Below are 53,852 nucleotides of genomic sequence, written 5' to 3'. Positions count from 1 at the left end.
AGTGGCATAGGGTACCTATCATTTCTAATCAAATGGAAATATTTGTATCTAAAAATGCTCATTATCAGTACCATGTTCTTTTTCAAAACTTTTAATTGCATAGTCTAGTGCTGGTCCTTTATCTTTATCTTCCCAAACAACTAGCTTTTCTGGTTTTTCTCCCCCACTCCCAGATCCTGGTGTCGTGCTTGTTGCGCCTTCTTCTGGACCACATGCTGCTAACATACCTACTGTTAGCGCTGAAGTCATGAAAACTGATAACGCTTTCTTCATTTTAACCCCTCCGTTGACCTATTATGTTTGACTTGTGCAACCGCTTGTACAACTCCCTAAAAATAGAACGCTTTCATTTTATAGCGAAAACGTTTGCACAATCTACAATCTCTATTATACTTATAATCAACCATTTGACAACTACTCTTTTTCATATTTTTATGGAAAACCAAACTTTATTTTCAATATTGATTATTTACACTCCCCTCCTTATAAAAAGAAAAGCTGCCTTTTTAGACAGCTTTCTTTTGTTTATTGATTTATATGAAAACGTGTACTACTTTAATCCTTGGTTTGTCGATGAAATGTCAGAATATCTAAAAGCGATTTCTCAAGCGAATAGTTTGGTTTCCAGCCTATAAGTTGAAGGGGTGACGTATCTGGTATTAAGAAAGGTTCACTGTTCGCTTCATCATTCGTAATCTGGAAATCTACGTGAGCAAGCGTTCTCAGCATAGAGGCAACTTCTTTTAATGAATAGCAGACAGAGGAGGCGATTTCATAAACTGCCTTCCTTTGACCAAATAAGAATAAATGTTCATATGCTGCAACAGCGTCTCTCACATCAATAAAATTGCGCCTGGCTTCTAAATTGCTAATGTGAAGCTCTTTCTTTTCATCGCCTTTTTCCATAGCAGCAATTTTTTTGGCAAAAATCGAACAAACACCGTTGGAATGCCCAGGTCCAATTAAATTTGAAGGCTTTGCAGTAACCACATCGAGATTATAGAGCTTTGCCCATGCCTCTGAGACTAGAATCTGCATCGTTTTTGAAAAGCTATATGGATGAGTCAGTGTTGAACTATCTGAAGGATTATACTGGAGCGCGGATCCGGCTACTACAATTCGAGCAGTAGGCACTTTTTTTCTCACTGCTTCTAATAAATGAAGCGTTCCAATTAGATTGCTGTTAACGTAAGATAAAGGCTGTTCCCATGAGCTACCGACATGATTTTGACCAGCAAGGTGGAGAATATAATGAGGATTTGCGTCTTCAACGAGCTTCATGACCTGGTCTTCGTTTTCTAAATCACAGCTAACTACGCTTGCACCTTCACAAGACATTTCCTTGCGCATTGCAGCAGTTACTTCATAGTCTTTTTTCATAAAATGCACGACTGCGTGCTTCCCTGTAAAACCGCTTGCTCCGGTAATAAGGATGCGCTTTCTCATTGCTTTTGAATCCAATCTTTCATCTCTTCCAGCATGACTCGGTAAGTAGGCGGCGTGTAAATATGGTCTATTCGCGTATTTTTAATGGTGCGATCCAACACAAATACTTCATCTTCTTCAATCGTAACATCATCTTTTTGAAACACTTCTTTCATGAGCTGAAGAAGGTCGAATTTGGAAATTTTCGGCTCGGTTGCAAGATGATAAAGTCCCGTCACGTCCTGTTGAATAAACACTTCAATTGCCTTAGCAAGCTCTATTGTTGTGATACCGTTCCATAGCGCTCGCTTATAGCCTTTGATTTTTCCAGTTTGCTTCATAAACCATAGAAATAGGCCAATTCCGTCGGTTTTTAACTCAGGTCCAATGATTGAAGTTCGAACTGTTAGGTGCTTATCGCTAATAATTTCACCTAACTGCTTGGATTGAGCATAAATGGATGTCCCGTCAGGAGCATCACTTTCCGTATAGTTGCCTTTGTCCCCTAAAAAGACGCAATCTGTACTAATATGAATAAGCTTCCCTTGGTAGCGCTCCGTTAATTTTACAAGCTGATGGGGAAGAACGCTATTAACGTGGAAAGCAAGTTTACTATGCTGCTCCGCATGATGATTTAAAATACCAATACAGTTAATCGTAATATCCGGCTTTTCTTGTTCCATTAACTTTTCAAGATCAGTTGCGTTTGTTACATCAACATACAATCCTTCTTTGTCATCTAAATCCCTTGATGTATAGACTACTTCGTACTGAGGTTTTTGCTTAAAATAAGAAGTGATAACGTGACCAGCCATTCCTTTTCCACCAAGGATTAGTATTTTCATTTAGATAAACCGTCCTTTCTCTAACATCTCTTTAATTTCTTCCTTCGTCATTAACTCTTTGCTAGAATTATAGTTCACAAGGTTCACAGGCTTAAAGTTTGCATAATGCTCTTTTAGACCTGGAATATGAATTGGCGGTAAGATGACAAAATATTCTTCATCATAAGCAATCGTTGTTGTGCTTTCGTATTCCGACAGAAGCAATTCGTGAATTTTTTCACCAGGACGAATGCCTAGTATTTCGATATCGACATTTTCTTTGTTTGAAGCATCGATTAACACATAAGCAAGGTCAATGATTTTGCATGTTGGCATTTTCATAACGAAAATCTCACCGCCAAGGCTTTCAAATGTTGCTTTAAAGACAAGCTTGATTGCATCTTCTAGCGTTAAGAAAAAGCGCGTCATGTCTAAATCAGTAATTCCTACTTTTCCTTTTTCTTGAATTTGCTTTTTAAATACGTGAATAACGCTTCCGTTTGTTCCAAGTACGTTTCCACCGCGAATGCATACAAATTTTGTCTTCGTGTTTAGTGTATTCGCATGAATAATTAAACGTTCGCCCATGGCCTTTGAAAGCCCATAGAAATTCGATGGATTCGCCGCTTTATCAGTTGAAATGTAAATTACGCGCTTCACATTACAAATGATGGCTGCGTCAATAACGTTTTGCGTACCGTGTACGTTTGTTTTTAATGCTTCTAACGGCTGATCTTCACAGACGGGAACATGTTTTAAAGCTGCAAGATGAAACACATAATCCACGCCTTGGCATGCTTCAATCAATGAATCTTTTTCTTTAATATCCCCTATTAAAAATTGAAGCTTTGGATCGTTGTCAAACTCTTGCTTCATTGTAAATTGACTGGATTCATTGCGTGAAATAATTCTAATTTCCTTTGGGTCAAGCGTTAATAACTGCCTTACTAATTCGTATCCCCATGAGCCTGTGCCACCTGTAACTAAAATCGTTTGGTTTTTAAACACTGTTAAGACCTCCTAAAATTACTTTTATTACTTTATCTGAAACATCCGGATGATCGTAGCCTTCCGGGTAAGACCATCTATTTGACTGATTTACCATGACTTTGACGCAGTTTACAATTTGATCCCCGTTTAAGCCTGATAGCATATTGCTTCCACAATCAATCGTTTCAGGACGTTCTGTTGTTTTTCGAACCGTTACTGTTGGAACATGAAACAAGCAACATTCTTCCTGAACGGTACCGCTATCTGTTAAAACACAAAGCGCATTTTTTTCAAGCTTCACAAAGTCAAAAAAGCCGAATGGTTCATGAAACTCAACAAGTGGATGAATTTGAAGAGAAGGATGCTTATCAATGCGTGATTTTGTTCGTGGATGAATGCTGCAAATAATACGTTTTTGAAATGATTCGGCCACTTTATTAAGACCATTCATAATTTCAACTAAACGGTCTTCATAATCAACATTTTCAGCACGATGTATCGTGACTAAGAAATAATCATTTTTTTTGATGCTTAGTGCTTCTAAAATAGAACTTGCGTTAATTTGAGGAGCGTAATGGTTTAACACTTCAAAAATAGGATTTCCAGAAACCACAATTCGGTTCTTTGGAACACCTTCTCGAATAAGATTTTCTTTACTTTGAGGAGTATAAGGAAGGTTAATGCTTGAAATGGCGTCAATTACTTTTCTATTCTTTTCCTCGGGTACTTCGAGATCAAAGCAACGATTTCCAGCTTCCATATGCATCACTGTAATTCCCATACGTTCTGCTAGAATTGCACTTAGTCCGCTATTTGTATCACCCAACACCAAAACTTTATCAGGCTTTTCTTTCAAAAAAATTGTTTCTAACTGAGCATACATTGTTGAAAGTTGCTGTCCTAACGTGGCTTGCTGATTAGCAAGCACGTAGTCTGGCTTTCTAACCTGTAACTCTTGAAAAAATACGTCGCTAAGGGAAGCGGTAAAATTTTGACCTGTATGAACTAAAATATGCTTAGTTGCATAGCGGTCTAATTTGTCAATAATCAAACTTAGACGTATAATTTCAGGCCTCGTACCTAAAATGGTCATCACTTTCATTCTCTACACATCCTATACATAGTTTAGACTCCGTCTTTGCTGTATCCTCTTATTACTCTATGCCGGGAAGTAAGACTTGCTATAGGCGAGATTATTATCTTTATGCTATTAACCTACCTCTCAACATTAATCCAAACCTCATAGAATATATATACCTTGTATGCATGGAAATTTTTAAAAAAACTAGCGTTCAGCCTATAATTGACTAAGTTAAAAGGAGAGTATTATGACAAATATGCACATTTTTCTTTTTGGGCATGAAAGTCCGCATGTAATTCAGCAGCTTTTAGCCAAACTGAGCGACGGTGCGTCGGTTACCTTCATTGCCAAGTCAGAAGTTCTGCAATTGATTCCGCACCACGCGGATACTATATCTCTTTCTAGTTGTATAGGAAGCGAGCTTAACAAAAGAGTTCAACGTTTAAATAAGGAGCACGTATTGTTTTTATTTAAAGGAGACGACGTAAACCTTCCGCTTTTAAAAAAGCAAACGCTAGATAAAATGAAGCTATACACTTATCCATTAACAGATGAAGAGTTAAAACTACCTCTGTTTTTTAAAAGCGCCGATTTAAAATTATTTCCATTTCCTGAAATACACGCATTTCCTTTTGTTGAAGCGATGTTTGCATATTGGGTACGCACCCTTCCTTCAGATCAATGCATACCTGTGGATACAAAAAAAGCGGTGAAGATGGGAATTCAAAAAGAAACCCGCCTTGCTTCTGCTTTTTTAGAAACTAGCCAACTCTATCAGTTTACTACTGAGCATAAAGCCAGCTCTCCTCTATCAATTATGCTAGCAGCTTATAACGCAAAGCCATTTATTCATACAGCCGTTTCTTCATGCTTCATTCAAAGCGTTTCTTTTCAAAAGAAACAACTTTTTGTAGTTGACGATGGCTCTACGGATGGAACTGCTGAAGACTTAGCTTTTCTTCAATCACAGCTAGGCTTTCAGCTCATTCAAAAAGAAAATGGAGGAAAAGCACGCGCTCTAAACACCCTTCTACCTTTAGTTGATACAGAATTCGTACTAGAGCTTGATGCAGACGACTGGCTTGATCCCAACGCTTTATCAGTTATTTCAAATCACTTACCTTCTATTCCTTCAGACGCTGCTATTTTGTATGGAAATTTACGAAGGTGGAAAGAAACACCACACAATGGATTAAAGCCAATGGGTGTTGTGCACGGACGGTCCATTCGCTCAAAAAATGAGCTTTTAGGCTACGCATTTCCGATGGGGCCACGCATTTATCGTACGTCTTTTCTAAAAGCAATTGGAGGATTTCCCGTTCTTTCTTTTTTAGATGGGCGTATGTACGAAGATGTCAGCGTCTTAAATGAGCTAATGAAGCGCTATTCGGTATGCTACCGAGATTTCACTGTATACAACGTTCGTGATCACGTGAAAAGCATCACCAAAAAAAATCACTCCAATTGGAGCGATTTCATTAAAAATTTAGATTAGTTTAGACAGTGAAGAATCGAATTGTGTTAATAGAAGTTAGGGGGACAAATACAGGCGTAGCACCATACCCCATCGATTCAACAACCGTGACATGATCAGGACCAACAAGCGTAATAACTCCATCAATGATTCGGTTATCTAATCCAATTTCAGCTCGCTGACCAACATATCTTGCCAATTGAGAAAGTAATAAGCTTTCAAACATACCATTATTCCTCCTTTTAATTAAAGTGGTGTTACCGTTTCAATTTGAGAAACTAAAACGAATGTTACGGATAAATCGTCTTCAACAACAACTACATAGTCTGTACCTACAAATGATAAAACACCTGTAATTGTTGGTTCGATACCTGATGAAATTTCTAATGTTACGCGCTCATTTACTAGCGTTAATAAAGTACCTAAAAGTGGTGTTGGGGAAGTAGGTGGTTCAACAGGCTCCGGAGTTGTTCCTCCATTACAGCAAATAGCACGAAGTGCAACTGCTCTTTTCATAAAAAATCGTCTCCTTTCATCTCTTGATATTCAGCAAAAAACCTTGGCTTTTTCACTAAATATTCTCTACAGTCTATGTAGCTTAAACATGTTATGCATAGATGCTTGACCTATAAAAATAAATATTTGTAAAAAAAACGGCAAGAGCGGATGTTTACTTAATTCCACTCTTGCCGTTTTCTTAGTATGATTATTTAAACGCTTGTTTTGCTAAATTAATGAGCGTCATATCGTCCATCGGCGGGTTATGAAGACCCGCTCGCACGTCACGATAATAGCGCTGAAGAGGATTTTGCCGCTGCAAGCTGCGTGCACCAACAATTCGCATTGCTTTGTCTACTACCTGAAATGCACTATTTGTGACCACATGCTTTACAGCAGCTAATTCTCCTGCCAATTCTTCACGCTTTTGTCCTTCATCCCATTTGCGCGCAACGCTATACATGAAGTGACGTGCTTTCATAAGCTCAAGCTCAATTTCTCCCATTTGCATTTGCACATTTGGAAGTTCACTGATTGTTCCTTCTATACTATTTGGTGAGTAGGTTTTAGCAAACTCTACTGCGTAGTCTCTCGCTGCGATAGCAATGCCAATGTAGCATGCTGGAATATGCAATAACCATCCGTTTGCGCCAGGCTTTTTACTACCACCAATATATTCAGCTAAATATTCTTTGGGAATCCAAACGTCTTTCAGCACTAAGTCATGACTTCCAGTTCCTCTCATTGCAATCATATCCCATGTTTCTTCAATCGAAAGTCCGGGGGTATCTCTTGGGATAATAAACTGTGCTACCTGATTTGCTTCTGGCACAAAAGCTTTAACTAAAAAATAATCCAGTACAGGTGACATCGTTGTAAACGTTTTTCGGCCATTTAACACCCAGCCATCTTTTGTACGCTCTGCTTTGGTTTCAGGAAGGCCTCCTCTCGTAGGGCTCCCTGTTTTCGGTTCCGTTGCCGCACTGTTAACAAGCGCTCCTTTTTGAATTTTTCCAAATAAAAATTCAAGCGTTTCTGGCTTCCACGGCTGCTTATCACGAAGATCCATCGTAATGCCCATATGCCAGCCAATGCTTAACGCTGTGGACGAATCACCTTGAGCAATTAACTCCTGATACAATAGAAAGTCATACAGAGATAAGTTTTCCCCTCCATTCGCTTCACTTAATGACCATGTTGTGTAACCAACATTTTTTAAGTCTTCAATGTTTTGGAAGGGAAAGCTACTTTTTTCATCAATTTCTTGAGCACGCTCTTTAAAAGCTGGAATGAGAGCTGCAAGCTTTTGGTACGATTCTTTGTTTGAATCCGTGATAAATGAATTGTGCACTATCAACCGCTCCTTTTTCACTAAATCTCTACTACGCCCATCGGTTTAATACTTATTATCATAGCACATCTATTTTCTATGATGCACTTTGGATGCTCATTATTATGAAAAGAAGTATAAGCACCTATTAGGCATTTGTAACATATGTATAATTAATCCTCTCTCTCAATCGCTTTTTCCAAATATGGAAAAGGCGATTTCATTTGTGATATGCACCTATTTTTATTGCATTCATAAGCTACATAAACGGCATTTGTCGCTAAAGGAGGTTCGCTATGTTTCCGTTTGGAAAATCACCTTTTAAAGAAAATGGATTTGGAAAGATGAATATGAAAGATATCGATCAATATGTACAGCAAGTGTTATCCAACGCAATGGATCAGTCTTTTCCACAATATATGAAAGAAAACGACTTCTTTAAGCAAGCACACCAAATGTACCATCAGCCGCTTTCTTCTGAGCAACAGCGAAGTTCATTAATATCAAACGTCTTTCAAACGCACGATGAATGTATCGTCCAACTTTCTTTTCCAACCTCTAATAAAATTGAAGAAGTCAAGGTTGCCTATACACCTTACTCTTGTACGATTACGGGTACGTATGATGGTGAAGATTTCACAGAAGAGTGTCAACTTCCTTGTACGGTCAGCCGAAAAGGAAGTAAAGCTACGTGCAGAAACGGCATTCTTGAAGTCAAGCTCATAAAGTATACAAATTTACCTGAAACAGAAATTGATGTTCATCGCTTTGACTAAAAAGGCTCGCTGTTTACACGGTGAGCATTTTTCATTGCGTAACAAGCTGATATTTATCAACTTCTCGTTTTATAATAGCTTTAATTTTTTTAGCATCTACTGCTTTTGTATCCGTATTTCTAACAGCACAAGCTGCAAAATTCCCTCGATTGATTCCCAACCCTCCAAGCTGAGCACTTACTTCCATTGCTGTTTCTAAAAGTGATTCATCTTTAAGAGGCATATCCGTAACAACTACGACGTTCACCTGTTCCTTACTTTTTGTAAACAAGAATAGCCACGTATATACTCCATCTTCGTAAAATGAAATTCGTGTAAAGCGATGATCGATCCCAGACCACGAAAGTAAATCGCTGCTTTTCTCTTCGTCTGTGTACTGAACGATTTGCTTACACCAATGGATACCCTTTCCGCTATCTCCCGTAGAAAGGGTGCGCAGGGAATGTTCAAAGCTTACTGACAGACAACGTTCATTTTCTATGAGCGTATATAAGTTGGAAAAAGCTTGTAGTACCTTCTCTTCTTTCGGGGGGACATATGCAAGCTGTCTTTTATGGACTCCAGGATGATAAAGTACGTGTAAATCAACTCCATAGACGTGCTGAAGAGTTTGCTGGTCACTAAAAATCTCTTCAATACCTCTTGCATAAACCTCTCCATCTTTTAACAAGATGGCGTCATCAGCAAATAGTGCTGCAATGTTTAAATCATGTAAAATCGCCACAATGGTTAAGTTTTCTTCTCGCTGCAACTCTTTTAATAAATGCAGCAGTTCCATTGCGTGCTTTACGTCTAGATGATTTGTCGGTTCATCTAACAACAAATATTCAGGTTCTTGCGCTAAAGATTTAGCTAAAAGAACACGCTGTTTTTCCCCACCGCTTAAAGCATTGAATGAGTGATGACGATATCGCCACACATCCGTTCTTTTCATCACTCTTTCAATCACTTCTTTATCATAAGGTGATTCATTATTTAAAAACCGTTTCGTTTGGAAAGGATAGCGACCAAGCGCCACAATTTCACGAACGGTAAACTCTAGACCGATTTGGTTTTCCTGCGTCATAACCGCTATTTTTTGCGCTAACTGCGTAGCTGAATAGGAGGAAATTGACTTTTGTTCTAACTTAATTTCTCCTGCTGTTAGCGGTAGCACGCCCATCATCAAGCGAATGAGCGTGGTCTTTCCGCTCCCGTTTGGTCCAAGAAGCGTGCAAAATGAGCCTTTTTCCACGGTGAAAGCTACGCTTTTTACAGTAGGCTTATGCTTTTTATACCCACCAGTTACGTTACAAACCTCAATCATTCAATCCCTCTTTTCCTAATCCTTTCTTTAATAAGCAACAGCGTAAAAATAGGTGAGCCGATGATCGCAGTTACCACACCAATTGGAAGCTCCTGTGGGTTTAGAATGGTTCGTGCTACAAGGTCTGCCAACACAAGATAGCTGCCTCCAATCAGAATAGAAAGAGGAAGCACATGCTTGTGGTTTGCACCTACCACCAACCTTACTAAGTGAGGAATGACAAGTCCAACAAAGCCGATTGCTCCAGAGACAGATACGGATGCACCTGTCAAAATAGCTGCCGATACCAAAATGATACGCTTTCTGCTTTTTACGTTAATTCCCATAAACTGTGCAGACTGATCGCCAAACGCAAAGCCATTTAGCTCGCGGGTATTCGCAAGTAAGCCGACCGTACCGATGATGAAAAACGGGAGTAAAAGCTGAACATGTCCCCAGCCTCTCATTGACACACTTCCCATCAGCCAATACAAAATTTCACGCACTCCTTGCTCTGATGATAATGCAACCATAAGAGAAATCATAGCGCTCATGAACGATGACAAAATAATACCTGCTAAAATAATAGTTTCGTTAGCTAATGTCCCGCTCGCTAACTTTGTAATACCAAATACGAGTAAAAGCGTTAAAAAGCCAGATACAATCCCAATAATCGGTAGCGTATAGATATGCATCCCAAATAGCTGCCAGTTAAAAAAGATAGCAAGCACCGTGCCAAGAGTGGCTCCAGAAGACACCCCGATGGTATACGGGTCCGCTAATGAGTTTCGAAGCAAGCCTTGAAAAGCTGCCCCCGCAATGGCAAGAGCTGCTCCAACTAAAAAGGCAACGACTACGCGTGGAAATCGAATTTCCCAAATAATGAGCTCCATGTTACTGGGGCCATGATATAAAGATAATCCAGACATGTTTTGAACAATAATTTTAATAACGTCTGTAACGGTTAAAGACACGGTACCTACAAAAACACCAGTAATAACTGTAGTTAAAACAAGGATTATACTAAAGACATAAAATAAGACAATTTTGTTTACGATTTTTTTCATCTTGCATCAACTCCCTCTATTGGAAACCGAGGGCCGGGATTTTAACCTTTTTGTAAAGAACCTTTTACAGATAGCACGCCCCAACCGTTTGATAGTGAATTACTTTTTATATTCACTCATGATTTCATAAATTTGTTTCATATCAATTGCTTTTCGTACATGTGCAGCCAGCTTTTGAAAAGACTCTTCCTTTCGCGTCCTACTATTAAACGTTTTCTTAATCGGCACTAATCCTTTTTGCTGTCGAATGTCGTTTAAATATGCACGTCGAAAGCCATCATTATGAAAAACATCATGTATGTATGTACCAATGACGCGACCAAAAACTGCTCCTTCTTTTATACCATTTAGCTCAGCAAAATGTACAGTTGGCTTGGTAGACGTTGTTTCGCCCATATGAATTTCGTAACCTTCAATTTGATAGGACTCATCGTGTAAAATAGCCCTTCCCGTTACCCGTTCTGTTCGCTTATTTGTTTTCATTACAGTTTCAATAGGTAAAAGACCTAGCCCTTTAACAGATTTTTGGGTTGATTCCACTTCATTTGGGTCACTTATCACTTCACCTAAAATTTGATACCCACCGCAGATTCCAGCAATATCCACCTTATTCTTCTTTGTCAAAATAGCTTCTGCTAAGCCCGTTTCATACAAGTACTTTGCGTCTTCTAACGTATTCTTGCTCCCAGGTAAAATGATTAAATCAGGCGTTCCAAGCTGAGAAGGTTTTGTCACAAGCCTTACGTGGCAATCATCTTCAAAACGAATAGGATCTAGATCTGTAAAGTTCGACATGCGAGGATAAGAAATAACGGCAACATCAAGTTCTTTAGCTGGATTTGGAAGAGTAGGGTACGTAGTTAAAGCAAGTGAATCTTCTGCATCAATCTCCACATCATCCAGATAAGGAACGACGCCTAGAACAGGAAGTCCCGTATACTCTTCAAACCAATCAAGCCCTGGTTGCAACAGCGACAAGTCACCTCGAAATTTATTAATAATCACACCTACCACCTTTGACTTATGCTCTTTTGGAAGCAGCTGAATTGTTCCTACTAAGCTAGCAAAAACGCCTCCCTTATCGATATCTCCTACTAAAATAACGGGAGACTGTGCAATATCAGCTACTCGCATATTCACAAGTTCACGGTCGTTTAAGTTAATTTCAGCAGGACTCCCTGCTCCTTCAATGACAATATGCTCGTACTCAGAAGCAAGCTCTTCATACGCTTTGGTGATAATCTCACGTCCGGTTTCAAAGAAATCTTTCCTATACTCGTACGCATACATATTTTGCAAAGGAACACCATGAACGACGACCTGCGCCTCATACTCTCTTGTCGGTTTGATTAAAACCGGATTCATATTGGTCGTTGCTTCCACTCCAGCAGCTTCAGCTTGAATTCCTTGAGCACGTCCAATCTCTTTTCCATCCTTTGTAATATAAGAGTTAAGTGCCATATTTTGTGATTTAAACGGCGCTGTTTTGAAACCATCTTCTGCAAAAATTCGGCAAAAAGCAGTTGTAAGTAAACTTTTTCCAGCGTCCGAGTGCGTTCCTTGAATCATAAGAGGAATTGCTTTTTTCATCTGTATCACGCCTTTCATAGCAAAAAGCCTTGGCTAAAAACCAAGGCTTCATGACAACATCTTCATTCTTTTGATGTGCACGTCACCTATTTTCCCCGCCGAAAAATAAGAGTTAATGTTTAAAAGCAGGTCTCCTGGCTTGTGCTTCACTTTACTTCTGCACCTTCCTAGCTCATTGCTAGCGGTTTGTTGCAGGTTCATCCACACTTACAGTAGCGGGGGCTGCATCGGATTTCCACCGATTTCCCTATTATCCTTAAACGCATAAGGCACTTTTAAAACATAATCGTTTATAAATATTTTTTACGAAGCTGTTCTTGTAGGTTCTTTGTTTTTGATTGTGTCATTATACTTGCAGTTACAAAAACCAATAAAGACAGAACAACGGGAAGCACAACCGTATGCATGCCAAATGGGTTAGGAGCGTATGTGTGAATTAAAATATACACTAAAAGCCCCGTCACCATTCCCGAAATTGCTCCATATTTATTTCCTTTTGTCCAATATAATCCTAACACAATTGGCCAAATAAATACTGCTTCAAGTCCACCAAATGAAAATAAGTTAAACCAAATGAGTAAATCAGGTGGGTTAATAGCAAACAAAAATACTAAAATTCCAATAATCATTGTTGTTAAGAAGCTCCATCTTTTCACCTGCTGCTCTTTTGCTTTCGGATTAACGTAGTTTAAATACAAGTCTTTTACAATAGCAGAGCTAATGATTAATAAAATAGAGTCTACCGTCGACATAATGGCTGCCATCGGCGCAGCAAGTACAACTCCTGCTAACCAAGGTGGTAATACTTCAAGGGTTAACGTCGGCATCACAGTGTCTCCCACTTCAATTCCTGGAATTACAGCACGAGCAAACACACCAATAAGATGCATCCCTAACATAATCACACCAACTACTACCGTACCGATAAGCATGGCTTGATGCATCGCTTTCGAGTTTTTATAAGACATCGCTCGAACGGCCACCTGTGGCAGCCCCACAACTCCTACTCCAACTAAAATCCAAAATGATGACACATAAAGCGGTGTTAATGAACGATCTGCTCCGTACGGGCTCACAAGATTTGGATTTTCATTCACTAAGTCTTTCATGATTGCTTCGACACCGCCGCCAGCATAAATAGTAGCAATTAGTAAAATAATCGTCCCTACAAGCATTACAATTCCCTGCAGGGCATCGGTTAGTACGACAGCACGAAACCCACCAATTGATACATAAACAAGTACGGTGACTGCAAAGATGACAAGCGCACTTTTGTATGAAATGCCTACAAAACCTTCAATTAATCTAGCTCCTCCAACCCACTGAGCAGCTAAAGAAGCAAATAGAAAAAGGACAATGCTTACAGCAGAAACAATCACAACAATATTGCTTTCATATCGCTTTTTCAAAAAATCAACAAGCGTAACGGCATTCATCTTTCGCGAAACAATGGCGAATTTTTTGCCAAGAGTTGTGAGAACAAAGTAACCTGTTACAACTTGAATCACGGACAATAGTACCCAAGCAAGTCCGGTTTGATATGCTGTACCAGGACCACCAATAAAGCTGCTCGCACTTCCGTACGTCGCGACCATCGTCATGGCAAGAACAAACCCTCCAAGCTCTCTGCTTCCTAGAAAATAATCATTAATAAATGAACTTGCCGTGCTTGTTTTTTTAGCGGTAATAAAGCCAATCGCAAAAATTAATAGAACAAACACAACAAGAGGAACAACAACAGCCCAGTTCATTCGCTCTCACCTCTTTCTTCATCTTCTAAAGGAAGATCTGAAAAGAAAAAGCGAACAATAATCCAGACCAGTAAAATAATGAGCGGGATTCCAAGTATGCAGCTATAAAAAAACCAGGCCGGAAACCCCAATATGTATGTATACTCTGATACGGGCTTTGAACCAAGTCCGTACGCAAAACCAAACCACCATGCAAAGTGGAAAAGAGCCAGGCCGATACCGATTAAAGCTTCTTTATGTGCGATTCGATAACGCCAATCGGCTTTTTTCTTCATGTTCGTTCTCTCCTTCTTTGAAATGTTGCAGAAGATGTGCATTATGATTATAACGTTCCAAAACATATGAAGCTATCCCTTTTGCTAAATTCATGACATTTTTTCCTATTTACCGCTTAAATATTAAATAAATACTACTTTTTATACCAATTACTGCATTATACTAAATAGGAATACACGATGGGAGTAGCTTATGAAAAGAAAATTTATCTACGTACTTACTTCTTTACTAATTGGATACGTGTTGTTTGCGTCATATCATATTTATTCTGCAGCTAGTTCACCTCCTCCAAAAAACGCAGACTACATTATGATTCTTGGAGCTAAGGTAAATGGAAAAGAGCTATCTTTAAGTTTACGAGAGCGCATGATTACTGCGCTGCGTTATTTAGAAGATAATCCTTCAACTATTGCTATTGTCTCAGGTGGACAAGGTGATGATGAAGACATCTCTGAAGCGGAAGCGATGTCTACTTTTTTAGTAGATCACGGCGTTGACTCTGCTCGCATTATACAAGAAAGTCAATCTACTTCCACTTATGAAAACTTTCTCTATACCAAAAAGCTTATTGATATCAATGACAAACATATTGTACTCGTCAGCAACCAGTTTCATTTATACCGCGCATCACTGATTGCCAAAAGACAAGGATATAACGTATACCCATTAGGTGCAGAAACACCAAACGTCGTGAAGCTTCAATCATATGGTCGTGAGTATGCAGCAATTATTAAAACTTGGCTATTTGATCGTGAATAAGCCATTTCGTTTTTTAGATAGATAAGTAATTGGTTATTAACTAGTTTCTCTCAACAGCTTTACTTCAATACTCCTTTCGCTTACTTTATGTAAGGTTCTTCTCTTTGGTCGTGAAGTTTTAAGAAGTGTAGCACCTAATGCTTTGTGCTATAATATGTGTTATAGGAGTGAAACAAATGAATCAATCAACCTTATGTCCACGCTTTGAAAAAGCAATGACGATTTTAAGTCAGCGCTGGACCGGGCTCATTATTTATAAGCTTCTGTCTGGACCCCAGCGTTTTTGTGCCATCGAATCATCCATTTCAGTAAGCGGCCGCGTACTATCAGAACGCTTGAAAGACCTTGAACAACAAGGGATTGTCAAGCGTGAGGTCTTTCCAGAAACGCCTGTACGCATCGAGTATTCCTTGACGGAAAAAGGAAAAGCGCTTGAACCTATTATGATAGAAATTGAAAAATGGTCGCAGCAATGGCTGGAACAAGATAATTTGTCATAACGTAAACAAAGAACCCCCATATAAAAGGGGGTTTTCTTTGTTTCATTTTATTGTGCGACTGCTGCTAACTTTTCACGATACTTCTTCGTAACGTTTACCATTTGAGTTAAAGCATCGATTACCTGCTTTTCATTTCGTGTTTTCAAACCGCAGTCTGGATTAACCCAAAATTGTGCTGGGTTTAACACGCGAAGAGCACGGTCAAGATTATTTGTCATTTCTTCAAAGCTTGGAATACGAGGGCTATGAATGTCGTAAATGCCAAGCCCGATTTCTTTATCGTATGAATACTGCTCGAATGAAGAAATAATATTGCCATGACTTCTGGATGCTTCAATTGAAATGACATCTGCGTCTAGTGCAGAGATTGTGTCAATCATGTCATCAAATTTCGAATAGCACATATGCGTATGAATTTGCGTTGTATCTTCTACACCCGTTGTTGCTAGACGGAACGCTTCAACAGTAGCATTTAAATACGCGGCTTGCTTTTCAGCTCGAATTGGCAATCCTTCTCGCAGCGCAGGTTCATCTACTTGTATCATGTGAACACCGGCTTCTTCAAGCGCTTTAACTTCTTTTCGAATGGCTAATGCAATTTGATTCATGCTTTCATACTTCGAGATGTCTGTACGTGGGAATGACCAGTTTAAGATGGTAATTGGCCCCGTCAGCATTCCTTTTACGACTTTTTCGGTTAAACTTTGTGCATAGACAATTTCTTTAACCGTCATCGGCTCGACTAAATAGACATCTCCGTATACAACAGGTGGTCTTACGCAGCGTGAACCATATGATTGAACCCAACCGTTTTTCGTTGTTAACATTCCGCCTAAGCGCTCACCAAAAAATTCAACCATATCCGTACGTTCAAACTCACCGTGAACCAGCACATCAATACCAATTTCTTCTTGAACCTCAATCCAGCGCTTTGTTTCTTCTTTTATAAACGCTTCATACTGTTCGTTCGTTAACTGACCTTGCTTCCATTTTAAGCGCTTCGAACGAACCTCTGCTGTTTGTGGCAAGCTTCCAATTGTTGTAGTTGGTAAAAGCGGTAAATCAAACTTTTCTTTTTGCAAACGCTGGCGCTCAGCCACAGAAGCACGAGATAAGGCTTGATCATCAATCTGTTCTAGCTCTGCTCTCGTTTTCGTGTGAACGCGGTTTGCAACCTTCGAAAATGCCTCAATCTCTTGCTGATGTGCTTTTACTGCTTCGCTATCCCCTTTTAAAAGGTCCTTTAAAAGTTCTAGCTCAGTCAGCTTTTCTTCAGCAAAACTTAAGCCTGCTCGAATATCAGCTGGTAGCTCTTGTTCAGTTTCTACCGTTACAGGGACATGAAGCAGTGTACTAGATGGCTGAACAATTACCTCTTCTTTACCCACTAATTTTTGCAATTCACTTACAAGTGCAGCTTTTTCAATTAAGTTACTTTTCCACACGTTACGACCATCAATAACGCCTGCAAAAAGCTTTTTCCCTTTTGGAAAACCGTGTGCTTTTATCGCTTCACTATTTTTTCTCTCATCATGTACAAAATCCAACCCAAAAGCATTCACAGGAAGGTTCACAACAGATTGGTAATTATCTAATGCTTCAAAATACGTTTGGATGATAAGATTAGCACCAGGTACTTCCTCTGAAATACGCTGATAAAATGCCTCAACATCCTTCCAGTACCCTTCTGCTTTATTCGTTACAAAAATTGGTTCATCAATTTGAATCCACTCTGCTCCCGCTTCATGTAACTCCTTAATCACTTGAATATAAAGCGGAGTTAATTGAGCAAATAAGCTCGATACTTCTTCTTGTTTAAATCCTTTGCCTAATAAGATAAAGGTTGCTGGCCCAATTAGAAGAGGCTTACCGTTAAGTGCCAATTCGTCCTTTGCTTTTTGCCAATATGCTAATGGTCTGTTTTCATTCAATGCCGGCGTTACGTCAGTAAACTCTGGGACAATGTAGTGATAGTTGGTATTAAACCACTTAGTCATCTCACATGCCTCTGCTTCTTTGTTCCCTCTTGCCATTGCATAATATGTATCAAGAGCGGATAGATTTTGCTTTTTGAAACGAGCTGGAATAATATTAAACATAACCGCCGTATCAAGCATGTGATCGTAATAACTAAAGTCACCTACTGAAACAAAATCAATCCCCTTATCTTTTTGAATACGAAGCTGATTAACATACAACTCATGAAGTTGGTTGTGCAGCTCTGCTTCCGTTGTTTCCTGCTTCCAATAAGCTTCAATTGCTTTTTTCCATTCCCTGTTTCTACCGATTCTTGGATACCCAATTGTTGCTGTATTCACTGTCATTTCAATCTCCTCGTTTCGTCTATTTTTCTGCAATAAAAAACTCTCTGGAAAGAGAGTTAGACGACAGCTTTAAGAAGTATTGAACAACATATACTTTTGTTTCAATACCAAGCTAATCACCTCTCCCTATTACGCGTAGGTTGTGAGTGCAAACAACAGGCAGGTCTCCTGACTTAGAATCATCACCTATTATCACCTTCCCGTTTCATAAACAGTGGTTTACTGATAATAGGCTCCTCCTTACAGTGGCGCGACCGCGTCGGATTTTCACCGATCTTCCCTTTTAAGCTAAAACTAGTGTCTTAGCACCTTTTGCATGAACATATTCACTTTATACACTAATTCCTTTTCAATTAGGAATTGAACATAACGATACATGATTTCGATAAGTAAATCAAGTCTGATTTTTCTAAATTTTAAAAAGAATACGCTTTCATATAACTGTGTTTTTATACAAAATAAAAATAGCAGGCTATAGGTATAGCCTATAGCCTGCTTACTTTAGTTAATGTTCATAAATCATCTTGCGCGTCATTCCACCATCGACAACTACGTTCGTCCCCGTTACAAAATCATTGTTTGGATGCGTCAGGTAAAGGCACGCTTTTGCAATATCTGCTGGAGTGCCAACTCGGTTAGACGGATGCTGAGCATGATCAACATCTCGAAGCTCCTCATATTGCTGAGTTTCAATCCAGCCAGGAGAAATTGCGTTGACGGTAATCTTGTCTGGTCCAAGTGAAATGGCAAGAGCATGCGTTAGCGCCACAATGCCACCTTTTGTAGCAGCGTATGCTTCGGTGTGTGGCTCTGACATAACGGCACGCGTAGAAGCTAAGTTTACAATTGAACCACCTATTTTGTTATTTCGCATCACTTTTGCAGCTTCTCTTGAGCATAAAAATACGCTTCGTAAATTAAGATTTATGATATCATCCCATTCATCTAGCGTTAACTCATACGGAGACTTCCACTTTGTTACTCCAGCATTATTAACCAGAATGGTAATCGTACCATAAGCTGAAACAGTTTCTTTCATGAGGTTGATAACATCCTCTTCTTTTCTTACATCTGTGTGAATAAACATTGCCTGTGCACCTGCTTCACGCAGCGTTTTAGCATACTTCTCCCCTTGTTCTTCATCAATATCTGCGATTATCACTTTGGCACCTTTTTTGGCATAGGCGCTTGCCACACCTTTTCCAATTCCATTTGCGCCACCAGTTACCACAACAACCTCACGCTCAAATGTCAAAGTCATCCCTCCTCTACACTTAGTTTATTCACTTTTTTCGTCTGGTTGAAACAAGTGGTCGGTTACAAATAGCTTGAAGGTTTCGCTCGTTAATTTGCAGCCGGATGCTTTTGGATGGCCTCCACCACCAATGTGACCCACGATTTCAGCTAAATTAATCTTATCTTTCACCGCTCGAAACCCTAGCTTTTTCCTTCCCATATCAACCATTACTGAAAAGTCGATTTCTTCATGCTCTAGGCATAATGCATTTCCCAACTCTGACTGATATGTATCTGCGAACACAATCCCTACCTTGTATTTTTGCTCTGCAATCTCTACTTCTGCTTGCATCATTTGCTTTTGTTTGTCATAGATATATTTTTCAATTCGCTTCTCTTCAGCTTCAAGTAAAATCGCGTGCTTTTCTGTAAATTCAAAGCTTTGACTGGCACCAGTATAAGATGCTTGTAGCGTTTCGTGAACCGTATCTTTAAACTCTTCATGAGAAATTAAGTAGTAAAGGTGATTAAGTCTTTTTGCTTTTTCATTTTTCTCGCGAAACCAATCCCACGTATCGAATAAACGTACAAGCTCTACGTATTCATCCAGCATCTTCGTACGTTCCAACATCTTGTTTTCTAGTAGATATGTATAAAAAAGCGATGTAGCTGCTGTTTTCGTCCCATTCTTATCTTCTGGTATCACATGGACCCAATCGTATTTTTCAGAAAGAGGAAGTGCAGAAATATGATGATCAATAAGCGTAACCTTTTGACCATTTTTCACAAGTTCATCCAGCTTAGCTGCTACTTCATCATTTACGCTAATATCCGTTATGTATAAGTCTTGTCCATCATTATCTTCTTCTATAAAATGCAGCACCGTATCGTTTATGCGTCCGATTCCTACCGTGTCGTAATCAAGGTTCTCATCACCAAATGCTAAGCGAGCTAATAAAGCTGGGCTTACCCCATCTAAATCATTATGTGAAATTAACTTTACTTTTGTCATCAAAAAACTCCTTTAAATCGTTATCAATTACTCATTCACTTTAGTATGCGTGAATCTTTTTCCATTATAGCAAGGAATGAAAAAAATGCGTACACCCTCACCTTTCATAAGGATGTACGCACAAAAATTCACGATGCTTGCTGATTCGCTTTTTCTTTTGATTTCTTCTCATATGAGTCTACAACAACAGAAGCTGCAGCATCTCCGACAATATTAACCGACGTACGGAACATATCAAGAATACGATCGATTGCTGCAATTAAAGCAATTCCTTCAACTGGAAGGTTGACGGCTGCTAGTACCATTGTTAACATAATCATCCCTGCACCTGGCACGCCCGCAGTACCAATTGATGCAATGGTAGTTGTAAACATGATTAGTAAAATTTCACTCATACCGAGATCAATTCCATAAAATTGTGCAATAAATAGCGCAGCAACACCTTGGTAAATCGCACTACCGTCCATATTCATTGTGGCACCTAACGGTAAAACAAAGCTTGCTGTTTCCTTTGAAACGCCAAGGTTTTCCTGAACGTTTTTCATTGAAACAGGTAGCGTTGCACCACTACTTGCTGTACTAAAAGCTACAAGGCCGGCTGGTGCTATTCCTTTTAAAAATATAAGTGGACTCATCCCAGCAAAGCCTTTAACCGCAAGAGAATACACAACGAGAAGCTGCGTTAAACAACCTAATGCTACAGCAATAATCACCTTAGCGAGAGGTGCTAAAACAGCTAAACCATACTCACCAATAATTGGTGCTACCATTCCAAAGATACCAATTGGTGCAATGACCATGATACCACTTGTAATTTTAAACATGACTGTGGAAAAAGATTCAAATAGCTTTTGAATTGGCTTTGCTGGCTCTCCTACAAATAAAATCCCTAAACCAATTGCAATTGCCATAAAGATAATTTGTAGGATATTCCCTTCCATTAACGCTGCAAACGGATTTTCCGGAATCATGTTTAGCAACGTCTCCGTAAGCGTTGGTGCTTCTCCACTCGGCGCAGTGGCTCCTTGCGGTAACGACACGTTAGCTCCTGTACCAGGTGATAAAATCACAGCATATACGATACCAATCGTCACAGCAATCAACGTTGTAAAGAGGTAGAAAACAATCGTTCTCCCTCCCATACTAAAAAGCTGCTTGGTATCTTGTAAACTTGTTACGCCTACAATGAGCGTCGTTAAAATCAAAGGCGCCATAATAAACTTAATGAGCCTTAGAAACAAATCGCCAAGCGGCTGCACGACAGACATCTTGTCTCCAAAGATGAGTCCGAGCGCAACAGCTACGACGAATGCTACTAAAACCTGCGTTAGTAACGATGGGTTTTTCATAGTTGTTCTCTCCTCATAATGATATTCCCGCTGTATCCCATCGCCTTAACTGCTACGCAGCAACTCCCCTTTTTTGCATATTTATACATATTTTGTTCACTGCATACTATACACTTTCCGTTTATCACACTACCATCTTATTCTCCATAAAGACACGTGTCAACCCTCAAGAAACTAAAAAACGAACAAAAAAATGAGAATAGTCATCTTTGTTCGTTTTTTTAAATCAATTGGGAGAAATCCCTTTAAAGAAGATATGTAAAATTTCCAGCGACTTATTTTTATCAAATGTAGCTATCTCATGAGGAGCTAGCTGATCAAAATGATTGCTTCTAAGAGACGAACAATAGCTGTTCCAATCTTTTTGGTTTGTCTGAACACGTTCGTTCCATTGCGCTACGGTCACTCGCTTTCCGCGGGGAGGAACCTGAGCTTCCTCGCTGCGCTGCGTGATCTCACGTTTTCCCTCTCTTTCCCGCAGGAGTCGAGTGTCCTACGCTCCATTCCACCCTGTTTCCAACATTGTTTTCACAATCAACAAAAAACCTGAACGATTAAAAGTGAGAAACTCTCAATCGTTCAGGTTTATCATTGGCTGAATTACTTATGTCCCAGTCTTTTTCTTCATCCTGCTTTCATAGGTATATTGCGGTCTTGTTGGTAAATGTCATAAACTAAAAAGCTAAATGCGTAGTAAAATGCAATGATTGCAATCGAATCTGACATGATATACATAGCGCCCAAACCAACTCCAACAACTAATGTCTGAAGGCTTAAACGATCTTTTTGAAACGCTAACTGTGACATGAAATAACCTAAACCGATTAAAACGGCTAATACCCAGCTATTTTGAATTTGTAGAACATCATGAATATAGATATAAAGACTTGGAAAATATACCAGCGTTTCTACTACGCTTGAAGTTCCACTGTATGTAAGCCACCACTTGCGTTCTCGTTTCGTTTTTGGAACCGTTGCCTCAATTGAAGTAGGCATCTCCTGTTCCATAAATACCGTTTCTCCATGATCTTTCATCCATTGAAGCATAATTGACAATACAATAAACCCTAAAAAGATAAGCAATAATAAGTACTCAACCCAGGCTGGAAACATGTTCTTTTGCTGTATGGTATCCAAGTATACCGTTTGAAGACCCCACTTCTCTACTGGTAGCGCATAGTACAGCATAATGACTACGTAAAGAAGTAAAATAAGAACATAAAAAAACGATTGTTCTTTATAATATCGAACTTTTTTCTCTTCAGATATTATTCGTCTGACCATAATACTTTCAAAATAAGGACGAACAACACTGATGATCACGACTAAACAAGTAAATGCAATCATAAACCGCTTTAATCACCTTTTCACTTTTCATTATGTAATCAACTTTCCGTATGGTTTCTTATACAAAAAAGCTGCTGTTCTTATCAATGGTTTCCTTTTCCTATAGTATCAAATATATGAAGTTATTTACAATGAAAATATTATGTGGAAATTAAGTTGGCCACTCGCTCAACGTTTTTCTACCCGTCATAAACACGTCAAATGTTGAAAGGTCCTCGCTAACAAGCTTACTTTTAATGCTATCTAACTCAGTAGTTACGGCCTGCTCTAGCTTATGAGTTAATTCACTTCGACTTGTTTCTGTATTTACTTCTATACGTTTACCCACTTTAATAAATAGCTCTGGACGCTGATCATGACGAAAACTATAGTAATATGCAATTGGAATAGCTTGTACACCCTTTTCTTTTAGCATGATAAAAGATGGGCCGTCCGAAAATTGCAGAGGTCGCTTCTCTAAATGTTCTTCCTTTCCCTGTGGAAAAATCCACACCCCTTTTTTTCTCTTAACAATTCCCTTGCATACAGGAGCGATTTCATAATATGCTTTGGCGAGGCTTGATTAACCGAAAATGCTCTATTTTCAATATATTCTTCACTATGTTATGTACAACCATATCTATATTTGGCATAAAAATAGACATGAAAGATAAGCTGAAGAATTCAACTTTCATTTCATGTCTATGGCGTAGCATTTGCTTTTTTAGCTAGTAAAAGCTGAATTGGCAATCCAACTATCAGTCCTGGAATCACAGACAGCATCGGTAGCCAAATCGGCCCAAGCAGTACTCCGTTAATTTTCACAACTGAAGCATACATGATGCCTACTGTTACAAAGTAAGCACAGCATGCAAACGGTATAAACGAGTAAAGAGGAGGGGGATCTGCTTCTGCATCTTTAAAACCATCCCACATTGCAAAAAAATACAAGCATGGGTAAAACATAATCCACTGCATGTCTACAGTTGCTAACGCCTGTTCAGTTTCACCTAAAAAACTTAATTGTATTGCAGAGTTAAAATGTGCGCCCATATTGATTAAAAATTCTAATACTATAAACACAATCCCTTTTACGTACTGCTTGTTTAATAATTGACTAAACCCTGGTAGGGCAATATTCCACAAGATCGCTTCTAGCCTAGTCAAAAAATTGATTCTCACAATTTAGAATATATACAGGGGGCACTTGGCATGGTAATTGTTTTTTCATCCTTATCTACCTCGCATTGATTTACCAATAGTTTTAGTAAAGGAGAAAAATTTATACCCCTAAATGTAATTTTCTGTAAGTTCACTTAACACCATTACTCAAAGGCAGCTCTTAATATTTACGAAGATGAACCACCTCTAAGCCTAACAGGCGCTTTCTCAGGAACTGAAAACATCTATTAATAATACTTTCAAGCGTTTTTGTATCATTTCCCAAAATTCTAATGGCACATCCATTAATCGCTAATTTTGAAATCCCTATATATCCATGCTGCTCTTCACTTATTACTTCATCATACAATTCATCAATGACCGAATCGATAATTCCTTCAGCCACTGCTAAAAAAGAACCGAAATGTGTGTAGCCCTCCATTTTCATAATCGCATGGATGTCTTCATGAGGCGATAAAAACAAATGGTCAAACACCATTAACTGATTGTTTTGATAAACTTTGAGCTTCGAACGCAGTGAATCATACTTAAATATCTCTCCATTAGGTGACCAGCCTGGCGTAATAACGTCAGAGATAAAAAATGTTGCTTTCTCTTCCATATGTACAGTTGTTTCTTGTATAAACTGCGCATCTTCGTATAAAATAAGCGGATCTGGAAGGTATTCAATCACTGCTCCTTTTTTTAAGAGCAGCTCTGTTTCCTGAACTACAGGTGCGTTTGGCGTTCGGTATACTTTTGTTGCAGCCTGTGTCGTCAAGCATAAATGTGCACCCTCTTCAGCCGTAATACACGCTTTATAACGGTCTCCACCAACATATCCACCTCCTACATGTAGAAGGTAGATTGTTGGGGTATGCTCTTCCATGTAAATTGGGCGAGCCACCTTAAAAGCTCCGTCATGATATGTGTTATAAACAACCGTCTTACCTTTCACCTTGTGCGACTCAAGCTTTAAATAGCCTGTATAGCTCATGATTTAATGCCGATAAGCAATACTTCTTTTTTGATCCACTGAATTACTTCATCCAGTCCTTGATCCTTTTTCAAATTTGTAAATACAAAAGGCTTTTTACCTCGGGCTGCAATTGTATCTTCTTTCATTACATCTAAGCTTGCACCAACATACGGAGCTAAATCCGTCTTATTAATAATAAACAAGTCTGATTTAATCATTCCTTGTCCACCTTTACGCGGAATCTTTTCACCCTGAGCGACGTCAATAATATAAATAGAAAAATCGACAAGTTCTGGACTAAACGTTGCTGCTAAATTATCTCCACCGCTTTCCACAAAGATCAGCTCAACGTCAGGATGTCTTTCAACCAGCTCGTCGATTGCCGCAAAGTTCATAGAAGCATCTTCTCGAATAGCGGTATGCGGACAACCTCCTGTTTCCACACCAATGATGCGTTCTTGAGGTAATACGCTATTTTTCACTAAAAACTGAGCATCTTCTTTTGTATAGATATCATTTGTAATAACGGCCATGCTTAGCTCACTTTGCAGTGCTCTCGTTAGTCTTTCTACAAGCATCGTTTTCCCCGCCCCTACAGGACCTCCAATACCAATTCTCATTGCATTCATTTTTTCGCCTTCGCCACAAAGGCTTCCCTCCCTTATATCGTTTTGTATTAAGACATAAATAAGCGAACGTGCAGACGTTCATGCTGCATTTGAGCGATTTCAAGACCGGGCATCATTGCACCAAGCTCACTTGAATCCGCTTGAAGAATATTCATTACTGCCTGGTCAATTTTCTCATGAAAAGCAAGCGAAATTCGTTGACCATCTGTTTGTCCAATTGGGATACCACGAACTGCATTTTGAATAAGCGATGACACAGTGGCGTACAAATGCGTAGAAACAGCTGTTTGTTTACACACCTGTAATTGCTCAGCTATAATGGCAAAAACAATTGATGGATGACCAAAACACTCCTTCCGCTGAATCTCTTGTTCGTAGCATTCTAAAAGCTTCCCACCAAACAGATCGACGCAAAGCTTGACCATTCTCTGACCAATTCTCCTTGTCCCTTCTCTCGTTTCTTTTGCTAGCGCCAGTGCATACAGCTCTTGATCTAATTCCTTTATTTTCTGAAGATGCCCTTCTGAAGCAAATTCATATGCCAGTCGGCAAGCTAACCCATCTGTATAAGTAAGCTGTGTTTCAACATACGTACTAAGAGCTTCTGAAAACGTAACAGCATTTATAATTCGCTCTTTTTGAATATAGGTTTCCATGCCAAATGAATGTGAAAAAGCGCCGGATGGAAAGTTTGAATCACACAGCTGTACAAGCGCTAACAGTTGATTAGTCATGACTATGTCCAATATGTCTAAATGCTTTTTGAACCGTTCTTTTTTCACGCTTATACGGAATGCTTAGCTCGTTAAGAAGCTCTTCGACTAAATAATCATATTGAACAAGCATTTCGTTTTCTTCAAATTGAGCTGGCAGATGCCGGTTTCCAAGCTGATGAGCAATCTCCCCCATCTGCTTAATACTTGTGGGTTGAATCGTTAATAAGTCATCTGCTATTACTTGAATAACAATCATATTCTTCTCATCCATATAAAGCACATCACCATCTACAAGCTCACGATTGTCTTTCAAACGAATTCCTAGTTCTTTACCGTGATCGGTCACAACTCGCTGCACGCGCTTTAATAGATGATCACTTTCTAAATACACTTTTTCAATATGTGGCGCTTTCTTTTCTAGCGTAGCGACATTTCCAACAATTTGCTCGATTAACATTGTTTGTTTTCACCTCAAAATAAAAAATATCGTTGTGCCATAGGCAATACTTCTGCTGGCTCACACGTAATTAATTCATCATCCACTCGCACTTCGTACGTTTGTGGATCCACATCAATTTTAGGCATTTCACCATTTAGCTTCATGTCCGTTTTACTTAGTGAACGAATCCCTTTTACAGGCTTAATCCGTTTCTCCAATCCCAAGGTTCGATGTACTCCTCGGTTATATGCAGCTTGCGAGATAAATGTTATCGACGTTTTACTGCGTGCTTTCCCGAAAGAAGCAAACATCGGGCGATATAGAACCGGCTGAGGAGTAGGTATAGAGGCATTAGGATCACCCATTTGACTGTGAGCAATCATTCCGCCTTTAATAATCAACTCTGGCTTCACACCAAAAAACGCTGGATCCCAAACGACTAAGTCTGCAAGCTTACCAACTTCTACTGAACCTACGTATTCTGAAATGCCGTGGGTGATAGCTGGATTAATTGTATATTTTGCGATATATCGCTTAATCCGTTCATTATCACCAATACCGTTATCACCTTTTAGTTTTCCTCTTTGCTTTTTCATCTTATCTGCTGTTTGCCACGTTCTCGTAATCACTTCACCAACACGACCCATTGCTTGCGAATCAGAAGAGATCATGCTAAAAACTCCAAGGTCATGCAGAATATCTTCAGCTGCAATCGTTTCCTTACGAATACGGGAATCTGCAAATGCAATATCTTCTGGTACAGAAGGATCTAGGTGATGACAAACCATCAGCATATCTAAATGTTCTTCTAGAGTGTTAATCGTATACGGTCTAGTTGGATTCGTTGATGACGGCAGAATGTTCTTAAAGCTTGCCATCTTCATAATGTCAGGTGCATGTCCACCACCTGCTCCTTCCGTATGATACGTATGAATAACACGATTTCCAATTGCTCTCATCGTATCTTCGACAAACCCACCTTCATTTAGCGTATCTGTGTGAATCGCAATCTGTACATCATATTCATCCGCAACTTGCAGGCTTGTATCGATTGCTGATGCGGTGGTACCCCAATCTTCATGAAGCTTAAGGCCAATCGCTCCAGCCTCAATTTGTTCGATAAGAGGCGTTTTTGCTGATGCATTCCCTTTACCTAAAAAGCCTAAATTCATGGAAAAAGCCTCAGCTGCTTCTAGCATCCGCTCGATATACCACGCTCCAGGTGTACACGTCGTCGCGTTTGTTCCCGTTGCAGGACCTGTCCCTCCTCCAATCATTGTTGTTACTCCAGACGATAAGGCGGTTTCAATTTGTTGTGGACAGATAAAGTGAATGTGCGCATCAATTCCTCCAGCCGTCACAATTTTTCCTTCCGCAGCAATAATTTCTGTACTAGCCCCAATAACAAGATCAACATCATCCATTAATAGTGGATTTCCCGCTTTTCCAATGGTTTGAATCATGCCATCTTTTACACCAATATCTGCTTTGTATATCCCCGTATAATCCATGATGATGGCATTCGTAAAAACAAGATCTGCTGCTTCACTTCTTGTCGCAAGAGGATGCTGTCCCATCCCATCACGGATGACTTTTCCTCCCCCAAACTTCACTTCATCACCATAGGTTGTAAAGTCCTGTTCAATTTCAATAAAAAGGTCGGTATCCGCTAGCCTTACAGCGTCTCCAACCGTCGGCCCAAACATATCTGCATACTGTTTTCTTGACATTTTAAAGCTCATGTTCGACCTACTCCTCTTTTAGCTGGCCCGTGGGTCCATTTGTTTTATTATTTAATCCATATACATGCTGTGATCCTGAAAAGGGTACAAGCTGTACATTTTTAGGATCACCTGGTTCAAAGCGAACGGCCGTACCAGCAGGAATATTCAAGTGATAGCCAAACGCTTCTTTACGGTTAAACTCTAATCCGTAATTAACTTCATAGAAATGAAAATGAGATCCCACTTGAATAGGACGATCACCTCGGTTGGTTACTAACATCTCGACTATACCCTTATCTTTGTTACAAACAATTTCATCTTTACGTAACTTGTATTCTCCGGGAATCACTTCTTCTCCCCCCTATCGAATTGGATCATGTACCGTCACAAGTTTTGTTCCATCTGGAAACGTTGCTTCTACTTGAATATCATGAATCATTTCAGGAATACCTTCCATTACATCATCTCGTGACAAGATTTGTGTTCCGAGCTGCATTAATTCGGCAACAGTTCGACCATCTCTGGCGCCTTCTGTTATTTCATATGTAATAACGGCAACTGTTTCTGGATAGTTCAGTTTTAGCCCCCGCTTTTGCCTACGCCTCGCAAGGTCTGCAGCGACAACCACCATAAGTTTTTCTTGCTCTCGTTGTGTGAGTTTCATTTAAACCTCCCTTTCTATACTACTAAATGCTTTTGAATAGCTTCTAAGTTCACATTTTTTGAATCTCCTTGTGCAACAATTCGACCATGATCTAAAATGTAAAAAAAGTCCGAACAAGCTAGTGCTAAATCTACGTTATGCTCTACTAAAACGATGCCAACACCTTGTTCTCTAGCAATTTTAATAATGACCCTTTCAATAAGCTGAACAATAGAGGGTTGTATTCCTTCCATTGGTTCATCCAGCAACAAAAGTTCAGGATTTCCTACTAAAGCACGGGCAATCGCAAGCTGCTGCTGTTGACCACCGCTTAAATCACCTCCTTTCCTCTGTAACATTTCATGAAGAACTGGAAACAGCTCAAACACATGTGATGGAATAACGTCTTTTTTTGGTTTTTTTTGAAGCGCTTCAAGACCTAACAATAAATTTTCCTCTACTGTTAATGTTGAAAAGATATCCCTTCCTTGAGGAACATAACCTATCCCTTTTTTTGCTCGCTGCTCTGGTCTAAGACCTTTTACGGAGTGATTTCTCCAAACAACATCTCCTGCACTCGGCTTCAGTAAACCCATTAGTGTTTTCATTAACGTTGTTTTTCCAACTCCATTACGCCCAAGAACTGCAATAATTTTTCCTTTTTCAACTTTAATTGAAACGTCACGTAAGATCGTGGTTTCATCATACCCCGCTTGTAGATTTGCTACATTTAGCATGTTTGCTTCCTCCTCCCAAGGTATACTTCTTGAACGTGCTCATTTTCTTGAACATCTGTCATATTACCTTCGCAAAGTATTTTCCCTTCATGCATGACCGTAACTTGCTTAGAATACTTTCTGACAAAATCCATATCGTGCTCCACTACAAGTACAGAACATGACGCGGAGATCTCATGCATTAATTCACCGGTTTTTTCTCGTTCTTTCCCAGTCATTCCAGCAATGGGCTCATCTAGAAGTAACAAGCTTGGGTTTTGCATAAGCTGCATTCCAATCTCTAGCCATTGCTTTTGCCCATGTGATAACTCTCCAGCTTGCTTGTATACGAAGTCTTGCAAACCAATTTGCTCAAGTACTTTTTCAATATGATTTTTTGTCTCTCCAGTCATTCTGGCAAATAAAACAGAGGTGAGATTTCTTTTTTGCCTGATTGATAGTTCCAAATTTTCAAACACACTTAACTGTGAGAAGATAGAAGGGTTTTGAAACTTTCTTGCAATTCCCTTTTGAACAATTTTATGTTCTTGAAGGCTTCCAAGGTTAACCACCTCTTCAAACAAAACTCTTCCAGATGTTGCTTTTGTTTTCCCACAGATGACATCTAAAATTGTTGTCTTCCCAGCCCCGTTAGGACCAATTAAAAACCTCACTTCATTCGGTTCAATCATTAAGTCCACACCCTGCAAGGCTTTGAATCCATCAAAATCAACCATAACATTATCGCACCATAGTATCTGGCTCATGAGATTTCTCCTTTCTAGATTTAAGCTTTTTAAATTTGTTCTGTATTGATTGAACAAGTCCAGCCATACCATTCGGTAAGAACAACACGACTACAATAAACAATAAACCTAAAAGGATTAGCCAAATATCTGGGTATGTCTCGCTAAATAAACTTTTCGCACCATTTGTAAAGATAGCACCAAACACAGCACCAAGAAGAGAATGTCGCCCTCCAATCGCTACCCATAAAACCATTTCGATAGATGGCGTTATGCCCATCATTGCAGGTGAAATAATCCCTACCTGAAGAACAAACAACATACCTGCTACACCAGCAAAAGCAGCTGATAAAGAATATACAAACACTTTATAAGAAGTTGGATTAAAACCTAGAAAACGAACGCGGTTTTCACCATCTCGTATAGCCATTAATACTTTCCCAGCTCTACTTTTAGTTAGCCAGATGGAAAGTGCAAAAACAATTGCCAATACACCTACTGTGACAAAGTAAAGAATTTGTTGAACAAAAGAATCCGCTAATGACATCCCCAAAAATGTATAAAAGCTGGTAAGACCATTTGTTCCTCCTGTTAAATCTTGTTTTCCAATAAATAAAGTGACTACAACGACAACAACTGCTTGAGAAATTAACGAAAAATAAACCCCACGGATGCGATTTTTAAACGTAAAGTAACCAAGAACTGTTGCTAACAGCATTGGTACTATGATCCCTGCACCAATTGCAAATACGGGGTTCGTAAACGGCTTCCAAAAAGCAGGAAGAGTCGTAACGCCACTCCACTCCATAAAATCTGGAAGACCAGTAGTCGAACCTTCTAGCTTTAGATACATGCCCATGCAATAAGCTCCTAGTCCAAAAAACACGCCATGCCCTAAGCTTAAAATACCTGTATAGCCCCATATTAAAGAAATTCCTATTGCCACAATGGCATAGCATAAAAACTTCGCTAATAAACCCAAACGAAACTCTTGCAGGAAAAGTGGTGCTACTAGAAAGCCAATAAGTACAACGATATATATAGCATATGTGCGATTAAATTTCATGGATAATCCTCCTTTAATCCAATGAGCGTGTTCGCATACTTACAAGCCCAGACGGCTTCCATTGTAAAAATGCAATAATTAGTGCAAACACAATTACTTTTGCAATGGTGGCGCTCGTTGTATATTCAATCGTTGTACTTAAAATCCCAATTCCTAAGGCGCCAATCACTGTTCCTGTCAGCTTGCCAATCCCACCTAATATTACAATCATAAACGCATCAATAATATAGTTGGTACCAATTGAAGGTCCAATTGGTCCAATAACTGTGAGTGCGCAACCTGCAAGGCCCGCAAAACCTGAACCTAACGCAAAGGCATAGCTATCTACCTTCTTGGTTGAAACCCCTAAGCAAGAAGCCATTTCTCGATTAAGCATAACGGCTTTCATTTTTCGACCAACTGCTGTTTTATAAAGGAAATAAGAAAGGCCAACTATGCTAAAAACAGCTAATGCTAAAATAAAAAGCCTTTTATACGGAAGAGTTGCCCCAAGAATACTAAATCCACCGTCTAGCCAATCGGGTGTCTTAACTGCTACATTCGGCGCTCCAAATATAGAACGAGCCGCTTGTTGTAAAATTAAACTCACTCCCCACGTGGCTAGCAAACTATCTAACGGACGATCATACAAAAAACGAATGACGGTCTTTTCAATGATTATTCCTAATACTGCGCTGATTAAAAATGCTAAAGGAATTGCTAGAATAAAATAATAAGCAAGCATTTGCTGAGGTAAATATGAAGAAACAATTTGTTGTACCACATAAGTAGTGTAGGCACCCACCATAATTAATTCGCCATGCGCCATATTAATTACATTCATTAGTCCAAACGTAATCGCAAGTCCTAACGCAATAAGAAGCATGATTGACCCTAAACTTAATCCATTAAAGAGCTGTATAATAAAAACGGACAATAAAATGACTCCTTTCTATCTTCAAAAGATAAGATGTATACTTAGCACATCTTATCTTTTGAAAGCTTAGTAATCACTATTTTTTATTGCTGAGTGAAGCTCCCCATTCATAGCTTTCAAGGTATGGATCAGGCTTAATCGATTCACCGGATTTCCATACTTCTTTAAACTGACCGTCAGCTTGCACTTGACCGATTCGAGCTGTTTTCCAGATATGCTGATTAGCTCCTTCTATTTTCACTACTCCACTCGGCGCATTAAATTCAATTCCATCAGCTGCTTTCTTCACTTTATCAATCTCAAAGCTTCCTGCTTTCTCCACCGCTTTGGCCCATAAATATACTGCTGTATAGGCAGCTTCTATTGGGTCACCAGTTACGCGGTCATCTCCGTATTTCTTTTTATAGTTTGCTACAAATTCTTCATTTTCGGGAGTGTCTGTTGTTTGATAGTAATTCCAAGATGCATAATGCCCCTCTAATACAGAGGCACCAATTCCTCTTATCTCTTCTTCTGCTACGCTTACAGATAGTACCGGAATATCAGCAGAAGTAATACCAACATCTTTTAATTGTTTAAAGAAAGCAACATTACTGTCACCGTTTAATGTATTGAATATTACATCAGGCTTCGCGTCTTTAATTTTACTAATTAGCGTGCTATAATCTGTGTGCCCAAGAGGTGTATATTCTTCCCCAGCTAACGCGCCTCCTTCTGCTTTCAACTGAGATTTAATGACTTTGTTAGCTGTTCGTGGAAACACATAGTCTGAACCTATTAGAAAAACTTTTTTTCCTTTATTTTCAAGCAACCATGTGACAGCAGGTACAATTTGCTGGTTAGTTGTGGCGCCCGTATAGAATATGTTAGGTGATGACTCCATTCCTTCATATTGGACTGGGTACCATAACAAGCCGTTATTTTGTTCAACTACAGGCAGCATCGCTTTACGACTCGCTGACGTCCATCCTCCAAAGATTGTTGCTACTTGATCTTTTTGCAAAAGTTTTTTTGCCTTTTCAGCAAACGTAGGCCAATCAGAAGCTCCATCTTCAATTACAGGCTCAATTTTTTTACCAAGCACTCCTCCTGATGCATTTATTTCATCAATGGCCATCAATTCTGCATCGCGCAATGAAACTTCACTAATAGACATGGTTCCACTTAGTGAATGTAAAACCCCCACTTTCACAGTGTCCCCAGATGTATCTATCATCGCTTTTTGCCCTTCTGTACTAGTTGTTTTCCCGCAACCTGCAAGAACAAGCGTTGAGACTGCTATAGCTGATAAAACTGTTTTCCAACTGATTGGTTTCAATTGTGCCACTCCTTATCACATTCTAATTATTTGTGTTATAATTAGAATTAGGCATACATACCCCAATTTGTTATGCCCAATTCAAGCTTCTCACCGCCATGAGAAGCTTTTTATGTATAAACCTCCCTTCACATCATCATGTTATTTTTCCTCACATATGATGATATTTCTAATTATAATAAATTTTCTGACAAAATCAAGGTGTTTTTTGAAACCTTTCCCAGAAAGCGCTAATATTAAAGATGTTTTTTTGTAGATTATTCGTTTTCTGTATGTAATCATAAAAAAGAGATGCCTGAAATCAGACATCTCTTTTTTCTTATACACTATTAATCTAATACTGTAATGTTAACTGTTTTACGACCCCATTGCTCTGCATCAGCTTGCGCAGGAACAAATACGTCGATTTTATTACCTTTAATCGCTCCGCCAGTATCAGCAGCGATTGCTTCTCCATAGCCTTCAACATATACTTTTGAACCTAATGGGATTGCGCTAGGATCTACAGCAATTACTTTTTGGTTTGGATTTGCTTTCAAATCTACTCCCGTAGCAGTTACACCGCTACATCCTTCACAGCTAGCTGTATACGCAGTTGCTTCAACTGTTAACTGCTTACCGCTCTGTTGTGATTGTTCAGCAGGTTGTTCTTCTTTAGCTGGCTCAGGTTGCGGGGCTGGTGCAGCAGCTTCCTGAGCTGGCTCTTGTTTTTGTTCAGCTTCTGGTGCCGGTTGTTCGGCTGGTTCTTCTTTAGGCGCCGGCGCAGCTTCTTGCACTGGTTCAGCTTTTGGTGCTGGAGCTGGTTGTGCTACAGCTTGTGAACCTCCACTTGTTTCAATAGCAAAGACCTGACCTGGAATGATAAGATCATTTCCTAATCCGTTCCAAGCTTTAATTTGCTCTACTGTTACGCCATACTTTTGGCTGATTGACCATAATGTATCGCCGCGCTCAACTTTATGTGTAATTTCTTTTATGATTGATACATTTAAATTTTGTTCTGGATGAATAATCGTTGATATTAAGTTATTTGCATCTTTTAATTCGTCAACGCTCACATCGTGGTTTTGAGCGATACTCCATAACGTATCACCTTTTTGGACTTGATACGTGTCGTTTCCACTTGCAGATGCTCCACCTGCAAATCCTGCTGAAAGGATTGCTGTTGTTCCTAGAGTAAATATAAATTTCTTCATTTACGAATACCTCCTTATTTACTCAATGATTGAATGATATCACCTAGAGATTGCACAGCCATTACAGGAACATTCAACTTCCATTACAAAAATAACGCTTTTTTAACATGAAACTGTAATATTTCTGATAATTTGTCCATATGCTTCAACAATTTCTATTTATTTGTTGTTTTTTACAAACAAAACCCTCCTATTCCTTTTTATTCATAAAAAATGCACCCTAATTGCTAGAAATCTCTAACAACTAGGGTGCATTTCATCAATTGCATATAACTGGTTATTTATTTTTTATTAAAGCCTTGCTTCTCTACGTACTCTTTCATATACATACGCGTTGGGTTCGATAGCATATGAGCCATTTGACCAGTCCACGTATCGTTTCTTTTTCCATTCGTACGCTCATTATAATAAGAAGAAATTTGTTCATCATAGGCTTTTAATTCTTCAATAAACTTATTTTGATCTTGCTCGTATACTTCTTCATGATACACATTAGCTTGAGGTAAACGAGGCTTTTTATCCGTATCAGCAGCCGGATATCCAATCGTTAAACCGAATAGAGGCAGTACGCGACCAGGTAGCTTTAATAATTCTTGAACGTCTTGAAGTTGATTTCGAAGGCCGCCAATATAACAAATTCCAAGGCCCATTGACTCCGCAGCAACCGAAGCATTTTGAGCTGCTAAAGCTGCGTCTATTAAAGCAACCATGAATTTTTCGGCACTTTCAAGGGACTCAGATAAATCTTTACCTTCTATTTGAGCAATAACATCATGCCTATGCAGGTCTGCACAAAAAATAAGCAAGTGACCATTTTGAGCAACATACGGTTGATTACCCGCTAATTCAGCTAAGCGATTCTTGGTTTGTTGATTTTTAACTCCAATAATTGAATATGCCTGTATATAGCTTGATGTGGACGCTGCTTGAGCACTTTCTACGATCTTATGAATTTGCTCATTCGTTAAAGGTTTATCCTGGTATTTTCTAACAGAGCGATGACTTAAAATTGTTTCAATAACTTCGTTCATTTTTCAGAACTCCTTTTTCATTTTAATTCATTCGCTTCTTAGTATAACGAACATTTTCTTTTTTCAATATTTTTCTGCTTTATAACCGACTCTTTGTTGTTTCGTATTCATATAGATGAAACTGGTTCGCCAATACGTCAGAAACCGAGTACTCAATGCTTTCAATGTATTCATCCATTCTTCGTAGTAGCCGGTTGCGCTGCACATCATTTTCAAGCACTTCCACCAACTGATCTTCAAGCAGCTGTGCTTTGTTAAGAGGCATCAATAAACCCTTTCTTTTTAACGTTTGAATATTAACTTGTTCTTGTCCTGGAAGTGAAGAATGAATAAAAATCGGTAGGCGTTTACGTAAAGCTTCACTAATGGTAACACCACCCGCTTTTGTCACAACTGCACTAGCTTGTTCATATAAGCAATTCATTCTTTTTCTGCAAGCAATATACGGAAGGGGTGTAATGCTTGGATGATTTAACTTTACGAGCTCTTGAAATAGCTTTTTGTTGTTTCCGCATAGTACCACATATTGATAAATACTATCGTAGGGAACAGAGCTAAGCATTTGTTTTACATTACCAAGCCCCGCATTCCCTCCAGCTATTAGAATCATCTTTTCAGATTTTGAGTCTATTCGTTTATTCGTAAAAGCAGCATGAACTGGAATTCCAGTCACATAAATGTTACGAGCAGGCACATCGTGAATACTTTGTAAAAAGTTTTTTGTTTCCTTATCAGGTACACAATGAATATCTACACCATTTTTCCCCCACACATCGCTTACTAAAAAGTCAGTATAGATATTAACAAGGGGTGTATCAATGATTCCTTTTTCTTTCAATCCGCTAATGACACGCGAAGGAAAGCTGTGAGTGCAAACAATAACGTCTGGCTTCTCAGACTCAACTAACCGCTTCATATTGTATTCAATAATCGGCCAGCTCTTAACAACAAAATCATCACATGTATGATTCTCCACTTTATAGACGTGTTCGTGATAAAATTTCTCAAACTGCTTTGGAAACATAGAAATCCATTTCATATATAAAGATGAAATTAACTGTTCAAGAGGTTTGCTCCAGTAACTTAGGCAATCAATCTTTTTCACAGAAATTTGCTTATAATTTGCCACGATTATTTCCATTACAGCATCCGCTACCTGATGATGTCCAGATGCCATCTTAAACAAGGGCAAAAATAAAATCTTTTTCATGAATGATCACTCCCTTTAAAGCGGGTGCTTCGCTTTTTTCGCAGCTGTAGTATAACGTAAACAACAAAAAATAAAATGGCTCCCCCGACAATAATTGAAATATGAACTTGATCTCCAACAAAATAGCCTAGTAATAAAAAAGATAGTACCCATACAATTCCGCCTATTACGGAAAAACAAACATATAATAAAAAAGGATAATGACTAATTCCTGCAAGGTACGGGCTAATTTGCCGAAGACCAGGAATAAATAAGCCAAATAAAATTGTCCACTTTCCATGCTTATGAAACTTCTCACGAGCAGCTTTTAATTTTGGTTCAGTTAGTCCAACATACTTTCCATACTTACTAAAGAATGGGACTCCTGCATATCTACCCAGCGCATAAGCTACCAGCATACCAGCGATAACACCTAGGCAGGCATAGATTGTTGATGAATACAACAACAGCTGGCCTTTTGCAATAAACATTCCAAGAATAATTAAGAATGACTCTTCAGGAGCTGGAATACCAACAATCCCGCAAAATAAAATTAAAAATATTGTGGTATAACCAAATGCATTAATATAATGCGACACCATTGTTAATTCCACGTGCTTGTTCCTTCCTTTTGTAATTCAGAGAGCGTCTTACTATTCATCTTGTGCTGCTTGGCATATGGAATGAATTCTCTCAAAGCACCAATTGTATGCTCTGGTGCTTTTTCATCTGCTCCTTTTGTTTCTCCATTATCATGCAACACATAGACTGCGCCACGTTTTAATTTACTCTTCATCTCAGCTTCTAATGCTCTTTTTGTTTTCTTAAGCGACCAATCTCCAAATATATTAGACCAAATAATTGTACGGCAAGGTCTTGCACACCAAATGCTAAATAAATTCAAGTGCCCCCATGGCGGACGATAAAATATGGGCTCTACTCCAGCTGCTTCTATAATAACATCTTTACACATTTGAATTTCTTTCTTTAATCGACCTGGTGTTAAAAACCAGGCACTTACATGATTATAATGATGGATACCAATTTCATGCCCTTCCATGACCATTCGTTTAAGTAGATCGGGTTGTTCTTCTGCAATTGACCCTACTACAAAAAAAGTTGCTTTCATTTCATGTTCTTTTAGCAAATTTAAAATCTGAACCGTATATTCTCTGTGAGGCCCATCATCAAATGTTAAAGCAAATGATTGAGCTCTCTTTACATTTATATATACGTTTGGATGAAACCACCGGTATAAATAGGTTGGGAATACTGCATACAAAAGCCAACAAAATCCAATTACTAATGAAACAACCAAAAACCATTTTATTACAATCATTCCAAATTACCTCATCCTTAATATTCTTTCATTATAACGTTTTTCTAAGTCTTTTGTTTCATTTTTTAAACATTTTCATCCTAACAAGCTTGATAGTACTGTGCAACTCAAAAAAAGGATGGGATATAACTAAATGAGCTCTTCTTAAAGACGAATCAACAAAAAATCCGAACCATAAAAGAGCTAACTCTTACTAGTTCGGATTTATCATTAACTGAAATAGTTACGTCTCAGCTTCTTTTTATTTACTTTCATGAATGCGTCTATACCATGCTTTTGCCGCTTCTACTTCTGTTCGCGTAAGCTGATGACCAAAAGACTCCCAGTGAACGTCGACAGTAGCTCCTGCACCTTGAAGAAGTGTTGTTAATTCTTTCGTTTCGTCCGCTGGACAAATTGGGTCGTTTACTCCTGCACCAATAAAAATCGGAATACCTTGTGCATTAGGTACTTTAATATCTCTTCTTGGTACCATCGGGTGGAAAAGCACTGCACCTTTTAATGACTGTTCATAGTGAAACAGTAAGCTCCCCGCAATATTAGCACCGTTTGAATAACCGATTGCTATAATATTCTTCCTATCAAAGGCATATTCTTCAGCTGCTTCGTCTAAGAAATTATTTAGCTCTTTTGTTCGAACTGCTAAATCTTCTATATCAAAAACACCCTCTCTTAAACGCTTAAAAAATCTCGGCATCCCTTGTTCTAATACGCTCCCTCTAACCGATAACACAGACGCTTCAGGGTCAATCATTTCTGCAATTGGCAACAAATCCTCTTCTGTTCCACCCGTTCCGTGAAGCATTAGCAAAACTGGCTTTTTACTATTTATTCCTTGTTTAAAGATATGTTTCATCTCTCTCTTCACTCCTCTGCATATAAATATCTCGAATTAAAGATATTTATTATTATACGAACTCTTCTTATAAATGTAAAGGTGTTGCTCAATGCATAGCCTTAAATAAATTGAACATACTAACAAGCACTTAAAACGGCAAATTCTTATCAATTACGCATTGAATAGTCCATACATCGCATGACTAATTATTCATTACAAGGTTTTCTCTTATCTTTTAATTTTACTGTTGCTCAACATTTCACAGCTTTTTGTAATAACCCCCCTTTCTCCTGTTAATATTTTCTATATTGTACCGATAGTAGTAAATGACCTAGTGTTGAACGATTACTTTTACTATTTAAAATAACGCATGAAGAAGCAATACCTAGCGTATTAGATATTGTTTTATTTGACAAACCAAAATTTATGGGTACACTAAATGCAAGATGTATCCGTCTTGTTTAAGTTTGTTGTAAACAAGAAAAATTTAACTTCTTTTGTTGTAGAAGACTGTACTATTGAATAAGATTATGCCGATAAGTATAGGCAACCTCTTCAATAAGTATGCGTACAAGTGTAAACCAACCTTAACAATTAAAAAGAGTAACTAGTTAAACCATCTCTAGTGAAACAAACAACCACCGTTGTCAATAAGCTACATAAAGGACATGCCATGATTAAGGTTATCAAAAACCCTTTCTCTTCATGCTTACACTCTATGTGCTAACTTACCATAAGGATAGAAGTTAAAGCTCTATCTTATTGAACACGGAATTATTAATTAGTGTGGAGTGAGAAACCATGAGAAAATTTATTCTCGCTGTTTTAACCGTTATTCTAGTGATCCTTCTTGGTGTCACTTATGTGTTAAAGCAATTTGAACAAACAGCTAGCTTATCATACAGCAAGCTGCAGGCTGTACAAAGCACTGTCATTTACGACAAAAATAATCGACCACTTGATGAATTATATAAGACGGTTCCAAGACAAAATGTGTCCATTGACGAAGTGCCTGATCATGTCAAAATGGCATTTGTTGCAACAGAAGACCGTCGCTTTTATGACCATTTTGGAATTGACATGCAGGGAATTGCGCGTGCTGTGTTTAAAAATGTCATCACGATGAGCAAAGCTGAGGGTGCAAGTACTATCACCCAACAACTTGCACGAAACTTATATCTATCTAACGATAAAACGTTTAAGCGCAAGTTTGACGAAATGTTTTTATCAATCGGACTTGAAAAGCAGTTTTCAAAAGATCAAATTTTAGAACTATATATGAATCAAATATATTTTGGTAGCGGCGTATATGGTATTGGAGCCGCATCTCAGCTTTACTTTAACAAAGACGTATCCCAATTAAGCGTTGGTGAAGCGGCACTGCTAGCTGGACTTCCAAAAGCGCCAAGCACATACTCACCTGCTAGTAGCACAGAAGAAGCAACCAAGCGTCGAAACGTCGTTCTCCAGCTTATGTTAGATCAAGAAGTCATTACGCAAGATGAGTATAATCAAGCTATCAATGAACGGATTGTCAAGCCTGACGTAACGTTTAAGCAACGAAATAGTCATCAAGCTTTCGTAGACTATGTTGTTCGTGAAGCTGAGAAAACGTATGGTGTTACGGCAGAAGATTTATACAAAGGCGGCTACGAAATTTATACTGATTTCGACCCACTTCTACAGGAATCCATTAATCGCTCCGTAACTAATCACGTGTTTGCAGACGATACGGCATCACACAAAGTAGAAGTTGGAATCGCTGCTATCAATCCAAAAACAGGCGGTATATCAGCTATTTACGGTGGGCGAAATTATCAAACAAACGGACTAAACCGAGCTACAATCGGTTACCAGCCTGGATCAGCTATTAAGCCACTTGCTGTTTATGGGCCTGCGCTTGAAACTGGCGACTACAGCCCAACAACTACTCTTGTGGATGAGCCGGTAGACTTTAATGGCTATAAGCCTCAAAACGCAAGCGGTCGCTATCTTGGAGAAATACCGATGCGAGAAGCCATTGCTCGTTCAGTCAATACAACAGCCGTATCGCTTTTAAACGACATTGGCTTTAGAGATTCGTTCGGCTTTATGGAAAAAGCTGGACTTCCTTTAACTGATAAAGATCGAAACTTATCGCTAGCTTTAGGAGGAACCACAACGACTTTCTCTCCTCTTCAATTAGCGCAAGGCTACTCAGTCTTTGCAAACGAAGGGAAAATGACGAAGCCTTATGCGATTAAAAAGATTCAAATGCGCGGTGGCGAAGAACAAGAACCAGAGATTGAAACAGAAGAAGTCATGAGTCCACAAAACGCGGATACAATGACGTCCATGCTTGAAGATGTTATTGAAAAAAGCTATGGTACAGGAGCTAACGCTCGTTCTTCTAAGGATGCCGCTGGTAAAACTGGTACAACCCAAGATTATGGAGACGCTTGGTTTGTTGGCTATACGGACGAAGCTGTCATCTCTATTCATACAGGGTTTGAAAAACAGAAAACTGATGAGAAAAGAAAGAAATTAACAAGCGGTGGTGGCGAAGACCCTGCTAAATTATTTAAATCTATTATGGATAGTTGGTAAATCTAAAAGAGGCTGGGACATCAGTAATTCAGCCAATGTTAAACCTGAACGGTTGAGAGCTCCTCACTTTCAATCGTTCAGGTTTTTTGTTGATTGTGCAAACAATGTTGGAAACAGGGTGGAATGGATCGTAGGATACTCGACTCCTGCGGGAAACAGAAGGAAAACTGAGATCCCGCAGCCCAGCGAGGAAGCTCACGTTCCTCCCCGCGGAAAGCGAGTGGCCGTAGCGCAATGGAACGAACGTGTTCTGACAACGTAAAGAGGTGAGAAAAGGGATTGTTCGTCTTTTTTGAAAATTTGTTTTGTTATGTCCCACCCTCATTTTTTATAAAATTGTTTTATGTTTTTTAAGCGAAAAAAACGAAACGTTAATGACTCGACAGATTGTGACGTAGTGTAAAAGCGTCAATACAACGATACCAGCATTCATACCGATAATAACTCCTGTCATACCAATCGTTGGCTGCGAACCGAGTACAAACATAAGTGAAAAGGAAACAACGTGAGACCAAATCGTATGAAATAGCGCATCTTTCACGTACCCTAACCCAATTAAGTAGGCTTGAAGCGGAATGGCAAAGAAATGAAACAGAAAATATGGCCACAGTGCCTGCAGATAAAAAACAGCTTCTGTGGAATGAAAGAATAAGCTCGTTAATGGCTCCGCAAAAATATACATAGCCAAAACAGATGGAATACCGTAAATAAACGTAAGCTGCATACTTTGAAGAAGAAGCTTTTGCAATTGCTTTTCTTGATCCTTTGCGTGTGCTTCAGATACCGCAGGAATAAGAGCTATTAAAAGAGAATGAGCAAAAAATGCTGGAAAAAACCCAATGCTCATCGCTACTCCTGTGAGCATCCCAAAGTGCTGCGTTGCACCGCTAAGCGTCATCCCTGACAAAATAAGAGCATGCTTAATCAAAAATGGCTGGATAGCATTACAAATCGCATTAAACAAGCGCAAACCAGTTGTTGGCAACGAAACGCTCAGTAGCTTCTTTCGAACATCTTGAGGGGTTAATTGTGCTCTATGCCCTCTTGTAATGACGTTCAATTGAGTCACATACGTGATAAAAAAATAAAGTAAGATAACAGCTTCTGTTCCAATTAGGGTACAGATAGCAATGAACAGAGAAGTTTTCACATCTGTAAACTGAAACATTTGAAAAATAACAAATAAGATTGTTAATTGAAAGGCTTTTCGGATAAAGTTTGAAACCGCAATGGTTGACATACTGTTTTTTCCGGTAAAATATCCCCTCAATACGGCCGAGAAAGAGACAATTGGAATAAAGATTAATACGGCCCACTTTAAGTAGGGATGGTAATGTGTAAAGAAAGGAAAAAAAGAAACAACACCAAACGTGACGAAAAAAATAACGAGGCTTAATACCGTTGCAAACGTGGTGGCATGCTTCATCATATTGCGATGCTCATGTCGATTATGTTCTGCAATAAACTTTGAAATAGAAATCGGCAGCTCTAAATTTGCTACTGTGGCAACGAGAAAAATAATAGGGAGAACCGTCATATACATCCCCATTCCCTCTTTGCCAAGCTCTCGTGCTAATACCATATTCACTAAAAATTCAATGAGCTCCCCTGCAAAAGCAGCTCCTGCTAAGATAAATGTTCCTTTTAGAAAAGTATTCATCTACTAATCTCCTCAATTCTTGTCCTACCTACATGTATGACAAGAATCTAATTATCAATTTCTTTAGATAACCCTTCTATACTTTGTCCTACTTTCATGTTATGTTCACCTTATGAGAAATAGAGCAACTTTATGCCTGTTTGGCACAGAGCACTCCATTTTCCTAAATTAATCATTGCAAGAAAAGAACAAAGTAGGTTAAAATTTTTCCAGATTCATATTTTTAGCGACCACCTTCTCTTAGGTGAAAGGAGAAAGAGCCATGACAACGATGACAACAATAAACTTACCTTCAAAGCAAGAACGCCATAAACTATTCGGTTCAGTAGATCCTGGCCCAAAAACAAAGCCCACTAAAAAAGAAGAAATGGCTGATTTACAAAATAAAAAGAAAGATTTTTTATTTGATATTCAAGCGGTTGGTGTTTCCAACGTTAAAATACCTGTAAACATATATGCCCCAGGTGGAGCTACGCCTACAATCGCTACTTTCACTCTCACTTCTTCTATTCCGAAGGATTCAAAAGGCACAAACATGAGTCGCTTTACGGAACTTTTAGAAGAGTATCGCAAGCGCAGTGAGTTGAATTTAACGTTTGCTTCCCTTACTTCATTTGTAACGGAACTCTCTGATCGCCTACGTATCCCTGATGCTAAAGTAGAGATTTCATTTCCATGGTTTTATGACCAAGTAGCACCTTCTTCAGGATTATCAGGTCTTAACCATTCTGAAGCTCGTTTGAAAGTTTCTTACACAAAAGAAGCTGGTGTGACGTTTGAAGTTGGATTAACAGCTGTTGTAAAAACACTCTGTCCTTGTTCAAAAGAAATCAGTGAATATAGCGCTCATAACCAGCGTGGCTACGTATCGGTAGATGTTCGGTTAGCTGATTCAATCAATGATGCTATTGACTGGAAACATGCTTTATTAGAGGCCATCGAATCAAACGCAAGTGCTAAAATCCACCCGATTCTTAAACGTCCAGATGAAAAAATGGTCACTGAACAAGCATATGAAAATCCACGATTTGTTGAAGATATGGTCCGCTTAGTAGCTGCTGACTTATACGAGTATCCATTTGTAGAAGCCTTTACTGTATCATGTCGTAATGAAGAGTCTATTCACTTACACGATGCTGTTGCAACGATTACATTTGACAAACAGCCCTGCTAACTAATAAGGGTGAGACATAGATATTTCAGTTAATGCTAGGTCCGAACTATAGAAAGTTAAATACTTTTGGTAGTTCGGATATTTTTTTGCTGCTTCGGAACACAATTTAAAAAAACTAGCTCCATCGAACGGACGTATTCTCACAACTTATACTATTTAGAAACGGCATGGTTTGTTTTTGAGAGAGAATTGTTTCGTTATATTACAATCTCTTCACAAGCTACAATAAAGCAAACGATTGCAAAAGTTCACTGATTTCTCACATATTTCCGATATACTAAAAGAAGAACTTTATACTGAGAAAGGGCATGATGAAAATGCAAAAGCCAACTATATTAATTGTCGATGATGAACAACAAATGCGACATTTAATCAAGCTATCTCTTCAGCGAGAAGGCTATATGTGCATCGAAGCTTCAAATGGAGAAGAAGCATTAGATGAATTAGCTCATATGCTTCCTTCCCTTATTCTCATCGACGTGATGATGCCAATCATGGATGGGTTTACATTAGCTGAACGAATAAGAAGCGTCCACCCATCTATTCCAATCATCTTTTTGACTGCACGCGGAGATGAATTTGATCGTATACATGGATTAAAGATTGGAGGGGACGACTACATTGTTAAGCCGTTTAGCAGCGGAGAACTAATAGCACGTATTGAGGCTGTCCTCCGCCGTACAACTGCACTTCCACGTTCAGTTGAAGTCTATCAGCGATTTGGAAACGTTAAAATCAACAAGCTTGGTCGAACTGTATATGTAAATGATGAAGCGATACCGCTGACGTTAAAGGAGTATGAACTACTCGTCTATTTATGCAACCACATTGGACGAGCCTTCACACGTGAACAGCTGCTACGTCAAATTTGGGGACTAGATTACCTAGGAAGTGAGCGTACCGTTGATACTCATATCAAAACGCTGCGCTTAAAGTTAAAAGCGGAAGGTGACTTGATTCAAACCGTATGGGGAATCGGTTATAAAGCAGAAGTATGAAAAAGCTTTCACTTTCTCTAACAACCAAGCTCCGCTTATTAATAAGCGGCCTTCTATGTTTTTCTATCGTATTTTCATTTTTATTTATTCAGTTTCTTTACGAATCACTCTATGTAGACAAAACAGAAAGCTCACTTGTAGCAGAAGGCCAACAAATTGCTGCTCACTATCACACAGGTAAAATTTCCGATTTTTTAATTGGAAACGTGAACTGGCATAATACAGTCTCAGAAGCGGAAATTTTAATTTTTAATAATCCCGAAGAGCTGAGTGGATACTCTCCATTTTCTAAAGAAGATAAGCCTATTATTTCAAAAGCAGAACGAAAAAAACTCTTAAAAGGCGAATACATTGTTAAAAAAGGCTACGAAGAAAAATTTGAACGCAATCTTATTGGTGCTATTGTACCGCTAATTGATCAAAAAACAAATGAGCTAGCAGGTATCGTTTACCTATATGTCCCTTTAGCTTCATTGAATGAAGTTTTTACAAAAGCAGCAAACATCTTAGCGATTGTCGCAGTTATTACGTTTATTTTTCTATATTTAATTGGTAATCGGATTACAAAAGCAATTGTGAATCCATTACAGCGAATGAAAACTTTTTCAAATGAAATTGCAAAAGGAAACTTTTCTATACGTATACCTTCTACCAGCAATGACGAAGTTGGTCACCTTGCTGAAGCGTTTAACTCCATGGCATCTTCCTTAAAAAAAAGTGATGAACAAAAGCGTGAGTTTCTTGCAAACGTCGCTCATGAACTACGCACACCGCTTAGCTATATAAAGGGCTACAGTGAACTTTTACAAGATTCAACTATGAGCCAACAAGAACGAAACGATTATTTGCACGTAATACAACGAGAAACGACAAGAATGAATGCACTTGTTCATGATCTTTTAGACTTATCTCAGCTTCAATCCGAAACGCTCACCATGACAAAGTCGCCTCTTGTTTTGGCACAGCTTATTAATGAAACGCTTGACGTTTTAGCCATTAGCATTGCTAAAAAGCGGTTAACAGTTTCAGCCAACTTAGATGAAGATATTATCATGAATGCAAATGAGCTCCGTTTAAAACAGGTATTCTATAATCTGATTCATAATGCAATTCGTTACACGAATGCGGAAGGACACATTGACATCTCACTTTCCCATGATGAAAACAAAGTTGACATCAACGTAACTGATACGGGAATCGGCATATCAAAAGCAGATTTAAGTCGCTTAGGAGAACGTTTTTTCAGAGCGGATAAAGCTCGGACTCGCGACAAAGGTGGTACGGGCCTTGGATTAGCGATATCTAAGGAAATTATTCATTATCACGATGGAACCTTAAACTTTAAAAGTAATCTTGGTCAAGGAACTACCGTTACAATTACGTTTCCTTACGAATCTTTCCAATAGAGAGTTTGGGACATAACAAAATGATTGCTTCTAAAAGACGAACACTAGCTGTTCCCATCTCTTTGATTTGTCTCAACACGTTCGTTCCATTGCGCTACGGCCACTCGCTTTCCGCGGGGAGGAACCTGAGCTTCCTCGCTGCGCTGCGGGATCTCCGTTTTCCCTCTCTTTCCCGCAGGAGTCGAGTGTCCTACGCTCCATTCCACCCTGTTTCCACCATTGTTTTCACAATCAACCAAAAAAACCTGAACGATTAAAAGTTATGAACTCTCAATCGTTCAGGTATAATAGAGACTGAACTACTTATGTCTCAGTCTCTTCATTTTACTTCCACACGTATTTTAGGCATATTATGAGAGTCTTTTGCCGTTACGTGCGATTGAACTGTATAAATTCCAGGCTCTTGAAAATCCGTTTCCACTTCGTATATGCCGTCCTTGCGATGTTTTGCTTCAATCATTTCCCCTTGTCCCTCTGCATTTTCTTTCTCAATTTCAAATTGTACGTCATCTGCGTTTTCAACTTTCTCATCACCATATGTAACAACCGCTTTAAAGATAACGGTTTCATCTTTAGATACTTCAGATGGACCATTCAGCTTCACATCTAGCATTTTAGGTTCAGCACTCGCTTCTTGCTCTTGATCTACCCCACACCCCATTAGAAAACCACATATACTTACTAGACATACAATTTTCTTTGCGTTCAATTTGACCGCTCCCTTCCATATAATCCCCTCATTATTTACTATAAACTGTAAATGTGAGAAAATCATGAAGTTTTTGCAAAATTTCATGATTTACAAAACATAAGCTGTCTATTATTATAAATAATAATGATTTCGATTTGTTTTAAAGAAGAAGGTGTTTTTATGTCTTCTCTGCTAGTTGTAAATAGCCTTGCATATAAGTACAGTCATTCATTTTACGAAGTGCTTCATAAACTCAAACAGAGCTTGAACATTCCTATCTTGTTTATAACACAACAGATACCTAAACAACTTCATACTTCTATTACATATCTAGAAGATCAATCCTTGAGTTTGGGACATAACAAAATGATTGCTTCTAAGAGACGAACAATAGCTGTTCCAATCTTTTTGGTTTGTCTGAACACGTTCGTTCCATTGCGCTACGTTTTCACAATCAACAAAAAACCTGAACGATTAAAAGTGAGAAACTCTCAATCGTTCAGGTTTATCATTAGCTGAATTACTTATGTCCCAGCCTCTTTTTCATGGCACGTATATTAGCCGTATTATCAAGCGGATATGAAGAAAAAGAGTATAAGACTGGATGGTGGGTAGAAGAACTATTTGCTCCTTTATTAAAGCTAGAAGAAGCAGGACATACAAGAGTATGCTGTTTGGGCTAACGACCAAATCGTTACAAGCCGTGATCCGTTCTCTTCAGAACTGATGGGCGATGAACTTGTGAAAAAGCTAAAAGCTTAACTGATTACCCCCCTTTACTTTCACCTTGCTGAAGGTAAAGGGGGTTTTATAATTCAATCATGTTACTTCTCACTCTCAGTTATTTTTAACTTTAGCAGCATCAACAATAATGGTCTTTCCAAAGTCCGGTTGTTGGGTCGACAAAAGCTCTAATGTTCCATTACGATATACATGAATAAGCTTATATGATTTACTGTTATAAAAAACGTTATCTCCTACTTTCATTATCTAGCCCCCTTTTTTTCAGTAAATGGTTTTAACGTTCACTCTATCATAGTTCTAGGATGTCTCACAAGACCTTCGACAAAGATAGTGATTTTCCACTAAAAAAAGCGCACTACCACTCTAGTACGCTCTTTTTACATTATCAAGATTCTGTTCGGAACTGCTGTTGAACCAAGCGGCGATAAAAGGTGTGCGTGCTTAGAAGCTCTTCATGTGTTCCATTCCCCGTCACTTCTCCATCTTCAATTACTACGATTTGATTAGCACTTATAACCGTTGATAAGCGGTGTGCAATGACAAGGGAAGTTCGCCCTTTCATAACTCGTTCAAGCGACTCTTGCACAAGCTTTTCAGACTCCGAATCAAGACTTGCTGTCGCTTCATCAAGAAGTAAAAATTGAGGATTGCGAAGCAGCGCTCTTGCAATTGCAATTCGTTGACGCTGACCTCCAGATAAGTTTACTCCTCTTTCACCAAGCATTGTATCGTATCCATCGTCAAAATTAATAATGAACTCATGAGCATTTGCCTGCTTTGTTGCTTCAATTATTTCAGCGTCTGAAATTGTACGCTCTAGCCCATACGTTAAATTTTCACGAATCGTTCCTGCTAAAATTGGCGAGTCCTGCTGCACATAGCTAAACAACTGACGCCACTCTCTTAGATTAATAACCTGACTATCTTTACCCTCTAATAAGATTTGACCAGAAGATGGGGCATAGAAGCGCTCAAGCAGTGAAAAAACGGTTGATTTCCCTGCACCGCTTGGACCAACTAACGCCGTTACTTCTCCTTTTCGAGCAGAAAATGAAATATTTTTCAACACCAATTTTTCCTCGTATTTAAACGCAACACGTTGAAACGTTAAATCACCAATTCGCTTAACTTGTTCTCCATGATGAAAAGACTCTTCTTCTTCATCCAAGATAGCAAAAATACGCTCTGATGCACCTTTCGTTTGTTGAAAGCTTGTAATAAAGCGAGTGAGTGAACCAACAGGTACCATAATTTGAAAGAGATAAAGAACAAATGCTACTAGCTCTCCTGCGCTAATAAACTCCTGACTAACGCGGTATGCACCAAATCCTACAATTGCAATCATAACGCTTGTCATCACGGTACTAATAATTGGCGTTATAATCGCTTCAATCTTTGCACGGCGTATCCCAAATAAAAAAAGTGAGTGAAATGAGCTTTTCCCCTCTTCAATTTCTTTCCTTTCAGAACTTGATACTTTAATTAAGCGTATCTCACTAAGCATTTGAGCTAAAAACGCCGTGAGCTTTGACATTTTATCCTGCTGTTCACGAGAGATCTTATGAATCTTTCTGGCAAGTGGCATAACCAATAAGAACATTACTGGAATAACCGCTAATAAAATGAGCGTCATTGGAATATCTAGCGTAAACAAAATAACAATTGATATACTGATTGATAAAATATTTTTGACAAACTCTATCATTTCTGTTGATAGTAAGTTCATCACAATGGTTGTGTCATTTGTGATTCTACTCACCATTTCGCCAGAGCGATTGCGGTCGTAAAATGATACCGGCAGCTTAACAAGCTTATCCCAAATCGTTGTGCGCAGCTTCTCAACCACGCCTTGTCCCACTTGCGCCAAAAGATATAGAGATAAAGCGCTGGTAATCATTTGAATAATAAATAGTCCAATTAAAACTGCAATCATTTGTTTTGATAAACCGCTGTTAATTGTATCCATCAGCTCTTTAATTAGTAACGGAATAACAAGAGAAGCCCCTGTATTTGCTAATGCAAGTACCAAAGAAACACTAAGCTTTCCTTTTGATGGATTGGTTAGTCTCCAGAGCTTTTTAAATGAAAAGTTTGTTTTAGCTTCTTTAGATTTGTTCATAATTTACCTTCTATCTTTCTAAATTCTACGTTTTCCATTTCTATTGTACACGAAATGAAAACAAATATAGAAATATTTACTTTCCCTTTACACTCGTCTATACATGATAAAATGGCTTGTCATAATATATAAAGAGTGCTCAAAAAAAAGGATGATGATTATGCCCGTTTGGATTAAATCCGTTTACATTGGAAAAATCACCGGTGGAATTGTTAATTTTGGTGACGTATGCTACATTTCTCCTTTCACTAACTCAAAAGAAAATAGCGTATCGCCCACAACAGGTGATGAACCAGCTAATGATAGCAAATCAGGTAAAAAATTACGGCAACGAAAAAAGACTTTCAAACAACGTTGAAAGCCTTTTTTATTAAAAAGAAATGCTTGTAATCATAGCAATGTATAAAGAAAATACAAACAATGCTCCACTTAGCAAACTAAACCAGGCATTTATTTTTTTATAAAAAATAACAAAGATATATGCAAGAAAGAAGATTGCCAAAAATGAGAAAATTGCACCTACGATTGTAAAGTGAAACGTAATTGGTAAGGTGATTGGCTGACCATAAATAAATGGAAGCAGAGAATTTGCTTCTGCATACTGTAGATTTGTAGGCGGTGATTGATTAACCATCACGCCTGTTACAAAGAAAATAATTAGTAAGGTCACCGCTTCAACTCTTAGCCATCTAGTTGGGCGAAAAGTATGTGAGCGTTTCACTTTACGAAGCAAAATACCATTGATTACTGCAAAAACGATTAATAAAATAATACTTATTTGTTTAAGTAACAAACCTTGTCCATAGTTTGTAGACCATGAATTTATGTAGTTAGGGAGTCCTACTATAATAAGCATGGCAATTACTCCGCTTAGTGAAAGTAGAATAAAACACCCTACTGCAAAGGGAGTAAACCATGTTAAAAAAGGTTTCCAATTCACAGCTTTTTGTATAAAAAAGGAAACGGTTAAAACAACTCCGCTCCAAAGACCGACAAACAGCACGTGAAGAAAATGCGAAAGCATGCCGTTAAGCGGCGAAATCGAGGCGGCGTGGCCAGCATAAGAGATCCCAAGCACTAGACCAATAGTTAGTATTGTATAGATATGGGGATGACTTTTTACGACAATCGTAAGAATCAATAACATCGAGGAAAGTACAACAATCAACCATGCATGACCTGTTTTACTTCCAAATAGTACTGCCTGAATTGTATCTGAGAAACCTCTAATTTTTGAAAATGCAAGCACAATTTCTAAAACTGGGCCTATAGAAAAAATTCCTACTGCAGAAGCACTGCCAATTAGCCACTTACTCGATATACTTAAAGCAGGCTTGTTCTCTTCAGAGATATACTGTAAAACTGCTGTACCGAGTAAGAACGCTAAACCAATATACGTAACCCATTCAAATAGCGGTAAAACTACTGACATTGAATCAGCCTTTCTTTTTTCTAAACACAAAGATGAGTGCTGTTGCTACGATAACCACTGCTACAATCATAATAACGAAGAAAGATGAGTTTTCGCTTGTTGATTCAGCTTCTGTTTGCTCATCTGGAGAGCTGCTTTTTTCAGATTCTTCTGTAGCAGACTCTTTTTGTGTATCTTTATTTTCAGATGTTGCTTCTTCTTGATCTGCATTCACGGTAAATGAAATTGCATCTTCCATAACGTGACCATCTTCTCCTACAATGTTCCACTTCACTTCATATTCTCCATTTGGAAGCGGCTCTTCAAATGTACCTATTAAATCATGACCTGATACTTCCTGTGAATCAATTGAAAGTTCTTGACCATCTTTTGTCACGGTCAGTGTACTTACTTTTTCAATATGTGTCTCAAAGCTAAGTTTTATTTCAGTTAGCTGAGACGTAACCGTAGCCCCGTTTTCAGGTACGGTTGTTTGAACATGCGTATGGGCAAAGCTCACCGTTGGAAGAGCGAGTAACATTACCATTAAAAACATCATGATTTTTCTCATTAATTTTCACCTTCATTTAAATTTTCTATGTATTTGTTTCTATCCATTACCAAGTGTACGTTTTTCTTTGTGTCTTCTCAATAAACAACACAATTTTGCTACAAAAAATTCACAAATGAAGTTCCATCATTGTTTGTGCAGCTGTTTTTTTAGAATGATAAACCCTCCGACAAGAAACGGTAACAACACACCAAATACTAACAAAGCAATTACAATCACAATCGATAGCATTAATATTCCGCCCGTACTACCTAGTACATATGCTTTTGTAGCTGCTTTTTGGTTTCTTACAAATGGAAAGATAGCAATTAAGATAATCATTTCAAATCACTAGTGTTGCATAAATTTTATTTGAATTTTCAGTTTTATACCTTTCCTAATGAAGAGCCAAAAAAGTGAATATCCAAACAAAGGTGGCTCCATCCATTTGGTTTTTATTTACAATTAGACAAAAGAGACAACGATCATTTGCTCATTAAGGGACAGCTTCCCCTTTCATTTTTCGAAGCCAGATATGTGCTGGCTTCCACAAAGCAGCCCTTAAATAACGGCTAATTTGCAGGAGTTTTCGCTTACTTTTTGTTTCGAGCTGCACGAGTACATGCAGACAAAAGACGATAAGTGCAATCAACACTTGGTTGTGAATCGCCCATTCACTTTGTCCGTAAAACTTTTTGATGCGGAGATGCTGTTTAATCCATTTGAAAAACAACTCAATTGCCCAGCGCGATTTGTACATCTCAGACATTTCTTCGGCACTCAAATCAAAGCGATTCGTGATTAAATGGAGCTCATTTCCTTTTGAATCCATGACTTTTAGTAGACGGAAATAATTTTCTGCTCGATTTTGCGTCGTGCCAATCAACACCATTTGATCTGATAAAACGGTCGTATCGTTTGGCAATTTGAAGTCGTAAACTTCCCGTATGACGGCGTTTTTCCGCAGCCTTGAAAGAAAAAAGTAGCCATCATC

59 protein-coding genes and 2 riboswitches are annotated in these 53,852 nt (G+C 38.7%); of the genes, 11 read left to right on the top strand and 48 right to left on the bottom strand.

The window, feature by feature from the left end; all coding sequences use genetic code 11:
* Positions 1-48 precede the first annotated feature (48 nt).
* From AC1UFB_RS05555 to wecB, 5 genes are all read right to left on the bottom strand, one after another.
* Positions 49-273 carry a hypothetical protein gene (locus AC1UFB_RS05555; RefSeq protein WP_482588706.1) on the bottom strand — a complete coding sequence of 75 codons (225 nt, stop codon included), beginning with the start codon at positions 271-273 and terminating at the stop codon, positions 49-51.
* 282 nt (positions 274-555) lie between these two features.
* Positions 556-1,461, bottom strand: coding sequence for an NAD-dependent epimerase/dehydratase family protein (locus AC1UFB_RS05550; RefSeq protein ID WP_328101387.1), 906 nt, complete (start codon positions 1,459-1,461; stop codon positions 556-558).
* Positions 1,443-2,270 (bottom strand): dTDP-4-dehydrorhamnose reductase family protein, encoded by an 828-nt coding sequence (locus tag AC1UFB_RS05545; protein WP_100347930.1) that lies wholly within the window; start codon positions 2,268-2,270, stop codon positions 1,443-1,445. The genes AC1UFB_RS05550 and AC1UFB_RS05545 overlap by 19 nt, the downstream gene beginning before the upstream one ends.
* Positions 2,271-3,257, bottom strand: a complete 987-nt coding sequence (locus AC1UFB_RS05540; RefSeq protein WP_062686344.1) for a polysaccharide biosynthesis protein — start codon at positions 3,255-3,257, stop codon at positions 2,271-2,273.
* Complete coding sequence (wecB, locus tag AC1UFB_RS05535; RefSeq protein WP_119543517.1) at positions 3,250-4,341, bottom strand: non-hydrolyzing UDP-N-acetylglucosamine 2-epimerase; 1,092 nt, start codon at positions 4,339-4,341, stop codon at positions 3,250-3,252. The genes AC1UFB_RS05540 and wecB overlap by 8 nt, the downstream gene beginning before the upstream one ends.
* 226 nt (positions 4,342-4,567) lie before the next feature.
* Between wecB and AC1UFB_RS05530 the strand changes: the two genes are divergently transcribed.
* Positions 4,568-5,815, top strand: coding sequence for a glycosyltransferase family 2 protein (locus AC1UFB_RS05530; protein WP_328101390.1), 1,248 nt, complete (start codon positions 4,568-4,570; stop codon positions 5,813-5,815).
* A 1-nt stretch (position 5,816) separates the two neighbouring features.
* Here AC1UFB_RS05530 and AC1UFB_RS05525 read toward each other — a convergent pair whose 3' ends face one another.
* The 3 genes from AC1UFB_RS05525 to AC1UFB_RS05515 form a co-directional block, all read right to left on the bottom strand.
* Positions 5,817-6,020, bottom strand: a complete 204-nt coding sequence (locus AC1UFB_RS05525; RefSeq protein ID WP_100347933.1) for a hypothetical protein — start codon at positions 6,018-6,020, stop codon at positions 5,817-5,819.
* Positions 6,021-6,040: 20 nt separating this feature from the next.
* Complete coding sequence (locus AC1UFB_RS05520; RefSeq protein WP_076512379.1) at positions 6,041-6,310, bottom strand: hypothetical protein; 270 nt, start codon at positions 6,308-6,310, stop codon at positions 6,041-6,043.
* Between the two features lie 190 nt (positions 6,311-6,500).
* Positions 6,501-7,643: an acyl-CoA dehydrogenase family protein gene (locus AC1UFB_RS05515; RefSeq protein ID WP_062686353.1), complete on the bottom strand. Its 1,143-nt coding sequence runs from the start codon at positions 7,641-7,643 to the stop codon at positions 6,501-6,503.
* A 275-nt stretch (positions 7,644-7,918) separates the two neighbouring features.
* Between AC1UFB_RS05515 and AC1UFB_RS05510 the strand changes: the two genes are divergently transcribed.
* Positions 7,919-8,398, top strand: a complete 480-nt coding sequence (locus AC1UFB_RS05510; RefSeq protein ID WP_100347935.1) for an Hsp20/alpha crystallin family protein — start codon at positions 7,919-7,921, stop codon at positions 8,396-8,398.
* A gap of 31 nt (positions 8,399-8,429) precedes the next feature.
* Here the strand turns inward: AC1UFB_RS05510 and AC1UFB_RS05505 are convergent, their stop codons facing one another.
* The 5 genes from AC1UFB_RS05505 to AC1UFB_RS05485 form a co-directional block, all read right to left on the bottom strand.
* On the bottom strand, positions 8,430-9,704 hold the full coding sequence (locus tag AC1UFB_RS05505) for an ABC transporter ATP-binding protein (protein ID WP_061784845.1): 1,275 nt from the start codon (positions 9,702-9,704) through the stop codon (positions 8,430-8,432).
* Positions 9,701-10,750, bottom strand: a complete 1,050-nt coding sequence (locus AC1UFB_RS05500) for a FecCD family ABC transporter permease (RefSeq protein ID WP_328101392.1) — start codon at positions 10,748-10,750, stop codon at positions 9,701-9,703. Before AC1UFB_RS05500 ends, AC1UFB_RS05505 begins: the two co-directional genes overlap by 4 nt.
* Positions 10,751-10,849: 99 nt before the next feature.
* Positions 10,850-12,340 (bottom strand): cobyric acid synthase, encoded by a 1,491-nt coding sequence (locus tag AC1UFB_RS05495; protein ID WP_482588704.1) that lies wholly within the window; start codon positions 12,338-12,340, stop codon positions 10,850-10,852.
* Positions 12,341-12,447: 107 nt separating this feature from the next.
* Positions 12,448-12,632: riboswitch (cobalamin riboswitch) on the bottom strand.
* A complete protein-coding gene (gene panF, locus AC1UFB_RS05490; protein ID WP_025910083.1) occupies positions 12,631-14,091 on the bottom strand; it encodes a sodium/pantothenate symporter in 1,461 nt (486 codons plus the stop codon). (Overlaps the previous riboswitch by 2 nt.)
* Positions 14,088-14,366, bottom strand: a complete 279-nt coding sequence (locus AC1UFB_RS05485; protein WP_025910081.1) for a YhdT family protein — start codon at positions 14,364-14,366, stop codon at positions 14,088-14,090. Before AC1UFB_RS05485 ends, panF begins: the two co-directional genes overlap by 4 nt.
* A 193-nt stretch (positions 14,367-14,559) precedes the next feature.
* Between AC1UFB_RS05485 and AC1UFB_RS05480 the strand changes: the two genes are divergently transcribed.
* Positions 14,560-15,126: a YdcF family protein gene (locus AC1UFB_RS05480; protein WP_100347939.1), complete on the top strand. Its 567-nt coding sequence runs from the start codon at positions 14,560-14,562 to the stop codon at positions 15,124-15,126.
* A 176-nt stretch (positions 15,127-15,302) separates the two neighbouring features.
* On the top strand, positions 15,303-15,626 hold the full coding sequence (locus AC1UFB_RS05475) for a winged helix-turn-helix transcriptional regulator (RefSeq protein WP_025910077.1): 324 nt from the start codon (positions 15,303-15,305) through the stop codon (positions 15,624-15,626).
* A 47-nt stretch (positions 15,627-15,673) separates the two neighbouring features.
* Here AC1UFB_RS05475 and metE read toward each other — a convergent pair whose 3' ends face one another.
* The 26 genes from metE to AC1UFB_RS05345 all read right to left on the bottom strand — a co-directional run bounded on the left by metE (position 15,674) and on the right by AC1UFB_RS05345 (position 39,537).
* Positions 15,674-17,950: a 5-methyltetrahydropteroyltriglutamate--homocysteine S-methyltransferase gene (metE, locus tag AC1UFB_RS05470; RefSeq protein WP_277716420.1), complete on the bottom strand. Its 2,277-nt coding sequence runs from the start codon at positions 17,948-17,950 to the stop codon at positions 15,674-15,676.
* A 141-nt stretch (positions 17,951-18,091) separates the two neighbouring features.
* Positions 18,092-18,278, bottom strand: a riboswitch (cobalamin riboswitch).
* A gap of 177 nt (positions 18,279-18,455) precedes the next feature.
* Positions 18,456-19,205: a glucose 1-dehydrogenase gene (locus AC1UFB_RS05465; protein ID WP_482588703.1), complete on the bottom strand. Its 750-nt coding sequence runs from the start codon at positions 19,203-19,205 to the stop codon at positions 18,456-18,458.
* A gap of 24 nt (positions 19,206-19,229) precedes the next feature.
* Positions 19,230-20,198 (bottom strand): DHH family phosphoesterase, encoded by a 969-nt coding sequence (locus AC1UFB_RS05460; protein ID WP_328101395.1) that lies wholly within the window; start codon positions 20,196-20,198, stop codon positions 19,230-19,232.
* Positions 20,199-20,326: 128 nt separating this feature from the next.
* Positions 20,327-21,547: a dicarboxylate/amino acid:cation symporter gene (locus tag AC1UFB_RS05455; protein WP_328101396.1), complete on the bottom strand. Its 1,221-nt coding sequence runs from the start codon at positions 21,545-21,547 to the stop codon at positions 20,327-20,329.
* Between the two features lie 226 nt (positions 21,548-21,773).
* Positions 21,774-21,953 carry a hypothetical protein gene (locus AC1UFB_RS05450; protein WP_139325209.1) on the bottom strand — a complete coding sequence of 60 codons (180 nt, stop codon included), beginning with the start codon at positions 21,951-21,953 and terminating at the stop codon, positions 21,774-21,776.
* Between the two features lie 218 nt (positions 21,954-22,171).
* Positions 22,172-22,894 carry a hypothetical protein gene (locus tag AC1UFB_RS05445; RefSeq protein ID WP_061786741.1) on the bottom strand — a complete coding sequence of 241 codons (723 nt, stop codon included), beginning with the start codon at positions 22,892-22,894 and terminating at the stop codon, positions 22,172-22,174.
* 151 nt (positions 22,895-23,045) lie between these two features.
* A complete protein-coding gene (locus tag AC1UFB_RS05440) occupies positions 23,046-23,387 on the bottom strand; it encodes a lysophospholipid acyltransferase family protein (protein WP_100347943.1) in 342 nt (113 codons plus the stop codon).
* 188 nt (positions 23,388-23,575) lie between these two features.
* Complete coding sequence (locus AC1UFB_RS05435; RefSeq protein WP_025910067.1) at positions 23,576-24,040, bottom strand: hypothetical protein; 465 nt, start codon at positions 24,038-24,040, stop codon at positions 23,576-23,578.
* Positions 24,041-24,215: 175 nt separating this feature from the next.
* The gene (locus AC1UFB_RS05430; protein WP_231882722.1) at positions 24,216-24,941 is read right to left on the bottom strand and encodes an urease accessory protein UreD; all 726 of its coding nucleotides are present in this window, start codon (positions 24,939-24,941) and stop codon (positions 24,216-24,218) included.
* Between the two features lie 86 nt (positions 24,942-25,027).
* Complete coding sequence (gene ureG / locus AC1UFB_RS05425; RefSeq protein WP_025910064.1) at positions 25,028-25,642, bottom strand: urease accessory protein UreG; 615 nt, start codon at positions 25,640-25,642, stop codon at positions 25,028-25,030.
* Between the two features lie 47 nt (positions 25,643-25,689).
* On the bottom strand, positions 25,690-26,376 hold the full coding sequence (locus AC1UFB_RS05420; RefSeq protein WP_025910063.1) for an urease accessory protein UreF: 687 nt from the start codon (positions 26,374-26,376) through the stop codon (positions 25,690-25,692).
* A complete protein-coding gene (gene ureE, locus AC1UFB_RS05415; RefSeq protein ID WP_025910062.1) occupies positions 26,369-26,815 on the bottom strand; it encodes an urease accessory protein UreE in 447 nt (148 codons plus the stop codon). Before ureE ends, AC1UFB_RS05420 begins: the two co-directional genes overlap by 8 nt.
* Before the next feature lie 14 nt (positions 26,816-26,829).
* On the bottom strand, positions 26,830-28,539 hold the full coding sequence (gene ureC / locus AC1UFB_RS05410) for an urease subunit alpha (protein ID WP_025910061.1): 1,710 nt from the start codon (positions 28,537-28,539) through the stop codon (positions 26,830-26,832).
* Between the two features lie 7 nt (positions 28,540-28,546).
* Positions 28,547-28,870 (bottom strand): urease subunit beta, encoded by a 324-nt coding sequence (locus AC1UFB_RS05405; protein ID WP_025910060.1) that lies wholly within the window; start codon positions 28,868-28,870, stop codon positions 28,547-28,549.
* 12 nt (positions 28,871-28,882) lie between these two features.
* Positions 28,883-29,185, bottom strand: coding sequence for an urease subunit gamma (locus AC1UFB_RS05400; protein ID WP_482588702.1), 303 nt, complete (start codon positions 29,183-29,185; stop codon positions 28,883-28,885).
* Between the two features lie 14 nt (positions 29,186-29,199).
* Positions 29,200-29,901 carry an urea ABC transporter ATP-binding subunit UrtE gene (urtE, locus tag AC1UFB_RS05395; RefSeq protein WP_025910058.1) on the bottom strand — a complete coding sequence of 234 codons (702 nt, stop codon included), beginning with the start codon at positions 29,899-29,901 and terminating at the stop codon, positions 29,200-29,202.
* On the bottom strand, positions 29,895-30,647 hold the full coding sequence (gene urtD, locus AC1UFB_RS05390) for an urea ABC transporter ATP-binding protein UrtD (RefSeq protein ID WP_025910057.1): 753 nt from the start codon (positions 30,645-30,647) through the stop codon (positions 29,895-29,897). Before urtD ends, urtE begins: the two co-directional genes overlap by 7 nt.
* Entirely contained in the window at positions 30,622-31,692 is a 1,071-nt protein-coding gene (urtC, locus tag AC1UFB_RS05385; protein ID WP_061785839.1) for an urea ABC transporter permease subunit UrtC, read from the bottom strand. The genes urtD and urtC overlap by 26 nt, the downstream gene beginning before the upstream one ends.
* A gap of 13 nt (positions 31,693-31,705) precedes the next feature.
* Entirely contained in the window at positions 31,706-32,608 is a 903-nt protein-coding gene (gene urtB / locus AC1UFB_RS05380) for an urea ABC transporter permease subunit UrtB (RefSeq protein ID WP_482588701.1), read from the bottom strand.
* 76 nt (positions 32,609-32,684) lie between these two features.
* Complete coding sequence (gene urtA / locus AC1UFB_RS05375; protein ID WP_025910053.1) at positions 32,685-33,926, bottom strand: urea ABC transporter substrate-binding protein; 1,242 nt, start codon at positions 33,924-33,926, stop codon at positions 32,685-32,687.
* A gap of 329 nt (positions 33,927-34,255) precedes the next feature.
* Complete coding sequence (locus tag AC1UFB_RS05370) at positions 34,256-35,122, bottom strand: 3D domain-containing protein (RefSeq protein WP_482588699.1); 867 nt, start codon at positions 35,120-35,122, stop codon at positions 34,256-34,258.
* Positions 35,123-35,403: 281 nt separating this feature from the next.
* Entirely contained in the window at positions 35,404-36,153 is a 750-nt protein-coding gene (gene nfsA, locus AC1UFB_RS05365; RefSeq protein WP_025910051.1) for an oxygen-insensitive NADPH nitroreductase, read from the bottom strand.
* A 79-nt stretch (positions 36,154-36,232) separates the two neighbouring features.
* Positions 36,233-37,363 carry an MGDG synthase family glycosyltransferase gene (locus AC1UFB_RS05360; RefSeq protein WP_076512396.1) on the bottom strand — a complete coding sequence of 377 codons (1,131 nt, stop codon included), beginning with the start codon at positions 37,361-37,363 and terminating at the stop codon, positions 36,233-36,235.
* A complete protein-coding gene (locus AC1UFB_RS05355) occupies positions 37,360-37,956 on the bottom strand; it encodes a DedA family protein (RefSeq protein WP_100347951.1) in 597 nt (198 codons plus the stop codon). Before AC1UFB_RS05355 ends, AC1UFB_RS05360 begins: the two co-directional genes overlap by 4 nt.
* Positions 37,947-38,681 carry a polysaccharide deacetylase family protein gene (locus tag AC1UFB_RS05350; RefSeq protein ID WP_100347952.1) on the bottom strand — a complete coding sequence of 245 codons (735 nt, stop codon included), beginning with the start codon at positions 38,679-38,681 and terminating at the stop codon, positions 37,947-37,949. The genes AC1UFB_RS05355 and AC1UFB_RS05350 overlap by 10 nt, the downstream gene beginning before the upstream one ends.
* A gap of 241 nt (positions 38,682-38,922) precedes the next feature.
* A complete protein-coding gene (locus AC1UFB_RS05345) occupies positions 38,923-39,537 on the bottom strand; it encodes an alpha/beta hydrolase (protein ID WP_025910046.1) in 615 nt (204 codons plus the stop codon).
* A 783-nt stretch (positions 39,538-40,320) separates the two neighbouring features.
* Between AC1UFB_RS05345 and AC1UFB_RS05340 the strand changes: the two genes are divergently transcribed.
* Both AC1UFB_RS05340 and AC1UFB_RS05335 read left to right on the top strand, forming a co-directional pair.
* Positions 40,321-42,105, top strand: a complete 1,785-nt coding sequence (locus AC1UFB_RS05340; protein WP_061785844.1) for a transglycosylase domain-containing protein — start codon at positions 40,321-40,323, stop codon at positions 42,103-42,105.
* 118 nt (positions 42,106-42,223) lie between these two features.
* Complete coding sequence (locus AC1UFB_RS05335; protein ID WP_326046498.1) at positions 42,224-42,367, top strand: hypothetical protein; 144 nt, start codon at positions 42,224-42,226, stop codon at positions 42,365-42,367.
* Positions 42,368-42,433: 66 nt separating this feature from the next.
* Here the strand turns inward: AC1UFB_RS05335 and AC1UFB_RS05330 are convergent, their stop codons facing one another.
* Positions 42,434-43,765, bottom strand: coding sequence for a polysaccharide biosynthesis protein (locus tag AC1UFB_RS05330; protein ID WP_100347953.1), 1,332 nt, complete (start codon positions 43,763-43,765; stop codon positions 42,434-42,436).
* Between the two features lie 262 nt (positions 43,766-44,027).
* On the opposite strand from AC1UFB_RS05330, the gene folE2 reads away from it, so the two are divergent.
* The 3 genes from folE2 to AC1UFB_RS05315 all read left to right on the top strand — a co-directional run bounded on the left by folE2 (position 44,028) and on the right by AC1UFB_RS05315 (position 47,343).
* On the top strand, positions 44,028-44,939 hold the full coding sequence (folE2, locus tag AC1UFB_RS05325) for a GTP cyclohydrolase FolE2 (RefSeq protein WP_225001749.1): 912 nt from the start codon (positions 44,028-44,030) through the stop codon (positions 44,937-44,939).
* Positions 44,940-45,256: 317 nt separating this feature from the next.
* Entirely contained in the window at positions 45,257-45,937 is a 681-nt protein-coding gene (locus tag AC1UFB_RS05320) for a response regulator transcription factor (protein ID WP_174521204.1), read from the top strand.
* Positions 45,934-47,343, top strand: a complete 1,410-nt coding sequence (locus AC1UFB_RS05315; protein ID WP_061786635.1) for a sensor histidine kinase — start codon at positions 45,934-45,936, stop codon at positions 47,341-47,343. The genes AC1UFB_RS05320 and AC1UFB_RS05315 overlap by 4 nt, the downstream gene beginning before the upstream one ends.
* 44 nt (positions 47,344-47,387) lie before the next feature.
* Here the strand turns inward: AC1UFB_RS05315 and AC1UFB_RS05310 are convergent, their stop codons facing one another.
* Together AC1UFB_RS05310 and AC1UFB_RS05305 are read right to left on the bottom strand one after the other, a co-directional pair.
* Positions 47,388-47,549, bottom strand: coding sequence for a hypothetical protein (locus AC1UFB_RS05310; RefSeq protein ID WP_156413431.1), 162 nt, complete (start codon positions 47,547-47,549; stop codon positions 47,388-47,390).
* A gap of 113 nt (positions 47,550-47,662) precedes the next feature.
* Complete coding sequence (locus AC1UFB_RS05305) at positions 47,663-48,052, bottom strand: FixH family protein (RefSeq protein ID WP_035320781.1); 390 nt, start codon at positions 48,050-48,052, stop codon at positions 47,663-47,665.
* A gap of 527 nt (positions 48,053-48,579) precedes the next feature.
* On the opposite strand from AC1UFB_RS05305, the gene AC1UFB_RS05300 reads away from it, so the two are divergent.
* Positions 48,580-48,717 (top strand): hypothetical protein, encoded by a 138-nt coding sequence (locus tag AC1UFB_RS05300; RefSeq protein WP_326046458.1) that lies wholly within the window; start codon positions 48,580-48,582, stop codon positions 48,715-48,717.
* A 154-nt stretch (positions 48,718-48,871) separates the two neighbouring features.
* On the opposite strand, the gene AC1UFB_RS05295 is transcribed toward AC1UFB_RS05300, so the two are convergent.
* Complete coding sequence (locus AC1UFB_RS05295; RefSeq protein WP_153301153.1) at positions 48,872-49,021, bottom strand: hypothetical protein; 150 nt, start codon at positions 49,019-49,021, stop codon at positions 48,872-48,874.
* A 142-nt stretch (positions 49,022-49,163) separates the two neighbouring features.
* Positions 49,164-50,897, bottom strand: coding sequence for an ABC transporter ATP-binding protein (locus AC1UFB_RS05290; RefSeq protein WP_482588698.1), 1,734 nt, complete (start codon positions 50,895-50,897; stop codon positions 49,164-49,166).
* A 160-nt stretch (positions 50,898-51,057) separates the two neighbouring features.
* Between AC1UFB_RS05290 and AC1UFB_RS05285 the strand changes: the two genes are divergently transcribed.
* Positions 51,058-51,255, top strand: a complete 198-nt coding sequence (locus AC1UFB_RS05285; RefSeq protein ID WP_025911246.1) for a spore germination protein — start codon at positions 51,058-51,060, stop codon at positions 51,253-51,255.
* A 12-nt stretch (positions 51,256-51,267) separates the two neighbouring features.
* Here the strand turns inward: AC1UFB_RS05285 and AC1UFB_RS05280 are convergent, their stop codons facing one another.
* From AC1UFB_RS05280 to AC1UFB_RS05265, 4 genes are all read right to left on the bottom strand, one after another.
* On the bottom strand, positions 51,268-52,329 hold the full coding sequence (locus AC1UFB_RS05280) for a copper resistance D family protein (RefSeq protein WP_025911244.1): 1,062 nt from the start codon (positions 52,327-52,329) through the stop codon (positions 51,268-51,270).
* 4 nt (positions 52,330-52,333) lie between these two features.
* Positions 52,334-52,879 carry a copper resistance CopC family protein gene (locus tag AC1UFB_RS05275; protein ID WP_100347956.1) on the bottom strand — a complete coding sequence of 182 codons (546 nt, stop codon included), beginning with the start codon at positions 52,877-52,879 and terminating at the stop codon, positions 52,334-52,336.
* Positions 52,880-53,005: 126 nt separating this feature from the next.
* Positions 53,006-53,200: a hypothetical protein gene (locus AC1UFB_RS05270; protein WP_078989594.1), complete on the bottom strand. Its 195-nt coding sequence runs from the start codon at positions 53,198-53,200 to the stop codon at positions 53,006-53,008.
* Positions 53,201-53,354: 154 nt separating this feature from the next.
* Positions 53,355-53,852, bottom strand: a 498-nt coding sequence (locus AC1UFB_RS05265; RefSeq protein ID WP_482588696.1) for a transposase, incomplete at its 5' end; no start/stop codon positions are given.

The sequence above is a fragment of the Priestia sp. KCTC 13724 genome (assembly GCF_056820425.1).
Note: the sequence above shows the minus strand (reverse complement) of the source record. Positions and strands in the feature narration are given on the sequence as shown.

Bases quoted from the DNA above. Each gene is read 5' to 3' on its own strand.
- AC1UFB_RS05555 (WP_482588706.1), bottom strand. From the start codon at position 273: ATGAAGAAAGCGTTATCAGTTTTCATGACTTCAGCGCTAACAGTAGGT.
- AC1UFB_RS05545 (WP_100347930.1), bottom strand. From the start codon at position 2,270: ATGAAAATACTAATCCTTGGTGGAAAAGGAATGGCTGGTCACGTTATC.
- wecB (WP_119543517.1), bottom strand. From the start codon at position 4,341: ATGAAAGTGATGACCATTTTAGGTACGAGGCCTGAAATTATACGTCTA.
- AC1UFB_RS05530 (WP_328101390.1), top strand. From the start codon at position 4,568: ATGACAAATATGCACATTTTTCTTTTTGGGCATGAAAGTCCGCATGTA.
- AC1UFB_RS05525 (WP_100347933.1), bottom strand. From the start codon at position 6,020: ATGTTTGAAAGCTTATTACTTTCTCAATTGGCAAGATATGTTGGTCAG.
- AC1UFB_RS05520 (WP_076512379.1), bottom strand. From the start codon at position 6,310: ATGAAAAGAGCAGTTGCACTTCGTGCTATTTGCTGTAATGGAGGAACA.
- AC1UFB_RS05510 (WP_100347935.1), top strand. From the start codon at position 7,919: ATGTTTCCGTTTGGAAAATCACCTTTTAAAGAAAATGGATTTGGAAAG.
- AC1UFB_RS05505 (WP_061784845.1), bottom strand. From the start codon at position 9,704: ATGATTGAGGTTTGTAACGTAACTGGTGGGTATAAAAAGCATAAGCCT.
- AC1UFB_RS05500 (WP_328101392.1), bottom strand. From the start codon at position 10,750: ATGAAAAAAATCGTAAACAAAATTGTCTTATTTTATGTCTTTAGTATA.
- AC1UFB_RS05495 (WP_482588704.1), bottom strand. From the start codon at position 12,340: ATGAAAAAAGCAATTCCTCTTATGATTCAAGGAACGCACTCGGACGCT.
- panF (WP_025910083.1), bottom strand. From the start codon at position 14,091: ATGAACTGGGCTGTTGTTGTTCCTCTTGTTGTGTTTGTTCTATTAATT.
- AC1UFB_RS05485 (WP_025910081.1), bottom strand. From the start codon at position 14,366: ATGAAGAAAAAAGCCGATTGGCGTTATCGAATCGCACATAAAGAAGCT.
- AC1UFB_RS05480 (WP_100347939.1), top strand. From the start codon at position 14,560: ATGAAAAGAAAATTTATCTACGTACTTACTTCTTTACTAATTGGATAC.
- AC1UFB_RS05475 (WP_025910077.1), top strand. From the start codon at position 15,303: ATGAATCAATCAACCTTATGTCCACGCTTTGAAAAAGCAATGACGATT.
- metE (WP_277716420.1), bottom strand. From the start codon at position 17,950: ATGACAGTGAATACAGCAACAATTGGGTATCCAAGAATCGGTAGAAAC.
- AC1UFB_RS05460 (WP_328101395.1), bottom strand. From the start codon at position 20,198: ATGACAAAAGTAAAGTTAATTTCACATAATGATTTAGATGGGGTAAGC.
- AC1UFB_RS05455 (WP_328101396.1), bottom strand. From the start codon at position 21,547: ATGAAAAACCCATCGTTACTAACGCAGGTTTTAGTAGCATTCGTCGTA.
- AC1UFB_RS05445 (WP_061786741.1), bottom strand. From the start codon at position 22,894: ATGATTGCATTTACTTGTTTAGTCGTGATCATCAGTGTTGTTCGTCCT.
- ureG (WP_025910064.1), bottom strand. From the start codon at position 25,642: ATGAATGCAATGAGAATTGGTATTGGAGGTCCTGTAGGGGCGGGGAAA.
- AC1UFB_RS05420 (WP_025910063.1), bottom strand. From the start codon at position 26,376: ATGACTAATCAACTGTTAGCGCTTGTACAGCTGTGTGATTCAAACTTT.
- ureE (WP_025910062.1), bottom strand. From the start codon at position 26,815: ATGTTAATCGAGCAAATTGTTGGAAATGTCGCTACGCTAGAAAAGAAA.
- ureC (WP_025910061.1), bottom strand. From the start codon at position 28,539: ATGAGCTTTAAAATGTCAAGAAAACAGTATGCAGATATGTTTGGGCCG.
- AC1UFB_RS05400 (WP_482588702.1), bottom strand. From the start codon at position 29,185: ATGAAACTCACACAACGAGAGCAAGAAAAACTTATGGTGGTTGTCGCT.
- urtE (WP_025910058.1), bottom strand. From the start codon at position 29,901: ATGCTAAATGTAGCAAATCTACAAGCGGGGTATGATGAAACCACGATC.
- urtD (WP_025910057.1), bottom strand. From the start codon at position 30,647: ATGAGCCAGATACTATGGTGCGATAATGTTATGGTTGATTTTGATGGA.
- urtC (WP_061785839.1), bottom strand. From the start codon at position 31,692: ATGAAATTTAATCGCACATATGCTATATATATCGTTGTACTTATTGGC.
- AC1UFB_RS05370 (WP_482588699.1), bottom strand. From the start codon at position 35,122: ATGAAGAAATTTATATTTACTCTAGGAACAACAGCAATCCTTTCAGCA.
- nfsA (WP_025910051.1), bottom strand. From the start codon at position 36,153: ATGAACGAAGTTATTGAAACAATTTTAAGTCATCGCTCTGTTAGAAAA.
- AC1UFB_RS05360 (WP_076512396.1), bottom strand. From the start codon at position 37,363: ATGAAAAAGATTTTATTTTTGCCCTTGTTTAAGATGGCATCTGGACAT.
- AC1UFB_RS05350 (WP_100347952.1), bottom strand. From the start codon at position 38,681: ATGATTGTAATAAAATGGTTTTTGGTTGTTTCATTAGTAATTGGATTT.
- AC1UFB_RS05345 (WP_025910046.1), bottom strand. From the start codon at position 39,537: ATGAAACATATCTTTAAACAAGGAATAAATAGTAAAAAGCCAGTTTTG.
- AC1UFB_RS05340 (WP_061785844.1), top strand. From the start codon at position 40,321: ATGAGAAAATTTATTCTCGCTGTTTTAACCGTTATTCTAGTGATCCTT.
- AC1UFB_RS05330 (WP_100347953.1), bottom strand. From the start codon at position 43,765: ATGAATACTTTTCTAAAAGGAACATTTATCTTAGCAGGAGCTGCTTTT.
- folE2 (WP_225001749.1), top strand. From the start codon at position 44,028: ATGACAACGATGACAACAATAAACTTACCTTCAAAGCAAGAACGCCAT.
- AC1UFB_RS05320 (WP_174521204.1), top strand. From the start codon at position 45,257: ATGCAAAAGCCAACTATATTAATTGTCGATGATGAACAACAAATGCGA.
- AC1UFB_RS05315 (WP_061786635.1), top strand. From the start codon at position 45,934: ATGAAAAAGCTTTCACTTTCTCTAACAACCAAGCTCCGCTTATTAATA.
- AC1UFB_RS05300 (WP_326046458.1), top strand. From the start codon at position 48,580: ATGGCACGTATATTAGCCGTATTATCAAGCGGATATGAAGAAAAAGAG.
- AC1UFB_RS05295 (WP_153301153.1), bottom strand. From the start codon at position 49,021: ATGAAAGTAGGAGATAACGTTTTTTATAACAGTAAATCATATAAGCTT.
- AC1UFB_RS05290 (WP_482588698.1), bottom strand. From the start codon at position 50,897: ATGAACAAATCTAAAGAAGCTAAAACAAACTTTTCATTTAAAAAGCTC.
- AC1UFB_RS05285 (WP_025911246.1), top strand. From the start codon at position 51,058: ATGCCCGTTTGGATTAAATCCGTTTACATTGGAAAAATCACCGGTGGA.
- AC1UFB_RS05280 (WP_025911244.1), bottom strand. From the start codon at position 52,329: ATGTCAGTAGTTTTACCGCTATTTGAATGGGTTACGTATATTGGTTTA.
- AC1UFB_RS05275 (WP_100347956.1), bottom strand. From the start codon at position 52,879: ATGAGAAAAATCATGATGTTTTTAATGGTAATGTTACTCGCTCTTCCA.
- AC1UFB_RS05270 (WP_078989594.1), bottom strand. From the start codon at position 53,200: ATGATTATCTTAATTGCTATCTTTCCATTTGTAAGAAACCAAAAAGCA.